52 protein-coding genes and 1 tRNA gene (2 of these 53 running past the window's edge) are annotated in these 56,673 nt (G+C 62.6%); 26 read left to right on the top strand and 27 right to left on the bottom strand.

Annotation, left to right across the window (positions count from 1 at the left end; all coding sequences use genetic code 11):
* The 7 genes from pth to NCS28_RS01155 all read right to left on the bottom strand — a co-directional run.
* A protein-coding gene (gene pth, locus NCS28_RS01125) for an aminoacyl-tRNA hydrolase (RefSeq protein WP_035497577.1) crosses the window boundary here: on the bottom strand, positions 1-377 show its 5' portion. Its footprint begins 226 nt before the window's first position; 377 of the gene's 603 nt are visible here — the first part of the coding sequence; it begins with the start codon at positions 375-377; its stop codon lies off the left edge, out of view.
* A gap of 105 nt (positions 378-482) precedes the next feature.
* Positions 483-1,103 carry a 50S ribosomal protein L25/general stress protein Ctc gene (locus NCS28_RS01130; protein ID WP_250512042.1) on the bottom strand — a complete coding sequence of 207 codons (621 nt, stop codon included), beginning with the start codon at positions 1,101-1,103 and terminating at the stop codon, positions 483-485.
* Positions 1,104-1,254: 151 nt separating this feature from the next.
* On the bottom strand, positions 1,255-2,208 hold the full coding sequence (locus tag NCS28_RS01135) for a ribose-phosphate pyrophosphokinase (RefSeq protein ID WP_035497580.1): 954 nt from the start codon (positions 2,206-2,208) through the stop codon (positions 1,255-1,257).
* A 50-nt stretch (positions 2,209-2,258) separates the two neighbouring features.
* Positions 2,259-2,335, bottom strand: a tRNA-Gln gene (locus NCS28_RS01140).
* A gap of 54 nt (positions 2,336-2,389) precedes the next feature.
* Positions 2,390-3,271: a 4-(cytidine 5'-diphospho)-2-C-methyl-D-erythritol kinase gene (gene ispE / locus NCS28_RS01145; RefSeq protein ID WP_250512043.1), complete on the bottom strand. Its 882-nt coding sequence runs from the start codon at positions 3,269-3,271 to the stop codon at positions 2,390-2,392.
* A gap of 19 nt (positions 3,272-3,290) precedes the next feature.
* Entirely contained in the window at positions 3,291-3,917 is a 627-nt protein-coding gene (gene lolB / locus NCS28_RS01150; RefSeq protein WP_250512044.1) for a lipoprotein insertase outer membrane protein LolB, read from the bottom strand.
* Positions 3,917-5,776 (bottom strand): tetratricopeptide repeat protein, encoded by a 1,860-nt coding sequence (locus tag NCS28_RS01155; RefSeq protein WP_250512045.1) that lies wholly within the window; start codon positions 5,774-5,776, stop codon positions 3,917-3,919. Before NCS28_RS01155 ends, lolB begins: the two co-directional genes overlap by 1 nt.
* An 85-nt stretch (positions 5,777-5,861) precedes the next feature.
* On the opposite strand from NCS28_RS01155, the gene mutM reads away from it, so the two are divergent.
* Complete coding sequence (gene mutM / locus NCS28_RS01160; protein WP_250512046.1) at positions 5,862-6,692, top strand: bifunctional DNA-formamidopyrimidine glycosylase/DNA-(apurinic or apyrimidinic site) lyase; 831 nt, start codon at positions 5,862-5,864, stop codon at positions 6,690-6,692.
* Positions 6,693-6,698: 6 nt separating this feature from the next.
* Positions 6,699-7,760, top strand: coding sequence for an A/G-specific adenine glycosylase (gene mutY / locus NCS28_RS01165; RefSeq protein ID WP_250512047.1), 1,062 nt, complete (start codon positions 6,699-6,701; stop codon positions 7,758-7,760).
* Here the strand turns inward: mutY and NCS28_RS01170 are convergent.
* The 11 genes from NCS28_RS01170 to kdsD all read right to left on the bottom strand — a co-directional run bounded on the left by NCS28_RS01170 (position 7,757) and on the right by kdsD (position 17,269).
* Positions 7,757-8,389, bottom strand: coding sequence for an LON peptidase substrate-binding domain-containing protein (locus NCS28_RS01170; protein ID WP_250512048.1), 633 nt, complete (start codon positions 8,387-8,389; stop codon positions 7,757-7,759). The two genes, mutY and NCS28_RS01170, sit on opposite strands and share 4 nt — an antisense overlap.
* A 59-nt stretch (positions 8,390-8,448) precedes the next feature.
* The gene (gene rapZ / locus NCS28_RS01175; protein ID WP_250512049.1) at positions 8,449-9,321 is read right to left on the bottom strand and encodes an RNase adapter RapZ; all 873 of its coding nucleotides are present in this window, start codon (positions 9,319-9,321) and stop codon (positions 8,449-8,451) included.
* 82 nt (positions 9,322-9,403) lie between these two features.
* Positions 9,404-10,372, bottom strand: a complete 969-nt coding sequence (hprK, locus tag NCS28_RS01180) for an HPr(Ser) kinase/phosphatase (RefSeq protein ID WP_008351692.1) — start codon at positions 10,370-10,372, stop codon at positions 9,404-9,406.
* A 185-nt stretch (positions 10,373-10,557) separates the two neighbouring features.
* On the bottom strand, positions 10,558-11,013 hold the full coding sequence (gene ptsN / locus NCS28_RS01185; RefSeq protein WP_035497938.1) for a PTS IIA-like nitrogen regulatory protein PtsN: 456 nt from the start codon (positions 11,011-11,013) through the stop codon (positions 10,558-10,560).
* A 415-nt stretch (positions 11,014-11,428) separates the two neighbouring features.
* Complete coding sequence (gene hpf, locus NCS28_RS01190) at positions 11,429-11,788, bottom strand: ribosome hibernation-promoting factor, HPF/YfiA family (protein WP_106856893.1); 360 nt, start codon at positions 11,786-11,788, stop codon at positions 11,429-11,431.
* A 184-nt stretch (positions 11,789-11,972) separates the two neighbouring features.
* Positions 11,973-13,490 carry an RNA polymerase factor sigma-54 gene (locus NCS28_RS01195; protein WP_250512050.1) on the bottom strand — a complete coding sequence of 506 codons (1,518 nt, stop codon included), beginning with the start codon at positions 13,488-13,490 and terminating at the stop codon, positions 11,973-11,975.
* 152 nt (positions 13,491-13,642) lie between these two features.
* Entirely contained in the window at positions 13,643-14,425 is a 783-nt protein-coding gene (gene lptB / locus NCS28_RS01200) for an LPS export ABC transporter ATP-binding protein (protein ID WP_250512051.1), read from the bottom strand.
* A complete protein-coding gene (lptA, locus tag NCS28_RS01205) occupies positions 14,422-15,108 on the bottom strand; it encodes a lipopolysaccharide transport periplasmic protein LptA (protein ID WP_250512052.1) in 687 nt (228 codons plus the stop codon). Before lptA ends, lptB begins: the two co-directional genes overlap by 4 nt.
* A gap of 30 nt (positions 15,109-15,138) precedes the next feature.
* The gene (lptC, locus tag NCS28_RS01210; RefSeq protein WP_250512053.1) at positions 15,139-15,741 is read right to left on the bottom strand and encodes an LPS export ABC transporter periplasmic protein LptC; all 603 of its coding nucleotides are present in this window, start codon (positions 15,739-15,741) and stop codon (positions 15,139-15,141) included.
* Between the two features lie 5 nt (positions 15,742-15,746).
* A complete protein-coding gene (locus NCS28_RS01215; RefSeq protein ID WP_250512054.1) occupies positions 15,747-16,286 on the bottom strand; it encodes a KdsC family phosphatase in 540 nt (179 codons plus the stop codon).
* Positions 16,286-17,269, bottom strand: coding sequence for an arabinose 5-phosphate isomerase KdsD (gene kdsD / locus NCS28_RS01220; RefSeq protein WP_250512055.1), 984 nt, complete (start codon positions 17,267-17,269; stop codon positions 16,286-16,288). The genes NCS28_RS01215 and kdsD overlap by 1 nt, the downstream gene beginning before the upstream one ends.
* 160 nt (positions 17,270-17,429) lie before the next feature.
* Here kdsD and NCS28_RS01225 point away from each other — a divergent pair, with 160 nt between their 5' ends.
* The 5 genes from NCS28_RS01225 to purU are packed head-to-tail and all read left to right on the top strand — an operon-like array spanning position 17,430 to position 22,424.
* Positions 17,430-19,424 (top strand): monovalent cation:proton antiporter family protein, encoded by a 1,995-nt coding sequence (locus NCS28_RS01225; protein WP_250512056.1) that lies wholly within the window; start codon positions 17,430-17,432, stop codon positions 19,422-19,424.
* Between the two features lie 60 nt (positions 19,425-19,484).
* Positions 19,485-20,051, top strand: a complete 567-nt coding sequence (locus tag NCS28_RS01230; protein WP_250512057.1) for an adenine phosphoribosyltransferase — start codon at positions 19,485-19,487, stop codon at positions 20,049-20,051.
* Between the two features lies 1 nt (position 20,052).
* On the top strand, positions 20,053-20,664 hold the full coding sequence (locus NCS28_RS01235) for a LysE family translocator (RefSeq protein WP_250512058.1): 612 nt from the start codon (positions 20,053-20,055) through the stop codon (positions 20,662-20,664).
* Positions 20,665-20,677: 13 nt separating this feature from the next.
* Positions 20,678-21,523, top strand: a complete 846-nt coding sequence (locus NCS28_RS01240) for an NUDIX hydrolase (RefSeq protein ID WP_250512059.1) — start codon at positions 20,678-20,680, stop codon at positions 21,521-21,523.
* 31 nt (positions 21,524-21,554) lie between these two features.
* Positions 21,555-22,424, top strand: a complete 870-nt coding sequence (gene purU / locus NCS28_RS01245) for a formyltetrahydrofolate deformylase (RefSeq protein ID WP_250512060.1) — start codon at positions 21,555-21,557, stop codon at positions 22,422-22,424.
* A gap of 63 nt (positions 22,425-22,487) precedes the next feature.
* Here purU and NCS28_RS01250 read toward each other — a convergent pair whose 3' ends face one another.
* Positions 22,488-23,579, bottom strand: a complete 1,092-nt coding sequence (locus tag NCS28_RS01250) for an AI-2E family transporter (RefSeq protein WP_250512061.1) — start codon at positions 23,577-23,579, stop codon at positions 22,488-22,490.
* Positions 23,580-23,689: 110 nt separating this feature from the next.
* Positions 23,690-26,563 carry an excinuclease ABC subunit UvrA gene (gene uvrA, locus NCS28_RS01255; RefSeq protein ID WP_250512062.1) on the bottom strand — a complete coding sequence of 958 codons (2,874 nt, stop codon included), beginning with the start codon at positions 26,561-26,563 and terminating at the stop codon, positions 23,690-23,692.
* Positions 26,564-26,905: 342 nt separating this feature from the next.
* Between uvrA and NCS28_RS01260 the strand changes: the two genes are divergently transcribed.
* The 6 genes from NCS28_RS01260 to NCS28_RS01285 all read left to right on the top strand — a co-directional run bounded on the left by NCS28_RS01260 (position 26,906) and on the right by NCS28_RS01285 (position 34,941).
* Positions 26,906-28,108: an MFS transporter gene (locus NCS28_RS01260; RefSeq protein ID WP_250512063.1), complete on the top strand. Its 1,203-nt coding sequence runs from the start codon at positions 26,906-26,908 to the stop codon at positions 28,106-28,108.
* Positions 28,109-28,227: 119 nt separating this feature from the next.
* Entirely contained in the window at positions 28,228-28,758 is a 531-nt protein-coding gene (ssb, locus tag NCS28_RS01265; protein ID WP_250512064.1) for a single-stranded DNA-binding protein, read from the top strand.
* A 433-nt stretch (positions 28,759-29,191) separates the two neighbouring features.
* Positions 29,192-29,842, top strand: coding sequence for a response regulator (locus NCS28_RS01270; protein ID WP_350029766.1), 651 nt, complete (start codon positions 29,192-29,194; stop codon positions 29,840-29,842).
* 37 nt (positions 29,843-29,879) lie between these two features.
* Positions 29,880-30,647, top strand: a complete 768-nt coding sequence (locus tag NCS28_RS01275; RefSeq protein WP_250512065.1) for a response regulator — start codon at positions 29,880-29,882, stop codon at positions 30,645-30,647.
* 108 nt (positions 30,648-30,755) lie between these two features.
* A complete protein-coding gene (locus tag NCS28_RS01280; protein ID WP_250512066.1) occupies positions 30,756-31,406 on the top strand; it encodes a response regulator in 651 nt (216 codons plus the stop codon).
* A 226-nt stretch (positions 31,407-31,632) separates the two neighbouring features.
* Complete coding sequence (locus tag NCS28_RS01285) at positions 31,633-34,941, top strand: ATP-binding protein (protein WP_350029764.1); 3,309 nt, start codon at positions 31,633-31,635, stop codon at positions 34,939-34,941.
* 40 nt (positions 34,942-34,981) lie between these two features.
* On the opposite strand, the gene NCS28_RS01290 is transcribed toward NCS28_RS01285, so the two are convergent.
* Positions 34,982-35,917, bottom strand: a complete 936-nt coding sequence (locus tag NCS28_RS01290) for a LysR family transcriptional regulator (RefSeq protein WP_250512067.1) — start codon at positions 35,915-35,917, stop codon at positions 34,982-34,984.
* A 441-nt stretch (positions 35,918-36,358) separates the two neighbouring features.
* Between NCS28_RS01290 and NCS28_RS01295 the strand changes: the two genes are divergently transcribed.
* From NCS28_RS01295 to NCS28_RS01305, 3 genes are all read left to right on the top strand, one after another.
* Positions 36,359-37,504: a porin gene (locus NCS28_RS01295; RefSeq protein ID WP_250512068.1), complete on the top strand. Its 1,146-nt coding sequence runs from the start codon at positions 36,359-36,361 to the stop codon at positions 37,502-37,504.
* Between the two features lie 220 nt (positions 37,505-37,724).
* On the top strand, positions 37,725-38,126 hold the full coding sequence (locus NCS28_RS01300; RefSeq protein ID WP_502801133.1) for a CHRD domain-containing protein: 402 nt from the start codon (positions 37,725-37,727) through the stop codon (positions 38,124-38,126).
* A 25-nt stretch (positions 38,127-38,151) separates the two neighbouring features.
* Positions 38,152-39,078 (top strand): alpha/beta hydrolase, encoded by a 927-nt coding sequence (locus tag NCS28_RS01305; protein WP_250512070.1) that lies wholly within the window; start codon positions 38,152-38,154, stop codon positions 39,076-39,078.
* Here the strand turns inward: NCS28_RS01305 and NCS28_RS01310 are convergent.
* Positions 39,048-39,896 (bottom strand): EcsC family protein, encoded by an 849-nt coding sequence (locus NCS28_RS01310; protein WP_250512071.1) that lies wholly within the window; start codon positions 39,894-39,896, stop codon positions 39,048-39,050. The two genes, NCS28_RS01305 and NCS28_RS01310, sit on opposite strands and share 31 nt — an antisense overlap.
* 106 nt (positions 39,897-40,002) lie before the next feature.
* On the opposite strand from NCS28_RS01310, the gene NCS28_RS01315 reads away from it, so the two are divergent.
* Both NCS28_RS01315 and NCS28_RS01320 read left to right on the top strand, forming a co-directional pair.
* Positions 40,003-41,598, top strand: a complete 1,596-nt coding sequence (locus tag NCS28_RS01315; protein WP_250512072.1) for an MFS transporter — start codon at positions 40,003-40,005, stop codon at positions 41,596-41,598.
* A 17-nt stretch (positions 41,599-41,615) separates the two neighbouring features.
* A complete protein-coding gene (locus tag NCS28_RS01320; protein WP_250512073.1) occupies positions 41,616-42,089 on the top strand; it encodes a MarR family winged helix-turn-helix transcriptional regulator in 474 nt (157 codons plus the stop codon).
* Here NCS28_RS01320 and NCS28_RS01325 read toward each other — a convergent pair.
* On the bottom strand, positions 42,086-43,360 hold the full coding sequence (locus NCS28_RS01325) for an amino acid deaminase (RefSeq protein ID WP_250512074.1): 1,275 nt from the start codon (positions 43,358-43,360) through the stop codon (positions 42,086-42,088). The two genes, NCS28_RS01320 and NCS28_RS01325, sit on opposite strands and share 4 nt — an antisense overlap.
* Before the next feature lie 145 nt (positions 43,361-43,505).
* Here NCS28_RS01325 and NCS28_RS01330 point away from each other — a divergent pair, with 145 nt between their 5' ends.
* From NCS28_RS01330 to NCS28_RS01340, 3 genes are read left to right on the top strand one after another with little or no spacing between them, the layout of a single operon-like run.
* Positions 43,506-44,393, top strand: a complete 888-nt coding sequence (locus tag NCS28_RS01330) for a MurR/RpiR family transcriptional regulator (protein WP_250512075.1) — start codon at positions 43,506-43,508, stop codon at positions 44,391-44,393.
* Position 44,394: 1 nt separating this feature from the next.
* Complete coding sequence (locus tag NCS28_RS01335) at positions 44,395-45,879, top strand: N-acyl-D-amino-acid deacylase family protein (RefSeq protein WP_250512076.1); 1,485 nt, start codon at positions 44,395-44,397, stop codon at positions 45,877-45,879.
* Between the two features lie 31 nt (positions 45,880-45,910).
* On the top strand, positions 45,911-46,291 hold the full coding sequence (locus NCS28_RS01340; protein WP_250512077.1) for a RidA family protein: 381 nt from the start codon (positions 45,911-45,913) through the stop codon (positions 46,289-46,291).
* A 54-nt stretch (positions 46,292-46,345) separates the two neighbouring features.
* Here the strand turns inward: NCS28_RS01340 and queF are convergent, their stop codons facing one another.
* The 4 genes from queF to NCS28_RS01360 all read right to left on the bottom strand — a co-directional run bounded on the left by queF (position 46,346) and on the right by NCS28_RS01360 (position 50,040).
* A complete protein-coding gene (queF, locus tag NCS28_RS01345; protein WP_250512078.1) occupies positions 46,346-47,170 on the bottom strand; it encodes an NADPH-dependent 7-cyano-7-deazaguanine reductase QueF in 825 nt (274 codons plus the stop codon).
* Positions 47,167-48,081, bottom strand: a complete 915-nt coding sequence (locus NCS28_RS01350) for a 5'-nucleotidase (RefSeq protein ID WP_250512079.1) — start codon at positions 48,079-48,081, stop codon at positions 47,167-47,169. Before NCS28_RS01350 ends, queF begins: the two co-directional genes overlap by 4 nt.
* 6 nt (positions 48,082-48,087) lie before the next feature.
* Complete coding sequence (ilvA, locus tag NCS28_RS01355; RefSeq protein ID WP_250512080.1) at positions 48,088-49,611, bottom strand: threonine ammonia-lyase, biosynthetic; 1,524 nt, start codon at positions 49,609-49,611, stop codon at positions 48,088-48,090.
* 225 nt (positions 49,612-49,836) lie between these two features.
* Positions 49,837-50,040, bottom strand: a complete 204-nt coding sequence (locus tag NCS28_RS01360) for a hypothetical protein (protein WP_250512081.1) — start codon at positions 50,038-50,040, stop codon at positions 49,837-49,839.
* Between the two features lie 92 nt (positions 50,041-50,132).
* On the opposite strand from NCS28_RS01360, the gene NCS28_RS01365 reads away from it, so the two are divergent.
* The 5 genes from NCS28_RS01365 to NCS28_RS01385 all read left to right on the top strand — a co-directional run.
* Positions 50,133-54,227, top strand: a complete 4,095-nt coding sequence (locus NCS28_RS01365) for a DUF3683 domain-containing protein (protein WP_250512082.1) — start codon at positions 50,133-50,135, stop codon at positions 54,225-54,227.
* A 36-nt stretch (positions 54,228-54,263) separates the two neighbouring features.
* Positions 54,264-54,698 carry an HIT family protein gene (locus NCS28_RS01370; protein WP_250512083.1) on the top strand — a complete coding sequence of 145 codons (435 nt, stop codon included), beginning with the start codon at positions 54,264-54,266 and terminating at the stop codon, positions 54,696-54,698.
* Between the two features lie 9 nt (positions 54,699-54,707).
* Entirely contained in the window at positions 54,708-55,115 is a 408-nt protein-coding gene (locus NCS28_RS01375) for a gamma-butyrobetaine hydroxylase family protein (RefSeq protein WP_250512084.1), read from the top strand.
* An 82-nt stretch (positions 55,116-55,197) separates the two neighbouring features.
* On the top strand, positions 55,198-55,929 hold the full coding sequence (gene ubiE / locus NCS28_RS01380) for a bifunctional demethylmenaquinone methyltransferase/2-methoxy-6-polyprenyl-1,4-benzoquinol methylase UbiE (protein ID WP_250512085.1): 732 nt from the start codon (positions 55,198-55,200) through the stop codon (positions 55,927-55,929).
* 25 nt (positions 55,930-55,954) lie between these two features.
* Positions 55,955-56,673, top strand: partial view of a Tim44 domain-containing protein gene (locus NCS28_RS01385; RefSeq protein ID WP_250512087.1) — the 5' portion only. 286 nt of this gene lie beyond the right edge of the window; 719 of the gene's 1,005 nt are visible here — the first part of the coding sequence; the start codon lies at positions 55,955-55,957; its stop codon lies beyond the right edge, outside the window.

A 56,673-nucleotide genomic window follows, 5' to 3' on the forward strand; every position in this document is an offset into this window, starting at 1 on the left:
TGCGACGACAGATGCGCAGAAATATCTTTGAGCCCGTTGTGCCCGCCGCTGCCGCCGCCGAGTTTCATCTTGACGGTGCCGGGCGGCAGATCGAGTTCGTCGTGCGCGACGAGAATCTCGTCGGGAAGAATCTTGAAGAACTGCGCGAGCGCGACCACCGATTGTCCCGAGCGGTTCATGAAGGTCTGCGGTTCGAGCAGATGCACTTCGTGGCCGTGCAGACGTCCCTTGCCGTAGAAGCCGTGAAAGCGGCGCTCGTCGCGCAGCGTCGCGCCGGCATCGCGCGCGAACTGGTCGACGAACCAGAAGCCCGCGTTATGCCGCGTCGCGGTGTACTCGGCGCCCGGATTGCCCAGGCCGACAATCAGCTTGATCATGTCGAATCATGTAGAGCGAAAAAAAACCCGCCGGGGCTTGCGCGCCGGCGGGTCACGTCGACCGTTCTTGCGAACGGATCGAGAGGATAGCGATATTCCGCGAGCTTACTCGGCCGCCGGCTTTTCGCCTTCAGCAGCTTCGCCAGTCCCTTCCGACACGACAGCGGCCGGAACGGTAGCCGAGGCCACCACCGGGTTTTCCGCTTCGACGGAAACCGTCAGGCTCACGCCCTTCGGCAGCGGGATGTCCTTCGCGTGCATCGTCTGACCGGCTTCGATCTTCGCCAGATCGATTTCCAGGAACTCAGGCAGGTCTGCCGGCAGGCATTCCACTTCCAGTTCCGTCACGACGTGCGAGATCACCGCGCCCGCCAGCTTCACGGCCGGGTTGGTTTCCTGGTTCATGAAGTGCAGCGGCACCTTGGTGTGCAGCTTCTTCTTCGCGTCGACGCGCTGGAAGTCCACGTGCAGCACGAGCTGCTTGAACGGGTGGTATTGCACGTCGCGCAGCAGAACCTGTTGCGACTTGCCGGCTACTTCCAGGTCGAGAATCGACGAGTGGAAAACTTCTTTCTTCAGGGCATGCCACAGGGCGTTGTGGTCGAGTTCGACCAGTTGAACGTCCGTTTCACCACCGTACACGATACCCGGGGTCTTGCCCGAGTTGCGCAGGCGGCGGCTCGCACCCGTACCTTGCTTGCTACGCTCGAAAGCGACGACTTTCATGTTTCACTCCTCTATCTGCCCGCGACCAGGCAGGGAAACCGGGATCATCGAAAATTTGCGATCCCAAAACAAGCGACGCGAACCTTCGTTCGTTCGCGCCGATCATGCAAAAACGCGAAGCGTGCGCCTCGCGTTCCTTGCTCAATTCTGTTTAACCTTCGGCGAAGAGCGACATCACCGAGTCGCCGCGCCGGATTCGGGAGAACGTCTCCGCGAGCAGACCCGCGCTCGACAGCAGACGGATCTTCGGGCACGCGAGCGATTCGGACGACAACGGAATGGTGTCCGTGACGACGAGCTCGTCCAGTTGCGACGCCGCGATGCGTTCGCCCGCGCCACCCGACAACACCGGGTGCGTGGCATACGCGAAGACCTGCTTCGCGCCGCGATCCTTCAGCACTTGCGCGGCCTTGCACAGCGTGCCTGCGGTATCGACCATGTCGTCCATGATCACGCAGGTGCGTCCTTCCACTTCACCGATGATGTTCATCACCTCGGCGACATTCGCCTTCGGACGGCGCTTGTCGATGATCGCGAGGTCGGTGTTCAGTTGCTTGGCGAGCGCACGCGCGCGCACCACGCCACCGACGTCCGGCGAGACGACCAGCAGATGATCATGGTTCTGCTTGCGCAGATCGCCGAGAAGGACGGGCGTAGCGTAGATATTGTCGACGGGAATGTCGAAGAAGCCTTGAATCTGGTCGGCGTGAAGGTCCATGGTGATCACGCGATCAACGCCGGCAATTTCCAGCATGTTCGCGACGACCTTCGCCGATATGGCCACACGCGCGGAACGCGGACGGCGGTCCTGACGCGCATAGCCGAAGTAGGGGATGGCTGCGGTGATCCGGCCAGCGGATGCGCGCTTGAGCGCATCGACCATGATCATCAGTTCCATCAGGTTGTCGTTCGTGGGAGCGCAGGTGGACTGCAGAACGAATACGTCTTTGCCCCGAACGTTTTCCTGAATCTCGACCATGATCTCGCCGTCCGAGAAACGGCTGACCATCGCTTTGCCGAGAGGAATTCCAAGGATTTTGACGACTTCCTGAGCAAGCGCGGGATTTGCGTTGCCAGTAAAAACCATCAGGCCGTCACTGCTCATCGTGCACCTGTCTGCGGCTGGAGGCGAGAGGAAAAACGCGAGAAAAAGAATGGCAGGGGAGGAAGGACTCGAACCCTCGCATGCCGGAATCAAAATCCGGTGCCTTGACCAACTTGGCGACTCCCCTACACTAACTTTGAGTCTTGCCGGGAAGTGTAGGACATGCCCGACAAAACAAAACCTATGACGCGAAAGCGAAGAGAGGATGAGAATCCAGACTCGCTGTGACCACGCTTTTCCAGCTTGCCGGCAGTTTGGCTTGCGCCATTTCTGCTTCGGCTTGGCTACGGAAAGCGGCAAACACGCTTGCTCCGGATCCGGTCATTCGCGCCGATGCGAGATTGGAAAACCACTCGAGCACCTTTGCAACTTCCGCGTACTTTCCTGCGACTACAGCCTGCATGTCATTTCGACCGAAGCTGTCTGGCCAGCTTGTGTCTGACCTTTGCGCTGCAAGAAAGTCCATCATTGTGGCGACTTTCGTATCCCTTGTCAAGGCCTTTTCCGAAAAAATCGCCGCGGTGGGAACGTGAACATCGGGTGTTACTACCAGGAAGAAACGGTTGGGCAGATCGACTGCCTGGAGCGTTTCACCTACACCTTCTGCGAATGCATTTTGCCCGAAGACAAAAAACGGCACGTCCGCGCCGAGTTGCAGGCCGAGATTCTGCAGAATCCCACGCGAAAGATCAACACCCCAGAGACGATTTAACGCCAAAAGAGTTGTCGCCGCGTCGGAACTGCCTCCGCCGAGGCCTGCGCCCATCGGCAGACGCTTGTCGATCTCGATTTCGACGCCGAACTTCGTGCCCGTGTGCCGCTGAAGCAGGCGCGCCGCCCGTACGACGAGATCGTCCGCTTCGGGCACGCCCGGCACCTCGGTCTTGCGCGTGATCGCGCCGTCGTCGCGTCGCTTGAAGTGCAGGCGGTCGCCCCAATCGAGCAACTGGAAGACGGTCTGCAGCGAGTGATACCCATCCGGACGGCGGCCCGTAATGTGCAGGAAAAGGTTCAGCTTCGCGGGCGCGAGGCAGTCACGGAGCGAATCGTTGGATGAAGACATGCGTGATGCGACTGCGAAGTTATTGATCGAGCACGAGCTTGATGTCGAGCGGCGGTTCGTTTCGCGAGAGGTTCACGCGTTTTACGCCTGTCGCCGGGGCATCGGCGTAGGCCAGATAGTCGATCGTCCATCCGTCCTGCTTGATTTCCTTCGGACGGCCGTTGTTCGATTCCGGATCGAGCGTCGTCTTTGCGCGCGAACTCGGCGCCGCCGACGGCTGCAGCCAGTAGCGCAGGCCTTCGACCGGCAACGCGAAACCGAGCGTGTTCTGCATCAGTTGGGAGACGTTGTCCGCGCTCACCGGCTGCCGGTTGGGCAGTTCGAGCGTGGCGAGCGACGGCGATGAAGTCACGATCGCCATCGTCTGGCCGAGCGGATTGCGCAGTTGCAGCGTGACCGTATCGCCCGTTTCCTGCCAGTCGAAATTGCCGTACGCATTGCGCTGCGTGCCGTTCTGATCGTTGTACTGCACGGCGAAGCGTCCGTGGTATTCACGGCTCGTCTGCGTCGCGAGCGAAGTGGATGCGTTCGTCGTCGTGGGAACGCGCGGCTGGAGCGCGCAACCCGACATCACCAGCGCGGCGGCCGCCGCGATGCCGAGCGCGCCGCGTCGAAGCGATGCGCCGGCGAGAAAATCGAATGCCATCAAAGGTCGTTTACCTGGAGTCGTTTTAGCGTTTTGACGAGCGTGTCGTTGTCGGGTTCGAGCTTTTGCGCCTGCCGCCATGTCGCGCGCGCCTGATCCTGCTGTCCGGATTTCCACTGGACTTCACCGAGATGCGCGCCGATTTCGGCATTCGGCTGAAGGTTATAGGCGTTCTTGAGAATCTTCTCGGCTTCGGCCGCATTGCCCTGACGGAAACGCGCCCAGCCGAGGCTGTCCATGATGAACGCATCGTTCGGTGCGAGCGAGACCGCCTTCTCGATCAGCTTGACCGCTTCGTCGAGCCGCTGATTGCGATCGACGAGCGAATAGCCGAGCGCGTTGTACGCCTGCGGATTGTTCGGCTGCGTGCGCATCAGCGTGCGCAGCTGCGCCTCCATGACGTCGTAATGGCCGTTCTTTTCGGCGGCCATCGCGTAGTCGTAGACAAGATCGGGATCGTCGGGGAATGCGGCCACCGCTTTCGCGAGATTGTCCTCCGCTTCCTTGTAGCGATGCGCCTCGAAAAGAATCGCCGAATCGGTGCGCGCGAGCAGCGCGAGATCGCGCGGATCCGAGCTCTGCAGGCTGCCGAGCAGCGCACGCGCGTCGTCCACCTTGCCTTGCTTCGCGAGCAGTTGCGCGCGCGTGATCTGCGCGGGCAGATATTGCTGGCTCGTGCGCGGGATCTTGTCGAGCCACTGGCTCGCGCTGGCGTCGTCCTTCTGTTCGAGCGCGAGTTGCGCGAGATAGATGTAGGCCTGACCGGGGTCTGCGCCCGGCGTGCTTTCCGCCGTCTTCGCGTAGAGATTCAGGAAGTCCTGCGCCTTGTCGAACTGTTTCTTCTGGATGTTGATGAGCGCGAGCGCCATCAGCGGCGTCAGGTCCTTCGGGTCGTTCTTGCGCATGATTTCGAACTGCTTCTGCGCGTCGTCGAGCCTGTCGGACGACAGATACAACTGCGCGAGCGCAAGCCGTGCGTCATGCGATTTCGGATTCTTGTCGAGATATTTCTCGAACGAGGCGATGCCTTCCTTGCGTTCTTCCGGGCCCATGCGCGCGAGCGTCAGCGCGGCGGGCAGATAGTCCGGCTTGAGTTGCAGCGCTTTTTCAAGTGAGGCTTTCGCGCCGGGCTGATCGTCGGCGATCAGTTGCTGGCGCGCGAGCGCGAGTTGCGCTTCGGGCCGGCTCTGATCGTTTTGCGTCAGATCCTTGAGCACGTTCAGCCCGCCGACGCGATTCGGTCCGCGCGCGAGCAGGCTCTGCAATGAAAGGATGGCCTCGCCGCGCTGATCCGGCGACACCTTCGCGAGCTCGCGCTCGAGCGTGGGCTTCGCGTCTTCCGGCTTGCCGCTCACGATCAGAAGCGATGCGCTCAACTGCGCCGCGCGATCCGAATGCGGCGCGAACTGCTGCCAGAGCTGCGCTGACGTCAGCGCGTCGTTCGGACTTTGCGCCGCGATCGCGATTTCGGTCGCGCGCTGTGCGAAACGCGGATCGTGCGTGTCGCGGGCAAGGGAGAGATAAGTCTGGAATGCAGGCGCCGGCTGTCCGCGCTGCAACGCGACTTCGGCCGCCAGAACCTGGAACACGATCTGACTGGACATTGCCACGTTCGGCAGATCCTGTGACTCCGCGCCGCTGACCGGTGCGGTCAGCAGATCCGCGGCGTTTTGCGCGTCGGATTGATCATCGGTGCTCGGAACGGGCGTCGCGTTCGGCTCCTGGGCGTGCGCGGGGACGCACGCGAGCGCGGCCATCGCTAGCGCAATGGCGCCGGCGATTCGCGACATTGGCATAGCGAACGAATGCGCCGAGCTGGCCTGACGCTTCGCAAACAGCTTCGTGACGAACGAGTTCATGGAATTCCAGACGATGTTTCAGTCGATTGTAACGCGGTGGCTAAAATACCGGCACACTCGCCCCAGCAAGTCTCTCTCCAGAAAAATGCCCGAACTGCCGGAAGTCGAAGTCACCCGCCGGGGAATCGAGCCCTACGTCGCCGGACGGCGCGTCGAGCACGTCGATGTGCGCACGCCCGCGCTGCGCTGGCCCATCCCACCGCATCTTCCGAAGACGCTCGGTCATCTGAAGATCGAGAAGGTCGAGCGGCGCGGCAAGTATCTGCTGTTCGAAACGGCCGAAGGATGGCTGATCGTCCATCTCGGCATGACGGGCACGTTGCGCGTGTTGCGGCACGTGCCGAAGCCGCCTGAAGCGGCGAAGCACGATCACGTCGATATCGTCTTCGACGACTTCATTCTCCGTTTCCGCGATCCGCGCCGCTTCGGCGCGATCCTCTGGCATCCGCGCGCGGACGGCGACGTGCTCGATCATCCGCTGCTCGCGACGCTCGGCGTCGAGCCGTTTTCGCCGGAATTCTCCGGCGCGCTGCTGTTTCGCGCGACGCGCGGGCGCAAGGTGTCGGTGAAGCAGGCGCTGCTCGCGGGCGGGATCGTCGTGGGCGTGGGGAATATCTACGCGTCGGAGAGCCTCTTTCGCGCGGGCATCCGGCCGACGACCGCCGCCGGCCGCATTTCGCTGGTGCGCTACGATCTGCTGGCGGACGCGGTGCGCGTGACGCTTGCCGCCGCCATCGACAAGGGCGGCAGCACGCTGCGCGATTTCGTCGGCAGCAACGGCGAATCCGGCTACTTTCAGCTCGACTATTTCGTCTATGATCGCGCGGGCTTGCCGTGCCACATCTGCGGAACGGCGATCAAACAGATCGTCCAGGGACAGCGCTCGACCTACTTCTGCCCACGCTGCCAACGCTAATTTCCGATGCTCGCTCTCACCGATTTTTCGTCGCGCCTCATCGCGTGGCAACGCATTCACGGCCGCCACGACCTGCCGTGGCAGAACACGCGCGATGCGTATCGCATCTGGCTGTCGGAGATCATGCTGCAGCAGACGCAGGTTTCTACCGTCATCCCGTACTACGCGCGTTTTCTCGAGCGCTTTCCGACGGTGACGGCGCTCGCCGATGCGCCCATCGACGATGTCATGGCGCTCTGGGCCGGGCTCGGTTACTACTCGCGCGCGCGCAATCTGCATCGTTGTGCGCAGGTCGTGGCGCACGAGCACGGCGGCGCTTTTCCGCGGACGGTCGAGGCGCTCGCGATGCTGCCGGGCATCGGACGATCGACGGCGGCGGCGATCGCGTCGTTCGCGTTCGGCGCGCGCGCGACGATTCTCGACGGCAACGTGAAGCGCGTGCTCGCGCGCGTGTTCGGTATCGAAGGGTTTCCAGGCGAAAAGCGCGTCGAGAATGCGATGTGGGCGCTCGCAGAATCGCTCTTGCCGGACGCCGCGAACAAGGATGAAGCGACCGCATACACGCAAGGCCTCATGGACCTCGGCGCGACGTTGTGCGTGCGCGGAAAGCCGGACTGCGTGCGATGTCCGTTCGCATCGGATTGCGTCGCGAAGGTCGAAGGACGCCAACGAGAGCTACCCGGCGCACGCCCGAAGAAAGCCGTCCCGACGCGCAAGACATGGATGCTGATCCTGCAGGACGGCGGTTCGATTCTTTTGCAGAAGCGTCCGTCGGTCGGCATCTGGGGCGGACTGTGGAGCTTGCCCGAGGCCGCGGACGAAGCCGCGCTGGCGGAAGTCGCGCGCGATCTCGGCGCCGACGAACCGCTTCAGCGACTCGCGCCGCTATCGCACGCCTTCACACACTTCAAGCTGGATATCGAGCCGCGTCTCGGCGAAGCGCGCAACGCATCGCGCGAGTTGATGGACGCGCAAACCGTCTGGGCGCCGCTCGCGAAGATCGACGCCTACGGCGTGCCTGCACCGGTGCGCAAACTCATCGACGCGCTGAGCGGCTCGCTCATCTAAAGCAGTTGATGGTGCTGCATGTAGTGATGCACCACGTCGATGCGCGCGCCGGCGTCCATCAGCTCCATGAGCTTCTGGCGAGCGCGCATCGGGATCGGCAGGATTTCGGCGAGGCGGTTGGATACCCAAGTCGGATCGTCGAATAGAAACGGCTCGACGAAGGGCAGGTTCTGCGGCTCGCGCTCCTTGATCGTATCGATGATGCGCTCCAGCACTTCCGCGCACGCGCCGAACTTTGCGAGCGCTTCGACGCCCTGCAGCGGCTGATCGTCGCCCAGCAACTCGGCGGTGCCGACGAGCAGATTGCTCGGTTCCACACGATGATCCGTCAGCCTGAAGCGCGCGGTGCCGCGAGCCTGAACGAGCAGGAGGCCGAAGGTATCGACATCGCATTCCGCGATCTCGGCAAGACAGCCGATATTCTCCGGCACCGAAGGGTCGCCCGGCGACGCGACCTCGTGCCCGCTCTTCAGCAGGCAAACGCCGAACGGCGTTTTCTCGCGCAGACACTCGCGCGCCATGTCGAGATAGCGCGCTTCGAAAATCTTGAGCGGCAAGAGGCCGCCGGGAAACAGCACGGTATGAAGCGGAAACAGCGGCAAGTCAGCCAGAACGGGATTCGAAGACATCGCGCCCCTCCAGGGTGGACCGCCAGCGCGGCGATCGGATTCGCGTGTGAGGCGCGCTGTCACCCAGCCGGGATGGGCGCGTCACGATGCCGCACGATCACGTTTGCCGTGTCGCAAAAGCGCGCGGCGAGCGCCTCCGCGATGAACACCGAGCGATGCTGCCCGCCCGTGCAGCCGATCGCGACGGTCAGATAGCTGCGGTTGTCGTCGCGAAAACGCGGCAGCCATTTGCCGACGAACGCGCCGATGTCGTCGATCATCTCGCCCACTTGCGGCTGGGCGGACAGGAAATCGATGATGGGTTTGTCGAGGCCCGTGAACGGGCGCAACTCGCGGTCGTAATACGGGTTGGGCAGCGTGCGCACGTCGAATACGAGATCGGCGTCGAGCGGCACGCCGCGTTTGAATCCGAACGATTCGAACATGAGCGTGAGATCGGCGGCGTCCGTCTCGACGAAACGCTTGACCCATGCGCGCAGCACGTTCGCGCGCAGGTTGCTCGTGTCGATCTGATGGCCGTACTCCGCCAGCCCCGCGACCAGTTCGCGCTCGCGCTCGATCGCTTCGGCGAGCGAGTTCAGCAAGCCGACATCGGCTTCGCGCATCGGCGGGCCGGACAGCGGATGACGCCGGCGCGTCTCGGAGAAGCGCTGAATGAGCGACTGCGTGCTCGCGTTGAGGAACAGCACGCGCAAGTCGTAATCGTCCGAGAGCGTGCGGATGATGGCCGGAACGTCGTCGAGCGAATGGCTCGAACGCGCGTCGATCGCGACGGCGAGACGCGTCTGGCCTTCCTTCGCCAGATAGCCGGCGAGTTCGGGCAGAAAACGCGGCGGCAGGTTGTCGACGCAATAGTAGCCGCCGTCTTCGAGGGCGTTCAGCGCGACGGACTTGCCGGAACCGGAGATGCCGGTGATCAGGATGATACGCATGGGTCTCGAGGGGTTCGCTTTCTCTTAGCTTAGCACCTGCGCCCGATTCGTTTCGGCACACGCCACGTTCCGTGATACGCGCTCAGATCAGCTTGCCGGGAAACTGGCTGTCGGGGTCCTGCATTGCAAGGCGTTGACGGTCCATGAAGTCGCGCAAGGTATCGATGCCGCGCAGCTGCAGGATCGTGTTGCGCACGGCCGCTTCGACCAGCACGGCGAGGTTGCGGCCCGCCGCGACCTGAATCGTCACCTTGCTGATGGGCAGCCCGAGCACATCGACGGTCTGGCTTTCGAGCGGCAGGCGCTGGAATTCGCCATCCGGCCGGCGCACGAGCTGCACGATCAATTTGAGCTTCATCTTCCGGCGCACGGCGGTTTCACCGAAGATCGTCTTGATGTCGAGAAGGCCTAAGCCGCGCACTTCGAGCAGATTCTGCAAGAGAGGCGGGCAGCGCCCTTCGACGAAATCCGGGCCGAGGCGCACGAAATCGACGGCGTCATCCGCCACGAGGCCATGACCGCGGCTGATGAGCTCCAGACCGAGTTCGCTCTTGCCTAGACCGGAGTCGCCGGTGAGCAGCACGCCCATGCCTAGAATGTCGATGAACACGCCGTGAAGCGTCGCGCGCGGCGCGAGTATGCGCGACATGTAGGCGCGCAGGCTGTCGATCACGGCGGCCGCGGACATGCGCGTGGTGAAAAGCGGCGTCGATGAACGCGTGCAGCGCAGAACGAGTTCCGGCGGCGCGCCCACTTCGCCCGCGACGACCAGAAACGGCGGCTCGAGCGCGATCAGTTCTGCCATGTGGCGCGAACGGTCTTCGTCGGACTGACGCTGGTAGTAGTTGATCTCGGCGTCGCCGAGCACCTGGATACGGTTCGGGTGAATCAGATTCAAGTGGCCGACGAGGTCGGCGCTCGATGTCGCGTTCGCGACCGTCTCGCTCGAAAAGCCGCGTTCCCAGCCTTCGTGCCCGGTGAGCCAGCTGAGCTTCAGAGCGGCGGCGTTGTCGTCAAAAATGCTTTGGGCGTTGATGCTGGACGTATCCATGAGACCGGAACTCCGTTGGAAGCCGGGAGCAGCCTTTGCGTAACGACGAAGCGGGTCGCTTCAATACGCCGCATGGCGCTGCGTTTGACCGATTGTGCCCCAGAAGCTTTACGTAAGCGAGGCGCGTCCGGCGCGAAAGCAGCACGGACGCGCCTCGGACGCGTATCGCCAGGTTCGTGTGGCTCTTACGGTTGCCATTGCGTGAGCACTTGATAAAGCGCCTCACGATTTTCTTCCTTGTGCAGACGCTCGCGCGCCTCGCTGTCGGAGAGCAGTTGTGCGATCTCCGAGAGAATTTCAAGATGCTGCTGCGTTGCCTGCTCGGGCACGAGGAGGAAGATGAGCAGCGAGACCGGCTGGCCGTCGGGCGATTCGAACGCGACGGGTTCGGCAAGGCGCACGAAGGCGGCGAGCGGCTGCTTCAGCCCTTTGATGCGGCCGTGCGGAATGGCGACACCTTCGCCGAGGCCGGTCGAGCCGAGACGCTCACGCGCGAAGAGATTGTCGGTGACGGTGCTGCGGGCGATGCCGTTCTGGTTCTCGAAAATCAGGCCCGCTTGCTCGAATACGCGTTTCTTGCTGGTAACGGACAGTCCGAGAACCACGTTCTCGATGGGAAGAAATTTGGCTAAACGATTCATGTTGGCAGGCTGATGCGTGGCCTGATAGCTCCTCATCGTGGCCGCTGTCTGAAAGCGCTCACGGCGATGGTGATACGGAAAGTGCGCTGGCGGCGTTTCCTGCAGCGTGCCTGTCGTGCGACCCCGAAAACAACCGGATCATTATAGAACAGGGCACAGCTCGATGGTGCGCCGCGCAAATGCACCATTTTGCGATCCAATGTGCAGGACAAAGCTCAGAAAATCAATGGCTTGTCGCACTCGAAGACGAAAATCCAACAAAAAAAGCCGCCAGTTAGAGGCGGCTTCGGTTCGGTGCATGGCCGGATCGGTCTGTTCCGGATAGTCGAGGAGCACCTCGAATCATGCCCGCCGTCGTGCGCGGCGGGCTTTGCTGTCATCCGTGAATCGACCGGCGAGCGTGCGCAATGTGCGCTCAGGGCGACGGCGCTTCCAGTTCGTGCGGCTCGCCACGGTACTTCACGGATTCGTGGGCGTGGCCCTGAATCTTGTCCTTGTGCTTGATGACTTGCCGGTCCAGCTTGTCGACCATCAGATCGATGGCGGCGTACATATCAGCGTCACAACTCTCGATAAAAATGTCCTTGCCTTTCAGATGCAGGTTGATTTCCGCCTTCTGCCTCTTTTCCTTTTCCCTATGATTGTCGACCGAGAGGACAACGTTGCCGTCGATGACTTGATCGAAATGACGGAGCACCCTGTCCAGTTTCGTGATCACGTACTCGCGCAACGCAGGCGTCAATTCGAGGTGGTGTCCACTGATCTTCAGATTCATAGTTGCTCTCCAAGCTAATGGCCGTGAGATCACGTCGGCTCGTCCGATACCGGTCGGCAATGCGTCCCGTCAGCGCGTCATCCTGGCGCGACTGATAAACGGGCCGCATTGGCCGGCACGTCCGCGCTCTCGCGATGCGGCCGGTAAACGCCCATCACAACACGCGATGGACTACAGAGACGGGTCATAGAGACTTGCGCAGATTCACTGCGGGGATCTTGAGGGCTTCGCGGTACTTGGCGACGGTACGGCGCGCGACCACGAATCCTTGTTCCGCCAGCAGTTCGGCGATGCGGCTGTCTGAAAGAGGAGTTTTGGGGTCTTCCGCTCCTATCAGTTGCTTGATGAGGGCTCGGATCGCCGTTGACGATGCCGCGCCTCCTGTGTCGGTCGAGACGTGCGATCCAAAGAAGTACTTAAATTCAAGCGTCCCGAACGGGGTGAGCATGTACTTGCCTGTGGTCACACGAGAAACCGTCGATTCGTGTAATCCCAGCGTATCAGCAATCTCCCGCAAAACCAAGGGCCGCATGGCGATTTCGCCATGTGCAAAAAAGTTCTTTTGACGCTCCACAATTGCCTGCGCGACACGCAGAATCGTCTCAAACCTCTGCTGAATATTTTTGATGAGCCAGCGCGCTTCCTGAAGTTGCTGACGCAGCGAGCCGCTGCCCGGATCGCCGCGATTGTTGCGCAGGATGTTGGCGTACAAATGGTTGATCCGCAGTTTCGGCACGATCTCCGGATTCAATTCCGCCGTCCATCCGCTCGCGGTCTTTCGCACGAGAATGTCCGGCACCACGTAGTCCGCTTCGCTCTTGCCGTACGCCGCGCCCGGGAAGGGTTCCAGCGACTTGATCAGCAGATGCGCGTCACGCAGGGCGTCGTCGCTGGCCTTCAGCTGCTTGCGCAGACGCGTGAAGTCGCGCGCCGCGAGCAGTTCCAGATGATTCGTGACGATATCGAGCGCCAACGTGCGCGTGGGCGAGCCGTCGAGCCGCAGCAATTGCAGCTTCAGGCATTCCGATGCCGAGCGTCCGCCCACGCCGGGCGGATCGAAGCTCTGCAGCAAGGCGAGTGCCGCGCTCAACTCGTCCAAATCGACTTCGAGTTCCTCGGGAAGATCGGTCTGCACCTCATCGAGCGATGACGTCAGATACCCGTCCTCGTCCAGCGACTCGATCAGGAACGTGACGAGCGCGCGATCGCGCTGATTCGCCGCGGTCATGCGCAATTGCGCGGTCAGATGGTCGCGTAGCGTCGTGGTCGATTCGTGGATTTGCAGCGGCGGAAGATCGTCGTCGTCGGACGCATTGTTCGCGCGGCCGTAGTCTTCGAGGTTCCACGAGCTGGAATCCTGACCGCTGTCCGAACCCAGTCCGTTGTACTCGTCGACGCCTTGCGGCTCGCTGTTTTCCGAACGTTCGGAACTCGAGGAACTCGATGCCGAGCCGTTGCTCATCATCGAGTCGGACGGAGTGTTCTGTCCTGCCGGAGCCGCAATCAGCGAGCCGTCCGCGGCGACGCGCAGCGGGCTCGTGATCCAGTCGTCGTCATTCTCGAGCAACGGATTCTGAGCGACGGCCATCGCGACTTCCTGCTGCAGTTCGAGCGTCGACAACTGCAGCAGCCGTATCGACTGCTGAAGTTGCGGGGTGAGCGCAAGATGCTGCGAGAGGCGGAGTTGGAGGCTGGCTTTCATGGCAAAGTTTTATTCATTGTAGAGAGTTTGCCACGCGCGCGAAACCTCGCGGGGATTCCAAAAAAGCGCATGCCGCCCCGGAGGGCGGCACGTAAGTATTGCTGCATTCGCATGATGCGGCGCACGAAGCGCACCGCTTCCGAGACCATGCGTCACATGCGGAAATGCTCGCCGAGATAGACGCGGCGTACGCTTTCGTTCTCGATGATCTCGCTCGGCGCGCCCGCCGCAAGTACGCTGCCGTCGCTGATGATGTACGCGTGATCGCAGATGCCGAGCGTCTCACGCACATTGTGGTCCGTTATCAAGACGCCGATGTTGCGCTGCTTCAAAAACTTCACGATCTTCTGAATTTCCAGCACGGCGATCGGGTCGACGCCCGCGAACGGTTCGTCAAGCAGAATGAAGCTCGGATTCGTCGCGAGGGCGCGCGCAATCTCGACACGACGGCGCTCGCCGCCCGACAGCGACAGTGCCGGATTCTCGCGCAGATGCGCGATCTGCAACTCGTCGAGCAAGGCTTCCGCGCGCTGGGTTATGGCGTCTTTGGACAGGCGCTTGCCGGATTCATCGGTCTGCAGTTCCAGCACCGCGCGAATGTTCTGCTCGACGGTGAGCTTGCGAAACACCGAGGCTTCCTGCGGCAGATACGACAAGCCGAGATGCGCGCGCTGATGGATCGGCAAGAGGCTGATCGAGTTGCCGTCGAGGTCGATCTCGCCGGCATCGAGCGGCACGAGGCCGACGATCATATAGAACGACGTGGTCTTTCCCGCGCCGTTCGGACCGAGCAGGCCGACGACTTCGCCGCTCTTCACGTCGAGCGACACGTCTTTCACCACGGTGCGCGATCCGTAACGCTTCTTCAGATTGCGGACGACGAGCGAACTCGACTGGCCTTCCGGCTTGCGGTGGGGCTTGGAGGTCGAATTCACTGCTGCGGCTCTCCCTGAATGCTGTTCGACGGCGACAGCGTGGCGGGCGATCCGTTCAGCGGCGCGGCGCCGCCCGAGCGCGGCGCGAGCATCGCGCGCACGCGGCCGCTCGGATTGCCGGGACCGGCCTGGTCCTTGCCCGCCGTTGCCGTATAGAAATCCTTCTGGCTGTCGTAGGTGATCACGCTGCCGTGCACTTCGTCCTGAACTTTCGTCAAGCCCTGCAGGCGGCGCACGACGGCGCGTGTCGTGAGCTTCGTGAAGTCGTTCTTGCCGTCGTAGTCGATGCGTACCGCATTGCCGTCGATGTACTCGTCCAGCCCGTCGCGCTTCTGGCGGAAGTAGGAGAGGTTGTTGCCGGTGGACGTGCCGGTCGCATATTGATAACCCTGCGGGTCCTGCGTGACTTCCACGCGATCGGCCTTGATGACGATCGTGCCTTTAGTCGCGACCACGTGACCGGTGAAGATGTTCTTCTGGCCTAGATCGTCGTAGGACATGTTGTCCGCTTCGATGTTGAGCGGCTTGTCGCGGTCGGCCTTTTCGGCGTGCGCGGGCAGCGCGGCCAGCGCAACGGCGATGGTCAGCGCGGCGGCGAGCCCGGCCCGCGCGGCGTGCGCGGCGCGGTGAGCGAGCGTTGCGCACGCATGGCCGCCATCGGGACGAGGGAACCTTTCGTTCATGCAGTCACAATTCGGATGGGAGTGCCGGGATTACTTGGACGAGCCGCCGTTGATATCCGTGGCGGCGATTGCACCGCGCACGTTACCGAAGAGCTTCATTACCCGGGTCACGTTGTTGTAGTTCATGCCAGAGGCCGTCATCACGGACGGGCCGCGCTGAAGTCTAACCGGTTTTTCCGTTTCGATGACATCGTCGTTCACCAGCACGCGAAAATGCTGGGAATCGGCCTGCATCTGCGGATCTCCGTAGCCGGCGGCGCGCAGGATGCGGGCGTCGTCATAAAGATCGACGATCGAGACGTCGCCGTTGACCGTGCCGCGCTGGGCCGTCGCCGTGACGGTCGGCTTCATCGGCTGGAACATGCGCATTGCGGGGAGCGTCAGGTCGCTGATCTCGTCGTCTTCGTAATGCACCATGGACTTCGCGGTCAGACGGTATTGCGTCGTGCCGGTGGCGTCGAGCTCGGAAACGGAAAAGTTTTCGGCGAAGTAGTCGGGCGTGTGGCGCTTCTCCGGCGCGGGCGCCTGCTGAGCGGGAGGCAGCGTGGCCTGCAGCAGCCAGTAGGTGATGCCGGCGAGCGCCGCCATCGCAAGGAGCGGCAGGAGCGAGGCGAGCTTTCCGGGACGCTGCATGGGCCTTAGCCTCCGAGCGCCGCGGCGAGCAGTTCGTCGTAGCGATGTTGTGCGCGCAGGATCGCGTCGCAGACTTCGCGCACCGCGCCGTGGCCGCCGCGCGCTTCCGCGACCCAGTGCACGCGCTGGATCACTTCGGGATGCGCGTTCGCGGGCGCGGCCGCGAAGCCGCAGCGGCGCATGACCGCCAGGTCGGGCCAGTCGTCGCCCATATACCCGCATTCGCCGGCGGCGATGCCGGTCGCGTCGAGCAATTCCGCGAGCGCGACGGTTTTATCGGCGACGCCCTGATAGAGATGCGTGATGCCCAGTTCGCGCGCCCGCGCCGCGACGATGCCCGACTGCCGGCCCGTGATGATCGCCGTCTGCACGCCGACGGACTGGAGCATTTTGACGCCGTGGCCGTCGAGCGAATTGAACGACTTCATCGTGTCGCCGTCGGCGGTGAAGTAGAGGCTGCCGTCGGTGAAAACGCCGTCTACGTCGAACACCATCAGCTTGAGGCGGCTCGCGCGTTCGGCGGCGGTGGAAGGCTTTTGCGCCATCAGATTACCTTCTTGGAGAAGAGGTCGTGCATGTTCAGTGCGCCGATTAAAGTGGCATCGGCATCCACGACCAGCATCTGATTGATGCGATAGCGCTCCATCAGTTCCACGGCTTCGACCGCGAGATGATCCGGCGCGATCGTGCGCGGATTACGCGTCATGACATCGACGAGCTTGAGCGCGCGGAAATCGCCGTCGCGCTGGAGGATGCGGCGCAGGTCGCCGTCGGTGAAAATGCCGTGCACGTGACGATTTTCGTCGATGACCGCGGTCATGCCCATGCGCTTGTCGGTGATCTGGAAGAGCGCGTCCGAAACGGTCGCGTCGAGCGAGACGACCGGCACTTCGTCGCCCACGCGCATCACGTCGCGCACGTAGGTGAGCAGGCGCCGCCCGAGCGCGCCGCCCGGATGCGAGCGCGCGAAGTCGTCGGGACCGAAGCCGCGCGCATCGAGCACGGCGACGGCGAGCGCGTCGCCGAGCGCCATCGCGGCCGTCGTGCTGGCCGTGGGCGCGAGATTCATCGGGCACGCTTCCTTTTCGACGCGCGCGTTGAGGTGCATGTCGGCCAATTGCGCGAGACTCGATTCGGGGCGGCCGGTGATTGCGATCAGCTTCGCCCCGAGACGCTTGATGAGCGGCAGAATGGCGACGAGTTCCTCGGTTTCGCCCGAGTTGGACAGCGCGATGAAGATGTCGTCGGCGGTGACCATGCCGAGGTCGCCGTGGCTCGCTTCGGCGGGATGCACGAAGAACGCGGGCGTGCCCGTGCTCGCGAGCGTCGCGGCGAATTTGCGCGCGACATGGCCGGACTTGCCGATGCCCGAAACGACCACGCGGCCGCGACAGCCGAGCAGCGTTTCGACCGCGCTCGTGAAGTTTTCGTCGAGAAGTTCGGAAAGCCCGCGAACGGCTTCCGCTTCGATCTGGATTACGTTGCGAGCCAGCGCCAATGCCCGGTCGCCATTGATTTTCGCTATCATGCGCGGAGTATAGCAAAGGCGTTTCTGAGCCGCCCCGCCGCGAGCTCGCCGCGCCGCCGCCTATCCGCCCCCGCAAGCCCTGTCGTCAGGGGCCTTTTTAAGATGCCGGAGCGCAACAGAAACGCGCCTCGGAACGCTGACGAACGAGGACGCCAGACGGATGACCTCTCCGCTCGAAATGACGCTGTTGCTGCTGCTCTGCTCCGTGGCAGGCGTCGTCGTATTTCGCTATTTCAATCTGCCGCCGATGCTTGGCTATCTGACGGTAGGCATTATCGTGGGACCGCACGCAGCGGGTATCGCGCCGGATTCGGACCGCGCGCAGCATCTCGCCGAATTCGGCGTCGTCTTCCTGATGTTTTCCATCGGGCTCGAGTTCTCGCTGTCGAAGCTGCGCTCGATGCGGCGCATCGTGTTCGGGCTCGGCGCGAGCCAGGTCGCGGCGACGATCGCGCTCGCGCTGATCTTCGGCTGGATCGCGAACTTCTGGACCGAGATGTCGTGGCAGGCGAGCTTCGCGCTCGGCGGCGCGATGTCGATGTCCTCGACCGCCATCGTCAGCAAGCTGCTCGCGGAGCGGCTCGAGCTCGAATCGGAGCATGGCCGCAACATCTTCGGCGTGCTGCTGTTCCAGGATTTGGCGGTCGTGCCGCTGCTCATCATCATCGCGGCGTTCGGCAACGGCAATTCGTCGCAGCTCGCGATGTGGCTCGGCATTGCGGCGGTGAAGATCGTCGTCGCATTGACGGTGCTGCTCTTCATCGGCCAGAAGTTCATGACCCGTTGGTTCGATCTCGTCGCGCGCCGCCGCTCGCAAGAGCTGTTCATGCTGAACCTGCTGCTGGTGACGCTGGGCGCGGCGTTCATCACCGACAAGTTCGGACTGTCGCTCGCGCTCGGCGCGTTCATCGCGGGCATGTTGATCGCCGAGACGCCGTATCGGCATCAGGTGGAAGAGGACATCAAGCCGTTTCGCGACGTGTTGCTCGGGCTCTTCTTCGTGACGACCGGCATGCTGCTGAATCCGCGCGTGATCTGGGAGCATCCGTTGCTCGTGCTCGGCTTTTTCATCGTGCCGATTTTGCTCAAGGCCGTGATGATCACCGGGCTCGCGCGCGCCTTCGGCGCAACGCCGGGCGTCGCGATGCGCACGGGTCTCGGCCTCGCTCAGGCGGGCGAATTCGGCTTCGTGCTGCTGAACCTGATCCTGGATTCACATCTGGTCAATTCGACCATTCTGCAAGCGATTCTCTCCGCGATGCTGCTTTCGATGCTCGCCGCGCCGTTCATCATCCAGAACGCCGACCGGATCGTGCTGCGGCTGTCGTCGACGGAATGGATGCTGCAATCGCTGCAGATGACGAAGATCGCGACGCAGAGTCTCAAGCAGAGCGGCCACGTTATCATCTGCGGCTACGGCCGAGCGGGGCAGAACCTTGCGCGCATGCTGGAGCAGGAAGGCATTTCCTATGTCGCGCTCGATCTGGATCCGGACCGCGTCGCAGCGGCTGCGGCGGCGGGCGAATCGGTCGTGTTCGGCGATGCCGGGCGGCGCGAGTCGCTGCTCGCGGCGGGGCTGCACCGCGCGGCGACGGTCGCGATCACTTATGCGAACACGCCGTCCGCGCTGCGCGTGCTGCACAACATCCACGAACTCGCGCCGACCTTGCCCGTGATCGTGCGCACGGTCGACGACGCCGATCTCGAAAAGCTCACCGCCGCGGGCGCGACGGAAGTGATTCCGGAGATCGTCGAAGGCAGTCTGATGCTCGCGTCGCACACGCTCGTGCTGATGGGCGTGCCGATGCGGCGCGTCGTGCGGCGCGTCGAGGAAATGCGCGACGCGCGCTATAGCCTCCTGCGCGGCTACTTTCACGGCGCCGACGATGTCGACGACGACGATGGCCACGAGCAGGTCCGGCTACAATCCGTACCGATCGACGCAAATTCCGAAGCCGTCGGGCATTCGCTCGATGATCTCGGGCTCGTTGGCAACGGAGTCGAGGTGACCGCGATCCGGCGTCACGGCATCCGGGGCGTCGAGCCCGACCCCGAAACCAGGCTGCGCGCGAACGATATCGTCGTGCTGCGCGGGTTGCCCGAAGTGCTCGCGCAAGCCGAGGAACGGCTCTCGCGCAACCGCCGGGCGGCGTAGTCATCCTCTTTTGTCACCAAGGCGAACGCGCGGCCTCACGGCGCGGACTCCGGAGAAGTCATGTCCATTACCTCTTCGAGCGCACAGCTCGACGCCGCGCGTTTCATCAAGGAGCGCGTGCGCACCGTCGAAAACTGGCCGCAGCCCGGCGTGCAGTTCCGCGACATCACCACGATCCTGCAAGACCGCAAGGCGCTGCGCATGCTGATCGATCTGTTCGTTCAGCGCTATATCGACGAGAACGTCGATGTGATCGCCGGCATGGATGCGCGCGGTTTCATCATCGGGCCGATTCTCGCGTACGAGCTGAGTCTCGGCTTCGTGCCGATCCGCAAGAAGGGCAAGCTGCCGTACAAGACGCTGTCGCAGTCGTACGACCTGGAATACGGCAGCGCGACCGTCGAGATTCACGAAGATGCGTGCAAGCCGGGCGATCGCGTGGTGATCGTCGACGATCTGGTCGCGACAGGCGGCACGATGATGGCCGGCAAGATCCTGCTCGAACGGCTAGGCGCGGAAGTGGTGGAAGCGGCGGCGATCATCGATCTGCCCGATCTCGGCGGCTCGAAGCTGCTGCGCGAGAACGGCGTGCCGCTCTATACGGTGTGTGAATTCGGCGGACATTGAGATGCCCAACTTTCTGCTCTTTCTCGCCGCATCGGTCGCGATTACGGTTGCGCCCGGTCCGGACAATCTGCAAGTGCTCGCGCGCGGCATTTCGCAAGGGCGTCTGGCGGGCGTCGTCGCCGCGCTCGGCTTCGCGTTCGGCGTGATCTTCCATACGACGCTCGCCGCGCTCGGCATCGCGGCGCTGCTGCGTTCGTCGCCCGTCGCGTTTCAGGCGGTGAAGCTCGCTGGCGCGGCGTATCTCGTGTGGATCGGCATCAAGGCGCTGCGCAGTCACGGTCTCGCGAGCGCGCACGCGCGCCCGAGCCAACCGCTTTCGACCGTGTTCCGCCAGAGCGTGATCGGCAACATGCTGAATCCGAAAGTCACGCTGTTCTTCATCGTGTTCCTGCCGCAATTCGTCGATCCGCACGGCGCGCAAAGCGTGATGCTTCAGATGTTCGAGCTCGGCGGGCTGTTCATGCTGCAGACGGTCGTCGTGTTCTCGCTCTTCGGCATCGGCGCGGGGATGATCGGCGCGTGGCTGAAGCGCCGTCCGCGCGTCGGCGTGTGGCTCGACCGGCTCGCGGGCGTGACGTTCATTCTGCTCGGCATTCGTGTCGCGTTGCGTTGACCGGGGCTTGCGCATGACCCTGCCTGCCATCCTTTCCGCGCGCCGTTTCGATCCTGCCGCGCACGCACCGTTCTTCATCGGCGATGAGCGCGTCGGCTGGATTCGCCGCACCGACGTCGACGCGTTGCGGCGCTGGCCGGACGTTTTCGCGATCGACGAAGCATCGGTCCGGCTGAAACCATCCCTCGCCGATGTGAACACGCGCAGCGCCGCGCTCGGCGCGGTCATCGGCGCGCTGTACGCGGAAGGCCGGATTCCCGGCTGGCGCGACGAAACCTACGCGATCCGCAACGACTTCGACGCGCCGCCGCTCGCGTTCGTCGAGCGTGCGGCGTCGCGCTTCTTCGGCACGATGACCTACGCGGTGCATCTGAACGGCATCGTAAAATATCGAGATAAGGCGCCGCAGTTGTGGATCGCTCGCCGCAGCGAGACGAAGGCGACCGATCCCGGCATGCTCGACAACGTCGTGGCGGGCGGCATCGGCTGGGGCTTCGAGCTGATGCCGACGCTCGTAAAGGAATGCTGGGAAGAGGCGGGCATGAGCGCGGAGCTGGCGCAAACCGCCGAGCGCGGCCGCACGTTCCATGTGCTGCAATCCTTGCCCGAAGGCACGCAGGCCGAGCAGATCTTCGTCTACGACGTTTTCCTTCCGTCCGATTTCGCGCCGCGCAACCAGGACGGCGAAGTCGGCGAGCATCGGCTTGCGCGCATCGAAGACGTCGCGCGCTGGATCGAGGAGGGCAAACTCACCGTCGACGCCAGTCTCGCGACGCTCGATTGCATGCTGCGCCATCAATGGATCGACGAGGACGCGTGCGAAGGCATCGACGCGTTGTTCGATCGGCCGCCGCTCTGAACATCAAGAATCAAACGAACGAGGAATGGTCATGTCGACCGAACATAGTTTCTACCTGAAGTTGTCCTGCCCGGACCGGCCGGGAATCGTGCATGCCGTGTCGGGCTTCCTGTTCAACCTCGGCGCCAATATCCTCGACTCCGCGCAATTCGGCGACAGCCGCACCGGCGAATTCTTCATGCGCGTGCATTTTCAGCAGGTCGGCGGCGATCCCGGTCTCGACGCGCTGCGCAAGTCGTTCTCCGATCTCGCCGACGAATTCGGCATGCGCTGGGAGCTGCACGATGCTTCGGTGAAGCCGCGCGTCGTCATCATGGTGTCGAAGATCGGTCATTGCCTGAATGACCTGCTGTTTCGCTATCGCACCGGCCAGTTGCAGATCGAGATTCCGGCGATCATCTCGAATCACAAGGATTTTTATCAGTTGGCCGCGAGCTACGACATTCCGTTCCATCATCTGCCGCTGTTGAAAGCGACGCCCGATGCCAAGGCCGCGCACGAAACGCGCGTGCTGGAAATCGTCGATCAGCACGACACCGATCTCGTCGTGCTCGCGCGTTACATGCAGATTCTGTCGGCGAACATGTGCGAGAAGCTCGCGGGCCGCGCGATCAACATCCACCACTCGTTCCTGCCGAGCTTCAAGGGCGCGAAGCCTTACTATCAGGCGTTCGACCGTGGCGTGAAGCTGATCGGCGCGACCGCCCATTACGTCACGTCCGATCTCGACGAAGGCCCGATCATCGAGCAGGAAGTGGAGCGCGTCGATCACAACATGACGCCGGATCAACTGACGGCGATCGGCCGCGACGTCGAATGCGTGACGCTCGCGCGTGCGGTGAAGTGGCACGCGGAGCATCGCATTCTGCTGAACGGGCACAAGACGGTCGTGTTCCGTTAATCGTCCTTCAGACGTAAAAGCGCCCGCGACAAATCGCGGGCGTTTTCGTTTGTGGCGGCCGGATCAGACGAGCCGCAGATAAATCAGTTCGCGCTTGATATACGCATAGAAAATCGGCGCGGCGACCACGCCCGGAATGCCGAATGCGGCTTCCATCGCGAGCATCGCGAGAAGCAGTTCCCACGCGCGCGCCTCGATCTGGCCGCCGATAATGCGCGCGTTCAGGAAGTATTCGAGCTTGTGGATGACGATCAGAAACGCAAGCGACGCGACCGCCGTGCCGAACGACACGGACAGCGAAATCCCGACGATGATCGTGTTGGAGATCAGATTGCCGATGACCGGCAGTAGCCCGACGATGAACGTGACCAGCACGAGCGTCTTGGAAAGCGGCAGTCTCTCGTGAAAAATCGGCAGCGCGACGAGCAGATACAGCGCGGTGAAGACGGCGTTGATCGCCGAAATCTTGATTTGCGCAAATACGATGCGGCGGAACGCGTCCGCGAAGCGCGACACGCGCGCGACGAGCGCCGTGGACAGCGGCAAGCGGTGATGCGACGGCCGCGGCGCGCTGACCGCGATGATCGCGCCGATTATCATGCCGATCACGATATGCCCGAAGCCGCGCGCCATTTCCTTGCCGCCTTGCTGGAGCATCTCGGCGTGCTTGTGCATCAACTCGGTAGCTTTGTCCTTCATCTGGCCGGCATCGACCGGCAGATAGTTCGCGATCCAGTCCGGCACGCGCAGGCGCGCGCTCGACGTGATGGTCATCAGCTGATCGAGCAGCTTTTGCAGGCTCGGCACGTCGTGCTCGAAATGTTCGATGGTGGCGACGGTGGCGCCCGTCAGCCCGCCGACGATGATCGCGGAAATCAGCCCGGCCGCGATCAGCCGCGCGCCCTTGCTCACCACATGGCGCTCGATCACCGGCGAAATCATGTGTACGAGCTGGAACACCAGCATGCCGGCGAGCAGGCCGCCGAGCAGCTTCAGATCGAGGACGAGCCACATCGCGAAGAGCGCGAGCATATAGCTGCCGATCTCCACCGCGGACAGCTTCGGCAAGCTCATGTCGCTCGTCAGCCTGACGTGGCGGGTGGGCAGGTCCCGTACACGCGCCTCCTCGTTGGCAGCTTCGTTGCGCTTCGCCATGACTGCGTTCCTTTCCCTGCTGCGTACGACGGTTATTCGTGCCGCGACGCGCGCGGCGCATTCCAACAGTCCGGCTGGCGGCGCCCGGCCACGAGGCCCGGCGCCGCGTTTCACGCCGCCGATTTGGCCCGTTGCAGCAAGGGTGCCAGATATCTGCCGGTAAAACTCGCCTTCGATTTCGCGACCTGCTCGGGCGTCCCCTGGGCGATGATCTGTCCGCCGCCCGCCCCGCCTTCTGGACCGAGGTCAATGACCCAGTCGGCGGTTTTGATCACGTCGAGATTATGCTCGATGATGACGACCGTGTTGCCCTGATCTCGCAGCCGATGGATCACTTCGAGCAGCAGGGCGATATCGTGGAAGTGCAAACCGGTCGTCGGTTCATCGAGGATATATAGCGTCCGACCGGTGTCGCGCTTGCTCAGTTCCAACGAAAGCTTGACGCGCTGGGCTTCGCCGCCCGACAGCGTAGTCGCGGACTGGCCGAGCCGGATATAGCCGAGACCGACATCGAGCAGCGTTCTCAGTTTGCGCGCGACCACGGGCACCGCCTTGAAGAACTCGTGCGCGGCCTCGACCGTCAGGTCCAGCACTTCGCTGATGTTCTTGCCCTTGTACTGGACTTCGAGCGTCTCGCGGTTGTAGCGCTTGCCGTGGCACACGTCGCAGGGCACGTAGACGTCCGGCAGGAAGTGCATTTCCACTTTCAGCACACCGTCGCCCTGACAGGCTTCGCAGCGTCCGCCCTTCACGTTGAACGAGAAGCGGCCCGGATCGTAGCCGCGTTCCTTGGCGGCCGGCACGCCCGCGAAGAGTTCGCGGATCGGCGTGAAGAGGCCCGTGTAGGTGGCCGGATTCGAGCGCGGCGTGCGGCCGATCGGCGATTGATCGACGGCGATCACCTTGTCGAAATGCTCGAGACCTTCGATCGACTCGTACGGCGCGGGCTCGGTCGCCGAGCCGTACAGATGCTGCGCGACCGCGTGCTGCAGCGTGTCGTTGATGAGCGTCGACTTGCCCGAGCCGGACACGCCCGTCACGCAGGTCAAAAGTCCGACGGGCAGATCCAGCGTCACGCGCTTCAGATTGTTGCCGTGCGCCTCGACGATGCGCAGCATGCGCTCGTCCGGCTTGGTGCGCTCGGACGGATAGCCGATCGTGCGCTTACCGGACAGATACTGCCCGGTAATCGAGTTCGCGTCTTTCTGCACCTGACGCGGTGTGCCCTGCGCGACGATCACGCCGCCATGCACGCCCGCGCCCGGTCCCATATCGACGACGTAATCCGCCATGCGGATCATGTCCTCGTCGTGCTCGACCACGATCACCGAGTTGCCGATGTCGCGCAGATGCTTGAGCGTGTTGATGAGCCGGTCGTTGTCGCGCTGATGAAGGCCGATGGACGGCTCGTCGAGCACGTACATCACGCCGGTCAGCCCCGAGCCGATCTGCGACGCGAGCCGGATGCGCTGCGCCTCGCCGCCGGACAGCGTTTCGGCGCTGCGTTCCAGCGACAGATAATCCAGCCCGACGTTGTTCAGGAACGAAAGCCGCGCGACGATTTCCTTGATCACCTTGTCGGCGATTTCGCCCTTTGCGCCTTCGAGGCGCAACGTCTGGAAATAGCCGAGCGCATCGCGCAGCGGCCAGCCGCTGATTTCGTAGATGCCGCGCGCCTGATCGTTTGCGCCGACTTTCACGAAGCGCGCCTCTCGCCGCAGACGCGTGCCTTCGCACGCCGGGCAAGGCTGATTGTTCTGGTATTTCGCGAGTTCTTCGCGCACCGCGGCCGAGTCCGTCTCGCGATAGCGCCGCTCCAGATTCGGGATGATGCCTTCGAACGCATGCTCGCGAACCGACGCGCGCCCGCGCTCGTTGATGTACGAGAAGGGAATCGCCTGCTTGCCCGAACCGTACAAGAGGATCTTGCGCACTTTCTCGGGCAAGTCTTCGAACGGCGCGTCGATCTCGAATTCGTAGAACGCCGCGAGACTTTGCAGCATCTGAAAATAGAACTGGTTGCGCCGGTCCCAGCCCTTTACCGCGCCCGCCGCAAGCGACAGCGACGGATGCGCGACCACGCGCTTCGGATCGAAGAACGTGATCTGGCCGAGGCCATCGCATTCAGGGCACGCGCCCATCGGATTATTGAACGAGAAAAGACGCGGTTCCAGTTCCGGCAGCGAGTACGAGCAGATCGGACACGCGAACTTCGAGCTGAAGAGCTTTTCCTTGTCCGTGTCCATTTCGAGCGCAATCGCACGGCCATCAGCCAGACGCAGCGCGGTTTCGAACGATTCCGCGAGGCGCTGCTTCATGTCCGGCCGCACCTTCAGACGGTCGATGACGATGTCGATCGTGTGTTTGTCGTTCTTCTTGAGCTTCGGCAGCGAATCGACTTCGTAGATCTTCGCGACGCCCTCGTTCGCCGTGCCGCCGCCCGAGCGGATGCGAAAACGGATGAAACCCTGTGCCTGCATTTCCTCGAACAGTTCGACATGTTCGCCCTTGCGATCGACCACAACCGGCGCGAGGATCATCAGCTTGGTTTCTTCGGGCAGGGCGAGCGCCGCATCGACCATTTGCGAGACGCTTTGCGCCTCCAGCGGAATCAGGTGATCCGGGCAATACGGCGTACCGACGCGCGCGTACAAAAGACGCAGATAGTCGTGGATTTCCGTGACGGTGCCGACAGTCGAACGAGGATTGTGCGACGTGGCTTTCTGCTCGATGGAAATGGCAGGCGACAAACCTTCGATCAAATCGACATCCGGCTTTTCCATCAACTGCAAGAATTGCCGCGCATACGCCGACAGGCTTTCCACATAACGGCGCTGGCCTTCCGCATACAGGGTGTCGAACGCGAGCGACGACTTGCCCGACCCGGACAGCCCCGTGATCACGATCAGCTTGTGGCGCGGCAAGTCGAGATTGACGTTCTTCAGATTGTGGGTGCGAGCCCCACGAATGCGAATTTCTTCCACGAGTTTGTTCCGGGGTTCTTTCGGGTGCTTACGGATGTTTTCAGCGGCGCTTTCGTCTGTCCGGACGGGCCATACAGCCATTGCCGGGCGGAAAGAGAGGGAGCCAAACCTGCTACTATAACGACTTTTAAAGGGCGCAGCTCCCGGGCCCAAGGGCCGGATGCATGCCGATCGGCCGACGCGGGGACTTGCCTGCCGTGTGCGGGGCGAGCGCTGACGCAACGAGCCGTACGCCCCGGCGATGCGTTCCATATAGTGCCATTTCGAGCAAGAACAAGGTGACCGCGCCTGGCTGCGCCGCAGGCCAGGCCAGACGCGACCCTCATCCTTTTCCCGTTTCTGATGTCCAATCCGTCTGCCACGTCTACACGTCTCTCAGCGCCGGAGCTGCGCGCGACCGTGTCGCTCGCCGCCATCTTCGCACTGCGCATGCTCGGGCTTTTCATGATCATGCCGGTGTTCTCGGTCTACGCGAAAACCATCCCCGGTGGCGACAACTTGCTGCTCGTCGGCATCGCGCTCGGCGCCTACGGCGTCACGCAGTCGATGCTCTATATCTTCTACGGCTGGATCTCCGACAAGTTCGGGCGCAAGCCGGTTATCGCGTTCGGCTTGCTGGTGTTCGCGTTGGGGAGCTTCGTCGCGGCAGTCGGACATTCGATGGCGTGGATCATCGCCGGGCGCGTTATTCAGGGCATGGGCGCGGTGTCGTCGGCGGTGATCGCGTTCATTGCTGATCTCACGCACGAGGAAAACCGCACCAAGGCGATGGCGATGGTCGGCGGCAGTATCGGCCTGTCGTTCGCGGTGGCGATCGTCGGCGCGCCGATCGTGTTCCACTGGGTAGGCATGAGCGGACTTTTCACGGTGATCGGCGTTCTGTCGATCCTCGCGGTCGGCGTGGTGTTTTGGATCGTGCCCGATCCGCCGGCGCATCCGGTCCACATCAAGGCGCCCTTCGCGGAAGTGCTGCACAACGTCGAGTTGCTGCGTTTGAACTTCGGCGTGCTCGTGCTGCACGCCACCCAGACCGCGCTCTTTCTCGTCGTGCCGCGCATTCTGGAGGAGGGCGGGCTGCCGGTCGCGTCGCACTGGAAGATTTACCTGCCTGTGATGGCGCTCGCGTTCGTCATGATGGTTCCGGCGATCATCGCCGCCGAGAAACGTGGAAGAATGAAGAGCGTCATGCTCAGCGCGATCGGGCTTATCCTGATCGGCCAGTTGTTATTGGGCGCCGCTCCCCATACGCTGTGGTCAGTGGCCGCCATTCTGTTCGTGTACTTTCTCGGCTTCAACGTGCTGGAGGCCTCGCAGCCGTCGCTGGTGTCGAAGCTCGCACCGGGCACGAGAAAGGGCGCGGCAGCGGGCGTGTACAACACGACACAGTCGATCGGCCTTGCGCTCGGCGGGGTGATCGGCGGCTGGCTGCTGAAGCTCGACGGGCCGAGTGCGGTCTTCTTCGCCTGTTCGGGGCTGGTGTTCGCATGGCTCGTCGTTGCAGCATGGATGAAACCGCCGCCGCGCAGAACCGGGCGCGCGGTCTGAGAGATATTTGAATCATCGAATCAAAGCCGGCATGGTGTGAGCGAATTCACGTCTGAAGACGGAATCCGTCCAATCGCAGCATTCGGCTGACAGTTAGCAAGGAATCTACCGGAGAAATCATGGCATCAGTCAACAAGGTCATTCTCGTGGGCAATCTGGGCGCTGACCCGGAAACCCGCTACCTCCCGAGCGGCGACGCCGTGGCCAACATCCGTCTCGCGACGACGGACCGCTACAAGGACAAGAGCTCCGGCGAATTCAAGGAACTCACGGAATGGCATCGCGTGGCGTTCTTCGGCCGGCTCGCGGAGATCGTGAACGAATATCTGAAGAAGGGTTCGTCGGTGTATATCGAAGGGCGTATCCGCACGCGCAAATGGACAGACCAATCGGGCCAGGAACGCTATTCGACGGAAATCGTCGCGGATCAGATGCAGATGCTCGGCGGCCGTGGCGGATCGGTCGGCGGCGGCGATGAAGGCGGTTACAGCCGCAGCGCTCCGATGGAGCGGTCCGGCGGCGGCAGTGGCCGTGCGCCCGCGGGTGGGCGCGCGAGCGGCGGCGCGGGTGCGTCTGGCGGCGGCTCGAGCCGTCCTAGCGCGCCGGCGGGCGGCGGCTTCGACGACATGGACGACGATATCCCGTTCTGACGAGCGGCAACGATTCGCGCATCGCAAGATGGGCCTCCGGCTGACATAGCCCGAGGCCCTTTTTTTTCGTCCTGGCAAGGCGCTTTCCGAATTATGGCGCGCGCTTGCCCTTTTCTCGCCGAGGCATATTAATCTCTCGGGATCGTGTGGACGAACGGTGCGCGTCGATTCGGACCGAAAGGGCTCTCCAAGCCTAATCGGACTTCTCCTATGGTCTGTGATTTATTCCCATCCTATTTTGAAGAAATTATTCAAGAGAATAAAAAGCAATAAATATTTGCCTGCCGTCAATTGATATAGACATTTTGACGAATTTGTTCACAAGTTTCTCTGAACATAAAGTCGACAACATGCCTATATTTTATCGGCTCGGATAAGTTCGTCGGGCACGTTCGACGCAGGCAAATTCACCAAGACCAACTTGAACGGGGGCGTGTTGAAACTTCGAATAGTATTGGCTGACGATCATCCTTTCGTACTCCTTGGAATGAAAGCGCTATTTGCTGCAGACCACGGAATGGACGTCGTCGGCGAGGCAAACAATGCGAGCACTTTGCTGGCCGAGCTTGCCGTCACGCCATGCGACGTTCTGGTCACTGACTTCGCCATGCCCGAGCCGGGTGTGGATGCGAATGACGGCCTTCGTCTCATCCGAAAGGTGCGTCAGGAGTTCGCGAATATCAGCATCGTCGTGCTCACCAGCGTTAGCAACGTCGCGATTTTGCGCTCCATCCTGAACGCCGGCGCGATGAGCCTCGTCAGCAAGGCCGAGCCGATCGAACTCGTGGGAACCGCCGTTCGGCACGCAAGCGTTGGACGTCGCTTCGTGAGTTCGTCGTTTGTCGCCGCGCTCGCGGAAGCGGGCACGGAGACGGACTTTTCGGCCGAGGAGCCGCGCCTGTCTCCGCGAGAGATAGAAGTCGTCCGCTTGTTTGCCAAAGGGCATTCGATTACGGAGATTGCGAAAGAACTTGAGCGCGACGTCCGCACCATCAGTCGTCAGAAACGCGATGCGATGAATAAGCTCGGTGTAAGGAACGACCCCGGATTGTTTGCATTCGTTCGCGCACGCGGACTCGGATGATTATTTCGTTTTGCTTTTTTCATTTCAGATGCGTCTTATGTATCTAAATATTTTGGTATCCGATGCTTCTGGTTTATTTTTGGATTCGGAATCGGGTCCGCAGTACGAGAAGGGGTTCGAATCAATGGAGTTCGGGAACGGGAGCCAAGTGTTCTCGCACGCTAAACGGATAAGACTGGCGATTGCGGATGACCATCCCCTCGTCATCCTTGCAATCGAGCGTTTTGCCGGAAATTTTCCCAGTGTGGAAGTGGTGAGCCGCAGCGCGAATTCGACACAGCTCGAAGAGTCGCTGGCTCGCGGCGAATGTGACGTAGCGGTCATCGATTTCTTCATGCCGGGCGGGCGCTACGGTGACGGCATCGAGTTGATCCAGCACATTGCGAACCGATATCCCGAGGTTCGCATCGTCGTCCTGTCACGCAACGACGACGCCGCGCTCGTCAAGCAAGCACTGGAAGCGGGGGCGCATGCCTTCCTGAGCAAAGAGGACCGGCTCGATCTGATCTACGTGGCCATCGTCTCGGTAATCGCCGGCGAGACTTACCTCGGACCAGGAATTCGCCGAACGCTGGCGCTCGCGGACGCCGAAAGCCACGCACGCTTCATTCGCCAAAGACTCACGAGTCGCGAGTTGGAGGTGATCGAACGCTATGCGCGGGGCGCGAACGTCACCGAGATCGCGAAGGAACTCGGCCGCAGTGTGAAAACGATCAGCGCGCAAAAATGCGCGGCCATGCGAAAGCTCGATTTATCAACCGACGCTGATTTGTATCGATTCATCGCGGACAGCGGCTTGATCTAGGCAGGTTGAGCAGCGCGGACGGCGCGTGGCAACAGAGGCCGGAAGGGAGACAGCGCTCAGTCGATTGAAGACAGTTGCGCCGGGCAATTTAATTAGAACGCACAAACAATGACAACAAGAACGCCGAAACGAGCGATTGTTGCGGACGACCATCCGGTCGTCGTTAAAGGAATTCAAAGCTTTCTGGAGCGCGACGGCGATATACGAGTCGTCGCGACTGCTCGGGACACGCTGGAGCTTGCCGAGGCAGTCGATAGCACTCCGTGCGACTTCGTTTTTGCGGATATCGGCATGCGCGGTATCGACGGCGAGAGCAGTTCGATCGGCTTTCTCCGGCGCTTGTCGTGGCAGGAAAGGCGCCCGAAGGTCGTCGTCATCACGATGATTTCACAGACTCGCATGCTGGCGGGCCTTATTCAGCTCGGCGTCGATGGCGTGATCGACAAGCGCGACGGACTCGAATATGTGCGCGACGCGATATCCGAAGTCGAGGCGGGCGGCTGCTTTCTTTCACCGTGCGTGGCGGAGGCGGTGAGTCATCTGCCGGCAACGTCGCCGGCGCGCGCGGGCGTGTTGAGCCGACGAGAGTGGGAGGTTTTCCAACTCTACGCCCACGGCCTTCCCGTTCATGAAATCGCGGATCACTTCGGGCGAAGCCGCAAAACGATCGCGACGCAAAAGCGAAGCGGCATGCGCAAGCTGGGGCTCGAGAGCGAAGAGGAACTGGTCGCGTATCTGCAGCAGGTCGGTTTGATCTGACGCAGCCGTTTCTACCGACGGTGCCCAATTTCATAGCAAATTGGGACCATTCTGATTCGATTCCGATGCCTTGCGGATCAGACTCAATTCATTTGCGTTCGACAGGCAAGCGCGAAGCGCAGGGGCATTCATCCGTCAAAAGCGGCGAACTGACTTCTTCCTAGGCTTGCCCGGCCGGCCAGGCAACTTTCGTTGCAAGCGTCGGCCAGTGTCCGAGGAGTTGGAATTGAGATTTCTGTTCGCGCGGTGTTTGCTTTTTCTCAGCCTGATCGGCGTGACCGGTCTGATCGCGCCGCCATCCAGTCATGCGGCCGAGACGCATAGTCATAGCCGCGCCACGTTCAGTCTTGATGGACCCGAGCGCAGTTATGTACGCACATTGAAGCCGATCGAAGTCGGATTGATCGAAGCGCCGCGCGATTCCGCCGATAAGTCGCTCGAGCGGCCGGAAGTCGCGCTGGAAGAAATCGAGAAGTCGCTCGGCGTCTCGTTCAGACCGAAGCACTTCAACGATTGGGCAGGGGCCGCGTCGGCCTTTCAGCATGGCGAGGTCGATATGATCGTCGCGCCGAGTCCGCCCGGAAGGCTGAACTACGCCATGCACTCCGAGTTACAGCCGCTCGATCTGCTGTTCAGGCGAGCGTTCGCGGAAGCGCGGCCATCGCAATCGGCCACTGCGCCGACGGCTACATCCGCCGCATGGAACGTCACGGCGTTGCGTCTGCTGCCGGCGCTCATCGGCATTGCCGCTGTCTTGTTCGTCACGCTGCGCGCCTTCATTCGACTGCAACAGGAGATGAACCGGCGCCTGGAAACGGAACAGCGTCTCGGTACGCAACTCAGTTTCCAGCAAACCATGATGGAGGTAGTCCCGTATCCGCTCGTCGCAAAGGACATGCAGAACCGCTACATCACGGTGAACCGCGCCTTCGAGGAGGCGCTCGGGGTGCGGCGCGAAGACATCATCGGGCGCACGAGTCTCGAAGTGACGGCGTGGGGCGACGCGCATAGCCGCGTGCTCCACGAACTGACCGGTACGACATTGACCACCGGTCAGCGACAGGAAGTTGAAGCGGAATTTCGCGACGAGCAGAACCACCCGCGCTGCGGTCTTTTTTGGACGGGCGCGTTCGCGGCGTTGAACGGGGAGCGAGCGGGTGTCGTCGGCACGATGATCGACATCACCGATATTCGTGAGGCCGAAACCCGCGCGCGGCAGACCGAGCGACGACTTCACGACGTGACCCGATCGCTGCCCGCGGTCGTGTTCCAGTTGCGTCGCTCTTGCGACGGCATATACAGCCTTCCCTATATCGACGGCGATACGCGGCAGTTGCTCGCGCTGGACGTCGTCGCTCTGGCCGCCGATCCGATTCACGCCTTGACGCGCATTCACGCCGACGACAGCGTGCGTCTGCTCGAAGAAATCGAAGCGTCGGCGCGCACGCTCAAGCCGCTGCATACCGAGTTCCGCTCTACCGTGGGAGGCGTGACCCGCTGGATTCGCGCCGACCTCGTCGCGCATCGCGAAGACGACGGGGCCGTGGTCTGGAGCGGCTATTGGGCCGATGCCAGCGTGGAACATGCCCGCGCCGAGGAACTCGCCCGCGCGCGGGATATTGCCGAAGCCGCGTCGCGCGCGAAGGACGACTTCCTAGCCATGATGAGTCACGAAATCCGCACGCCGATGAACGGCGTGCTAGGGCTCGTCGAAGTCCTCGAGAACACGCCGCTGAATTCCGACCAGTCGCAAATGCTCGGCATGATTCAGGATTCCGCGAGTGCGCTCCTGCAGATCCTTGACGATCTCCTCGACTATTCGAAGATCGAGGCCAACCGGTTGACGATCGAATCGACCCCGATCGATCTGCGCGCACTCGTGGATAGCGCGGTTGGCCTGCTCGCCGGAAGGGCGCACGAAAAGGGGCTGCGCGTGCGTGTCGACGTAGCACCGGAAGTAGCCGCGTCGGTAAGAGGCGATAGTGTGCGGCTGAGGCAGGTTCTCTTCAACCTGATGAGCAACGCGATCAAGTTCACGATCAAAGGCGATGTCGCGCTCCACGTGCGCGCGATCGAGCAATGCGCGTCGGAACAGGTCATCGAACTGTGTGTGAAGGACACCGGTATAGGGATCGCAGCGGAAGCGCAGCAAAGTCTGTTCGAGCCGTTCGTGCAGGCAGAGACTTCCACGACGCGCCGCTTTGGCGGCACCGGGCTCGGACTGACCATCTGCAAGCGTCTCGTCGATTTGATGGGCGGCACGATGAGTGTCGAAAGCGAGGTCGGCGTCGGAACGGCGATGACGGTTCGCCTCACGATGCCCGTCGAAACTATGCGATATCAGATCGACGGGTTGCGCGGCAAGCTGGGTATCGTCGCGGTCGAAGACGACCGCGTGGCGGCAGCGCTCATGCATTACGGCGAGGCACTCGGCCTCGCGTTGCAGCGCTACACGCCCGACGAACTCGCGCGATCCGAGCCTGAGTCGCTCGAAGACATCGACATCGTCTTTCTGAGCGATACGCGCACATTCCCCTCTCCGCTCGGTTCGCGTGTGATTCACGTGACCGAGAAGCCGAAGCCAACCGGATACCGAATTCTCGAAGACGATATCCGCGTGAGCGTCAATCCGATTTCATGGCACGGTCTTGGCGCCGCTTGCGTCGCCGCATTGACCGGCATGCCGCAGATCGCATCGGGACTCGCGCTCTGCCACGAAACGAAGATGGCGGCGCCGGACCGGGAAGACGCACTGCGCAGCGGCAAACTCGTGCTCGTTGCCGAGGATCATCCGGTCAACCAGGAACTGATCCGTCATCAGCTTGCGCTGCTCGGTTTCGCTTGCGACGTCGTGCACGATGGCGCCGAGGCATTCGCCGCGCTCGCGGACACGCGCTATGGCTTCCTGATCACAGACTGTCACATGCCGAACATGACCGGTTACGAACTCGCGCGCCGCATCCGGGCCGATGAAGCGGGCACGGCGCGTCGCCTGCCGATTCTCGGCATCACGGCGAGCACCGCGCCCGACGAGTTGCAGAAGTGCCGCGATGCGGGCATGGACGACCGTCTCGTTAAGCCGACGCGGCTCGCCACGTTGCGCGAGCATCTGAATCGCTGGTGGGTGACCGACAGTGTTGCGCCCGCGTCCGGCGCGCATTCACCGCAAGTTGCCGACGTGCCGCCGCGCGACGATGACGAACTCGATCTGAGCGCGATGGCTCAACTGTGGGGTAGCGAAGCGACAGTGAAGGCATTGCTGGACGCGTTCGTTTCGTCGTTCCGAGAAGATCTCGTGGCGCTTCGGCGATTGCTTGATCGTGGCACGGTCGATGACTTGCGGGATTGGCATCATCGTGTTGTCGGTGCGGTCAGCGTTTTGCAGTATCGGCCGCTGCTTGCTGCACTGGAGGAGTTCCGTCGCGATCTGCATGTGAAAACTCGCGACGCGCGCCATCGCGATGGACTTGCGCTGATCGCCCGATGCGAGCAGCTTGTAGAGCGCATCCACGCACAGGGCGTCGCGATTCTTTGATCGGGCCACGCGGCGTAACGGCGCCGCGTCTGCGTTCGACCTATTCCGCAAACGCCCCGAGATTTGCATCGACCGATTCGCGGTCGCGGAAGTGGGCCAACGCGAAATCCACAAAAGCGCGGGTCTTGGCCGGCACGTGTCGACGTCCCGGGTACACGATCGACACTTCCTTGTCCGCGTCCTTGAGCGCATAGCCCGGCAGCAGACGCACGAGCGATCCCGTTTCGATGTCCTGCGCGACATAGCTCTCCGGCAGCACCGCGATCCCCATTCCCGAAAGCGCCGCCTGCCGCAACATGTGCGAGCTGTTCACGGTGTACGCCGGATCGAGCGCGACGCTTTCTTCCACGCCTGACGGTCCGACGAGGGACCACGTCGATCCATGGATATCCGCGGACGGCGCGAGAAACTCGTGCGCATTCAGCGATGCCGGACAGATGGGCGCGCCGCGCCGCGCAAGGTAGGCCGGCGATGCGACCAGCACTGCCGATACTCGGACCAGCGGACGGTTGATCAGCATCCCGCTGTTGACGAGATGCGGCACGACAATGCCGACGTCGAAACCTTCCGCGACCAGATCGACCGGACGATGCAGCAGCGTCAGACGCAGCTTCACGTTCGAGTAGCGCTCCATGAATTCGCGCAGCATCGGCGTGAGTCCAAGCAACGAAAAGGACGCCGATGCCACCAGCTTGAGCGTGCCCGAGGGATCCACGGAACTGGTCCCGACCGTTGCCTCCATCGCTTCGATCTGCTCGATCACCGCGCGGCATCCTTCGGCATAAGCGCGCCCGGCCTCGGTAAGTGAGACGCTGCGTGTCGTCCGGTTCAGCAAGCGCGTGTTGAGATGCGTTTCGAGCAGTGAGACGTAGCGCGTGATCACGGCGTTGGACAGATCGAGCGCGGCGGCGGCGCGGCCGAACGACTCGGTTTCCGACACCTTCAGAAAGACGCGCATCGCTTGGAGTTGATTCATTGAGAGAGCGATGTGAGAAGCGCCTTTCGACGCTTCGAGTGTGCGAAGCGATGCATGCGTTTGAGCGCAGTCTCGCGTGCGCGATCTTAGAGCGCGAGCGGATGCCCGGTAATCGGAGGGTTCTGATCTTGGTCGGGATGTCTCAATGTAACCACTGTCGTATGTATGCAACTGAACCGTCGCAAGGCACTGGCGGCGAGCGAGTGAAGTGATCTGTAAGTCCTAGCGGACTAAGCGTTTATCCATATTGAAAATCCATTTTTTGAATTATTCAAAAAGGCTTTTGTGTTTCCCTCGGCAGTTTCTCAAAAAGACCGGGCAATAAACTTTGTCGTGCCGAATATCGGTGCTGAGCTAAACGAGCGAAGAGGCAATCCAAGCTCGACAGGCGTTCGGCCTGAAGCAACCCATCGAGTCTCACGACTCAGCAAAGGAACTCGCATGAAAAAGAATTTGATCGTCACGGCCATTGCAGCTTTGGCCGCATCGTTCGCAGGTGCTGCTAACGCGCAAAGCAGCGTCACGCTGTATGGTCTGATCGACGCAGGCTTCACGTATGTGAACAACGTGCCGGCTACGGACGGCTCCGATAGCATCAAGGGCAGCTCGTTCCAAATGAAGGGCGGCAACGTGCAGATGAGCCGTTGGGGCGTGCGCGGCGCCGAAGATCTGGGCGGCGGCATGAAGGCAATCTTCACGTTGGAGAACGGCTTCGACGTGACCAATGGCACGTCGATTGGCGGCAGCGGCTTCGGCCGTCAGGCTTTCGTCGGCCTGTCGACCAATGCAGGTACGGTAACGCTGGGTCGCCAGACCGACTCCGTGACCGACTACCTCGGCCCGCTTAGCGCGACTGGCACGTGGGGCGGTACGTACTTCGCGCACCCGAGCAATCTGGATAACCTGAACGGCGACGACTTCCGCGAGAACAACTCGATCAAGTTCCAAAGCGCGAACTACGCCGGCTTCTCGTTCAGCGGCCTGTATGGCTTTTCGAACGTGGGTAACTTCGCAGCGAACCGTGCTTACAGCATCGGCGCGGGCTACGCGAACGCTGGTCTGAAGCTCGGCCTCGCATACATGCAAGGGAACGGTGTCGGCGGCAATGCTCGGGGTGCGATTACGGACTTCGTGTTCCTGAACAACGACGACAACCAAGTCGCCACCGACGTTCGTCAGCGCACGTTCGGCGCGGGCGCGAGCTATTCGATTGGCGCTGCGACGTTCGGCGCGTTGTGGACGCAGACCCGTCTGGATCGTAACTCGTCCGACGGTTCGGTTATCACCAACAACTACGAAGTCAACGGTCGTTACGCGCTCACCCCGGCATTGTCGCTGGGCGCTGCGTACACGTACAGCCGCTACCGCGACAGCTTCTCGAGCGACGCCGCGGTCCATGCGCACCAGTTCGGCGTGCAGACGGACTACGCGTTGTCCAAGCGCACTGACATCTATGCTGAAGGCGTAGTGCAGATCGCCAGCGGCGGTGACGAAGGCGTGTATCCGGCTGCCGGCATCAATGCGGTTCCGACTTCGACGAGCAGCCGTCAAGTTGTCGTGTCGACGGGTATCCGTCACCGCTTCTAAAGCCATCGAAGCAGCACCGAGCTTTAGCTAGTTAGAGAAGGGCGCCGCGAGGCGCCCTTTTCGCATATGCGCCTGTTGCGACCGAAGCGAAATGCACCCTGCATTCGGATGCTCTACCATGGCGATGCGGTCATCGCGCCGAAAGACGCGCCGACCGCCAAACAGGAGAGCAACAATGACCTCGACATGCAGACCACATGTACGCTGGACGGCCGTTCTGATGTTCGCCATTCTCGCCTCGGGCGCCGCTCGAGCCGACACCGTCGCCTTGAAAGCCAATCTCCAGCCTTCGAGCGAAGTCCCGCCGCGCGTGAGCAAGGGTCACGGCACAGTAGACGCGACATTCGACACAGACACCAAAGTGTTCACCTGGACCGCGACCTATGCGGAGTTATCGGGCCCCGTGACAATGGCGCATTTTCACGGCCCGGCGCCGGTCGGTCAGAACGCGAAAGTGCAAGTGCCCATCGACAAGAAAGCGCTCGCGAGTCCCATGAAAGGACAGGCGACGTTATCGGATCAGCAAGTCAGCGATCTGATGACCGGCCAGTGGTACTTCAACATCCACACGCATGAAAATCCGACTGGCGAGATCCGCGGTCAGATGATGCTGGCGAATTGACGAGCGTCGGCGAGATCGATCGACGATGAGCTGGCAAAGCACCTTGGCTTGCAGCGTCGTACGCATGCGTATGCGCCCATACAGCGCGAAGTCACAACTGGACGTCGAGTTGGCGCGAAGCTACGCGTCGCGTCGAATCTGGTCGCCGCGCGTGCCGAAAGGCTGGCGGCTCGATACCCGCGACACGAGCGGCGAATGGCTCACACCGCCGACAAATCCACGCGCAACCATTCTCTATCTGCACGGAGGCGGCTATTACTTCTGCTCCCCGCGCAGCCATCGCGCGATTACGTTCGGGTTGGCGACACGGGCCAATGCGCGCGTCTTCTCGCTCGACTACCGTCTTGCGCCGGAACATCGCTTTCCCGCGGCGCTCGACGACAGCGTCGCTGCCTACCGTCGCCTGCTTGAAGATGGCGTTCCCGCGCACTCGATCGTAATCGCGGGCGACTCGGCCGGCGGCGGCCTCGCGCTCGCGACGCTTCTCGCGCTACGCGACGTGGGCGATCCGCTTCCCGCGGCCGCGGTTTTGCTCTCACCGTGGACGGACTTAACCGGCAGCGGCGAGTCGATGCGAACCAACGACGGCCGCGATCCGATGTATCACGCGTCGGTATTTCCTCGCGTGGCCGCGCAGTATCTCGGTCCCACCGATGCGCGCCATCCCTACGCCTCGCCGATATTCGGCGAGTTTGAACGCCTGCCGCCGCTGCTGATTCAAGTTGGCGACACCGAACTGTTGCTCGACGATTCGACGCGCGTCGCAACAAAAGCGCGCGCCGCGGGCGTGCGCGTCGAGCTGGAAATCTGGCGCAACGTTCCGCACATCTTCCAGATCTGGGCGCCGTTCATGCCCGAAGCACGCGACGCGCTCTCGCGCGCCGCCACGTTCATCGACGCCGCAACGTCCGCGCTCCGAACTCACCTTCCGCCCATCACCTCGATTGTCTGATAGGCGCGTTCGACGGCCGACGCGCCATATCGCCGCTCGAGCCTGCGTACGGTGAAGTGGCCATGCGCCATCTGCTGAAAGTGGTCGATGAACACCGTGTTGACCATCGCGCCGAGCACTGCGCCGATCGCCGGAATCGACTTCGCTGCCACTTGCTCGCTGACCTGCACCGAGAACCTTGACGCGATCGTCTGCAAAAACTTGAGCAATGCCGTCGATCCGTGACTGCCGAGTCCCTTAGCGGCGATCTCGTTCGTCGCGCGCGACACGGACTGCGCGAGCGCGCCGCGCACGATGAAATAGCCGAGATCGGCGTTGTCGTCATTGGCTTTGGTGCCGCCCATGCCGAGCACCATCATGCACTGCAGCTGGGTTTCGACGCGATGCACGTCCTCGCCCTCGCTACGCGCGATATCGCAGATCGATCGGAACATCAGCGTGGTCGTCACCGGCAACTCGACCGGCAGCGCGAACAGCCCGAACGCGCCGCCCGCCGCGCCGGTTGTCGCGACGGCCAGCTTGTGCATCAGGTTGTGCGGCTTGTCGGGCGGCGGCGCGAGCAGCGAATCGGACGGCGCGCTCTTGCCGATCGTGCGCAACGCAAGCTGAAGGCATTTTCTCAGCGCCAGTTGCGTCGCGTCGTCGACCTTCTCCTGTGCGGCGGCGGGCAAGCGGCCCATCAATTTTTCGATGGGCGCGCCAACGACGCTCGCGAGTTTCATCGTCAGAGACGGGCTTTCCAGCGCTTCCTTCGCGCGGGTCAGGGCCGCGAAATCTTCAGTCGTGAGCGGTGAGGTAATGATCGGCGTCGGTTCCATGCGATGTCTTCTATCCGGTAAATGATGAATTCCCACGGAAATTAGAGTGCGGCGCCGTGCTATGATTCCATTTCCGTTGACTAGTCAATCATTGCGCTTACAAAAAATGGCCGTTCATACAGCCGCGCATCATTCCAGCGGACAGGTTCTGCCTTTCCGCGAATCCCTCATGGCGATGCTGGGCGTCTCGTTCGTCACGATGCTCGTCGCGCTCGATCAAACGGTCGTCGGCACCGCGCTGCCGACGATCGTCGCCGAACTCAAAGGCTTCGATCTCTACGCGTGGGTCGCCACGTCGTATCTTCTGACTTCCGTCATCACCGTGCCGATTTTCGGGCGCCTCGGCGATTACTACGGCCGCAAGCCGTTCGTGATCGCGTCGATAGTCGTGTTTACCGTCGCATCCGTGTTGTGCGGGCTCGCCAACAGCATGATGTTCCTCGTGCTCGCGCGCGGGTTGCAGGGCATCGGCGGCGGGATGCTCGTCGGCACTGCGTTCGCGTGCATCGCCGATCTCTTTCCGGATAACGTCGTGCGCCTGCGCTGGCAAGTGCTGATGAGCTCTGCGTTCGGCATCGCCAATGCGGTCGGGCCGTCGCTCGGCGGCATCCTCACGCAATACTACGGCTGGCGCTCGGTGTTCTACGTGAACCTGCCGGTGGGCGTCGTCTCGCTCTTTTTCGTGTGGCGCTTTCTGCCGCATCTGCGCCACGTCGCACATGAAGGCAAGATGCGCCTCGACTGGCCCGGCGCCGCGCTCATCGCGGTGGCGCTCGGCGCACTGCAGTTGTTCGTCGAAATGCTGCCGAAGCACGGCCTCGGTGCGCAGACCGCTACGCTGCTCGTGATGAGCGTTGCTGCGGGATTTGCGCTGTGGAAGTGGGAAATGCGCTGCGACTACGCGATTCTGCCCGTCGACATGTTCCGCAACAAGGCGCTCGCCGCGCTCTTCACGCTCGCGATTCTCGGCGGCTTCACCATGTTTTCGCTGCTGTTCTACGCGCCGCTGCTGTTTCAGGGCGGCTTCGGCATGTCGCCGAAAGACGCCGGCATGATGATCACGCCGCTCGTCGTGTTCATCACGATCGGCAGCATCGTGAACGGGCGCATCGTCACGCGCCTGAAGAACGCCAATCTGATGCTGTATGTCGGCTTCACATTGCTCGCGGTGTCGTGTCTTGGCATCGTCGTCGCCACGCACAACATGCCGCGCTCGGTGCTGCTCGTCATCATGCTGCTCGGCGGCCTCGGCCTAGGCTTTGTCATGCCGAACCTCACCGTGTTCGCGCAGCAGACAGCCGGACGCGCGCATCTGGGTATCGCGACCGCATTGCTGCAATCGCTGCGCATGATCGGCGGGATGATCGGCACCGCGCTCACCGGTACGCTCGTGAGTCATCTGTACGCGAGCGGCGTGAGTCTCGCGCTCGAAAAAGATCACGCGATGCGCTGGGCCAGCGATCTCTCCGATCCACAAATTCTCATCAATCGCGAAGGGCAGCAGGCGCTGCTCTCGCAACTGAGCGCGGCCGGCCATAGCGGCGCGATGCTGCTCGAAGCCGCGCGCGAGGCGCTCGTCGCCGCGATTCACATCGGCCTTGCGCTGGCGGCGCTGGTCGCGGTGGTGTCGTTGTGGCAATCGCGCCGCGTGCCGCCGGTGCGCCTGAAAGGGTCGCAAGAACCGGTCATCCTCGCCGAATGACTACGGAAATCGAAAGCATGAATGAACAGGACCGTATCGCCGTGGTGCAGCAATTCGGGCGCACGTATCGCGCGTTCATGTCGGCGTTCGAGGCGGCCGTCGGCCAGCCGATGCCGCGCTGGCGCATTCTCCTCGCGTTGCACGAGCACGCGGGCGTGTTGTCGCAGAAGCGGCTCGTCGAGCGTTTGAAGGTGGACCCGGGCGCGCTGACACGTCAACTGAAGACGCTCGAAGGACTGGGCTGGATCGTGCGCAGCGTCGATGCTCGCGACAATCGCGTGTCGAATGTCGCGCTGACGGCGCAAGGACGCGCGATGGCGGAAGAAAGCCTGCCGCGTCGCAATGCGTTTCTGCACGACACGATGGCTTCGTTGCCCGACGAGGCGATCGAAGCGCTGTCGAGCGCGCTTCACATGTTCGAGGGGCGCATTCAGGAAGTGGCGGCGGCGAACGCATCGCAAGCGGCGGCCGCCGTCGAAGAAAAAGCTTAAAAAAACGTTTCGATCACTTCGGTGACGCGATACTTCGAATCGACGACGAGAATCTGACGCCACTTGTCGAAGGTCAGGCACGGATGCGAGATGTCGAACGCGATCATGTCGCCGACCTTTACGTCGTCGCCCGGCTTGATGCGCAGGTACGCGTGCTGATCCATCAGGCCGAAAATTTCCCAGCCGTCGCCGGGCGAAACATCGCGCGGCGCTTCGTTGCCCGGACGATAATGCTTCGCCGGCTCGGGCATGCCCGCATCGAACGCGGAATCGCGCTTGCCGAGCCCGATGATCGCGCGATCCGGCTCGGGAATCGACTGCACGTACGCCCACAATTGCAGCGCCGGCTTCAAACCTTGCCCCATCTTCTTCGCGATCGGATTGCGCGCGAAAATCTCGTTCTGCGCCTTCTTGTAGATGCCGACGTCGTGCGTCAGATAGCAGCCCGGGCGCAGCACGACTTCGATCGCGTCGCTGTTGGCCTTCGCGAATTCGTCGGCGACGACGTCGTACCACGCCGATCCCGCGCCCGAGAGAATCGCGGGCTTGCGCGCGATCTTGCCTTCCGCGATCAGCTTGCGCGTCGTATCGACGGCGCTTTGCAGGAACTCGCGAACTTTCGTTTCGTCCTGAAGCACGCCTTCATAAAGTTCGATGCCCGCGAGTTCGATCGTGCCCTGCCAGCGCGCGATCGCGGCGAGTACCGCGTCGCGCTGCGCGTCGTCGCGCACCCCGGTGCGTCCGCCCGGCACGCCCAGTTCGATCAGCACGTTCAGCTTCTTGCGCACGGAGCTGAAGAATTCGCCGAGCTGATCGACGCCATCGGCTGAATCGACCAGACAGAAGAACTCGAAGTTCGGATCGGTGAGCAGTTCCGCGATCATGCCCATGTTGCGTTTGCCGACGAGCTGATTCGCCATCAGGATGCGATGCACGCCGCCGCGATACGCCGCGCGCACCTGATGCGCGGTTGCGAGCGTGATGCCCCACGCGCCGGTGTCGAGCTGACGGCGAAAGAGTTGCGGCGCCATCGTCGTCTTGCCGTGCGGCGCGAGCTTCACGCCGTATTCGCCGACGAACGCCTGCATCCACTTCAGATTGTGTTCGATGCGATCGGAATAGAGCACGGCGGCGGGCAGGCTCACGTCCTCTTCGAGCAGATTCCATTGCAGGCGCGACGCGTCGTTCAACTGGATGCTCGTGCCCGGCACCATGCCGAGACCCTTGCCGAACGGGTCGATTGTCGCGTTCTGATAGTTTGTAACTTTCATGTGCTACTACTCCATCGTCCGATTAAATAAGCCCTGTGCACGACTCGATGCGCATCAGAGTTGACGGTGTTATGTTAACCAAAGTAGCATCCGCGATGGAAATGTTATTTAGTAACACTGGCATCACGTAAACCCGCAACCCGATATGAACGGCCACGCCGACATGCTCAGTTTCGATATCGTCGCACGCATCGCGGAGCGCGCGCCCGAGTTGCGCAGCGCGGAGCGCAAAGTCGCCGCGCTGATTCTCGACGACCTGACGGGCGCATCGCGTGCGAGCATCGGCGCGCTGGCCGACAAGGCCGAAGTCAGCATCGCGACGGTGACGCGTTTCGCGAAGGCGGTCGGCTGCGTGGACGTGCGCGAATTGAAGCTCAGGCTCGCGCAAGCGGCGGCGGTCGGTCAGCGCTTCCTGAAACGCGAGCCCGACGCCGTGCCCGATTCGCTCGCCGCGCGCATCTTCGAGGAAGTGCAGGCGACGCTCGCGCAGAATCAGGGCGCGCTTGCCGCCGCGCCGATCGCCGAAGCCGCCGACGCGCTCGCCGCGGCATCGATGATCTACGCGTTCGGCATGGGCGGCGGCTCGACCGCGCTCGCCGACGAGATGCGCTTTCGTCTCGTGCGGCTCGGACGGCCGGTGGCGTCGTATCAGGATGGACTGTTGCAGCGGATGGTCGCGTCGACGTTATCGAAGGAACATGTCGTGGTTGCGCTGTCGGTGACGGGGCAGACGCCGGAGATGGTCGAAAGCTGTCGGCTCGCGAAACAGTACGGCGCGCGCGTAATCGCGCTGACCGCGCCCGCATCGCCGCTCGGCGCGATCGCGGACTGGCTGATCCCGGTCATCGCGATCGAAACGGACTTCATCTACAAACCGTCGTCGTCCCGTTACGCGATGATGATGGCGCTCGATTTGCTCGTCACCGAACTGGCGGTCAAGCAGGCGGACCGCAGCCGCGAACTGTTGCGCCGCATGAAACACGCGCTCGATTCGCATCGCGGCGGCGGCGAGCGCCAACCCTTGGGAGACTGAAATGGAATCGTTGAAAGCCGACACGCTGATCGTCGGCGCGCGCGTGATCGACGGCACGGGCGCGCCCGCCGTCGAACGCGATGTCGCCGTGCGCGAGGGACGCATCGTCGCAATCGTTGCGCCGGGCGGCCTGTCCGGCTGGCACGCCGACGAAACCTTCGACGCCGAGGGCAAAGTGCTCGCGCCCGGTTTCATCGACGTCCATACGCATGACGACACGCACGTGATCCGCTCGCCGCAGATGATGCCGAAGATCACGCAGGGCGTGACGACGGTGATCGTCGGCAATTGCGGGATCAGCGCGTCGCCGGTGACGCTGAAGGGCGATCCGCCCGATCCTATGAACCTGCTCGGCGACGCCAGCGCGTTCAGATATCCGACCTTCGCCGCGTATGTCGATGCGGTCAACGAAGCGCGTCCGGCGGTGAATGTCGGCGCGCTGATCGGCCATACGGCGCTGCGCAACAATCATATGGATCGGCTGGACCGCGCGGCCAGTGGCGATGAAGTCGCGGGCATGCGCGCGCAGCTCGAAGAAGCGCTGGATAACGGCGCGCTCGGCTTGTCGAGCGGGCTCGCGTACGGATCGGCGTTCAACGCGCCGCCGGAAGAGGTGCAGGCGCTGGCCGAGCCGCTGGCGAAAGCGGGCGCGCTCTACACGACGCACATGCGCACCGAGTTCGACGCGATTCTCGACGCGATGGACGAGGCGTATCGCGTCGGCCGCCATGCGCGCGTGCCGGTGGTGATTTCGCATCTGAAGTGCGCGGGGCCGTCGAACTGGGGACGCAGCGTGGAAGTGCTGAAGTCGATAGAGACGACGCGCGATGGTCAGCCGGTCGGCTGCGATTGCTATCCGTACAACCGCAGTTCGTCGACGCTCGATCTGAAGCAGGTTACGGGCGACATCGACATTACGATCACGTGGTCGACGCCGCATCCGGAAATGGCGGGCAAGCTGATCCGCGAAGTCGCCGACGAATGGCAGGTCGGTCAGCAGGAAGCGGCGAAGCGCCTGCAGCCGGCGGGCGCGGTGTATCACAACATGTCGGAAGACGACGTCCGGCGCATCCTCTCGCATCCCGCGACGATGGTCGGCTCCGATGGCTTGCCGAACGATCCGCTGCCGCATCCGCGTTTGTGGGGCGCGTTTCCGCGCGTGCTCGGCCACTACGCGCGCGACACGGCGCTGATCCCGCTCGAGGAAGCGGTGCGCAAGATGACGAGCCTGTCGGCGCGGCGCTTCGGTTTGACGGAGCGCGGCGAGTTGAAAGTGGGCTATCACGCGGATCTGGTCGTGTTCGATCCGGAGCGTGTGCGCGATGCCGCGACGTTCGCGAAGCCGCAACAGGCGGCGGACGGCATCGATGCGGTGTGGGTAAATGGCGTTTTGACGTATCGCGAGCAGGCCGTGACCGGCGCGCGCGCGGGACGTTTCGTGGCGCGCGGCGCGGCATCGAAGCTCGATGCGCAGGGCGCGTTTTGAATTCTTATCGAATGGAAAAAGGAGCAGGACGATGAAGCGTTATGGCGTGGAAGGTGGCAAGGGACAAGGCGGCGCGCACATGCCGTTCGCACGCGCGGTTGAGGCGGATGGCTGGCTGTTCGTGTCGGGCCAGACGCCCATGGAAAACGGCGAGGTGATCAACGGCGGCATCGTCGAGCAATCGCACAAGGCGATTCAGAACGTGCTCGCAATTCTGAAGGAAGCCGGTTACGGCACGGAAGATGTCGTGCGTTGCGGCGTGTGGCTGGACGATCCGCGCGATTTCGCGTCGTTCAACAAGGTGTTCAAAGAGTACTTCGGCGCGAATCCGCCGGCGCGGGCGTGTGTCGTTTCGTCGATGGTGATCGACTGCAAGGTCGAGGTGGATTGCGTGGCTTATAAGAAGACGTGATCGCGATCGCGGCTCTGATTCATCGGAAGCAGAGCCGCGTTTGCATTGACCGGTTCACTGCCGCGCCAGCCGCGCATTATCCGGCATCGGCAAATTGAAGTTCGTCCGAAACGGGTTGATGTCGAGCCCGCCGCGCCTTGTATACCGCGCATACACAGCCAGCCGCTCCGGCCTGCATTCCCGCATGATGTCCATGAAGATGCGCTCCACGCATTGCTCATGGAACCCGGTATGTCCGCGATAAGAAACGATATACCGCAGCAACCCCGCATGATCGATCTGCCCGCCGTAATAGCGGATCTGCACGCTGCCCCAGTCGGGCTGTCCCGTCACCGGGCAATTCGATTTCAACAGATTCGAGAACAGCGTCTCATCGGTCGGCGCTTCGTCATGAGCCGCCTTCAGCAAAGAAGGATCGGGCGAGAAAACATCACAATCGAGATCGAGCCGGTCCAGAGACAAACCCTCGAATTCTTCCATCGCCAGCTTGCCGAAATCGCCCGGCGCCGTGAGCTGCACCGACACCGTCGCGCCGCAGATCGCGGATACATCGCGCTTGATGGCGGCGCGCACGTCATCGATCGAATCGAACGGCGTCTGCGCGAACGAGCCGAGATATAGCTTGAACGACTTCGACTCCACGATATTCGGCGAATCCGCCGGCACGAAGAAGGTCGCGACCGCGATCTGCGGCTTGCCGCGCCGGTTCAGCCACGACAATTCATAGGCGTTCCAGATATCCGTGCCGAAGAACGGCAGCCGCTCGGGCACGCCGATCGCATCGCGCGCGCGCTTGCGGTCGATCGGAAACAGCAGCGATGCGTCGTACTGTTCGGTGTAGTGGACGGGCTTGCCGAGCGGAGATTGGTCGGGTGTCATGATGCGTTCGCAATGCCGCTGAGAACGTGCCCCGTCGCGGTGACGACGCGGGCTGATTCGCAGTGGCGAATTTGATCGTCGAAGAAAAAATCGGGCTCGAATTCGCGCAGGAATTCGCCCTTGTCCAGGCCGCCGAGAAACATCGCTTCGTCGATTTCGATGTCCCAGGCCATCAGCGTGCGGATCGCGCGCTCGTGCGCGGGCGCGGAACGCGCAGTGACGAGCGCGGTGCGGATATGCATCGGCGACTTGCTTTCGGCGTCGTCGGCGATGCGTTGCAGCTTGTTCAACGCCGCCAGCAGCGGCTTCAACGGGCCGCCGGGCAGCGGCGAATCCTTCTTCTGCGTTTCATGGCCGACGAACGCGCCGAGCCCTTCGCTTTGGAATACGCGCTCGGCTTCGTCGGAGAACAAGACGGCGTCGCCATCGAACGCGATGCGAATCTCGTCCGCATAACGGCTCGCGGCGCGCGGCGTCTCCGGCAGCACGCGCGCGGCGGGAAAACCGGCGGCGAGCGCGTCGCACACATCGTCCGGATTCGCCGACAAAAACAGCGACGCCCGCAGCGGCTTCAGATACGCGAACGGCGAGCGGCCGCGCGTGAACACGCCGCGCTCGATCGCGAGACCGTGCTCGCGGCACGAATGAAACGCGCGCAGACCGCTGATCGGATCGCTGCGCGACAGAATCACCACTTCGACGCGCTGCGCGCCCGCGTTCAGCGCAAGCAGCTTGCGGATCAACCCGAACGCGACGCCCGGCTTCGCGGGCGTTTCCAGCCGCGAGCGTTGCAGCGCTTCGTATTGCGTGAGATCGCCCGCCTCGAAGACGCGGTTCTCTTCCTCGAAATCGAACAGCGCGCGCGACGAAATCGCGACGACGAGCTTGTCTTCGAGCGTGAACTTCGGCATTGCTGCTTACGCCAGGAAAAGCTTGTACACCGGATTCGCGCCCTCGTCCCACCACGGATAGCCGAGCGTCGCGAGGAAGCGCTCGAACTCCGCGTTGTCCGACTGCGGCACCTGAATGCCGACGAGAATCGAACTATAGTCCGCACCCTGATTCCGATAGTGGAACAAGCTGATGTTCCAGTCCGGCGCCATCGACGAAAGGAATTTCATCAGCGCGCCCGGGCGCTCCGGGAATTCGAAGCGCAGCAGGCGTTCGTCCTTCGCGAGCGGCGAACGGCCGCCGACCATGTAGCGGATGTGCTGCTTCGAGAGCTCGTCGTGCGACAGGTCGACCGTCGCAAAACCATGCTCGACGAACGACGACATCATCTGCGCCGTTTCCTTGCGCGACTTGATCTGCACGCCGACGAAGATATGCGCCGCGCTTTGATCGGCGATGCGGTAGTTGAATTCCGTCACGCTGCGTGTGCCGACGAGCTCGCAGAAGCGCCTGAAACTGCCGCGCTCTTCGGGAATGGTTACGGCGAACACGGCCTCGCGCGCCTCGCCGACTTCCGCGCGCTCCGCGACGAAGCGCATGCGGTCGAAGTTCATGTTCGCGCCCGAGGTCACGGCGACGAGCGTCTTGCCTTCGATGCCTTCGCGCTCCGCGTAAAGCTTCGCGCCCGCGACGGCGAGCGAACCTGCGGGTTCCAGCACGCTGCGGGTGTCCTGGAACACGTCCTTGATCGCGGCGCAGAGCGCGTCGGTATCGACGGTGACGACTTCATCGAGCAATTCGTTGCACAGCCGGAACGTTTCCTCGCCGACGAGCTTCACCGCGGTGCCGTCCGAAAACAGGCCGACTTCGCTCAGTGTGACGCGCTCGCCCGCATGGATCGAACGCGCCATCGCGCAGGAATCCTCGGTCTGCACGCCGATCACCTTGATCTCCGGCCGCACCGCCTTGATGTACGCCGCGACGCCCGCGGCGAGTCCGCCCCCGCCGATCGGCACGAAGATCGCGTGGATCGGGGCCTGGTGCTGGCGCAGGATTTCCATGGCGATGGTGCCCTGGCCGGCGATCACGTCCGGATCGTCGAACGGATGCACGAAGGTCAGGCCGCGCTCTTCCTGAAGCTGCACGGCGCGCGCGTAGGCGTCGCTGTACGACTCGCCCGCGAGCACCACTTCGACGGTCGGGCCGCCGTGCGCGCGGATCGCGTCGATCTTGACTTGCGGGGTCGTGGTCGGCACCGCGATCACCGCACGGCAGCCGAGCCGCGCCGCCGACAGCGCCACGCCCTGCGCATGATTGCCCGCCGACGCGGTAATTACGCCGCGCGCGAGTTCGTCCGCCGACAGGTTCGCCATCTTGTTGTAGGCGCCGCGAATCTTGAAGGAGAACACCGGCTGGTTGTCCTCGCGCTTCAGGAACACGGCATTGCGCAGACGCGCCGACAGGATGCGCGCGGGTTCGAGCTCGCTTTCCCGCGCGACGTCGTACACGCGCGCGGTCAGCACTTTCTTCAGGTAGTCGGGATGTGTCATGCGAGGAATCGTCACGCGGCAGCGCGCGCGGTTTTTGAGGGCGAAAAGATCAATGATAGCGCCAACCGCGCGGCTTCCGGGCACGCCTTGCGTTTCGACCGTCCGGACGGTCGTGCAAAAAAGCGTCGAAAATGACATGAACGCGTCGCGAATGCGCACGCAAAAGCCCCTTCTCGCTGCTAGCGGGCGCGAACGCGCGTCACCGCGATAGGTTAGAATTTCCTTTTACGAATCAGCAATCAGGATCGGCAGATGCACCGGCAGCTTCGGATCGATTTTTGGGCGCATGTCTCCCGCGCGGCGCACCCGGCGGCCGAGCGTCATGCGCGCCGCGCGCGATCGTGGCGTTGATCCAGGGCACATCGAAGGCGCCGTGATGCAGTTCACTTCGCTGAGTTCCGCGCTGTGCGACCCGGCGGCCTTCGCCAAGATAAGTCTCATTCGAAAATTTGCGCCCCCGCGCGCATCGTCGGCGTTTGCGCTTTTCGAAGCGCGCGTGCCGGCACACCGAACCGTCGAACATGAACGCACCCCAAGCCTTCGATCCGAACGGCGCACATGCCGCCTTGGCGCTCGATGTCGAGCCTCGTCTGCGCGAAATTCCCTATAACTACACGTCGTTTTCCGATCGTGAAATCGTCATGCGGCTCCTGGGCGACGAAGCCTGGGCCGTGCTCGACGAACTGCGCAACGAGCGCCGCACCGGCCGCTCGGCGCGCATGCTGTACGAAGTGCTCGGCGATATCTGGGTCGTGCGCCGCAATCCGTATCTGCAGGACGACTTGCTCGACAATCCGAAGCGCCGCGCGCTCCTGGTCGAGGCGCTGAATCACCGGCTCACGGAAATCGAGAAACGCCGCAGCGCCGATCTCACCGCGCACAGCGACGAAGCCGGCAGCCGCGAGCGCGCCGAGCGCGTGCAGTTGCTGATTGCCGCCGCCCGCCGCGCCGTCGACGACTTCGCCTCCGAGTTCGGCCGCATGGCCGACTTGCGCCGCCGCGCGTCGCGCGTGCTGGGCAAGGAGACGCAGAAGGACAACATCAAGTTCGACGGCCTGTCGCGCGTCTCGCACGTCACCGACGCAACCGACTGGCGCGTCGAATATCCGTTCGTCGTGTTGACGCCTGACACCGAAGGCGAAATCGCCGGGCTGATCAAGGCGTGCTTCGAACTCGGGCTCACCGTCATTCCGCGCGGCGGCGGCACCGGCTACACCGGCGGCGCGATTCCGCTCACGCCGTTCTCGGCCGTCATCAATACGGAAAAGCTCGAGCAGCTCGGCCCCGTCGAAATGACGGATCTGCCGGGCGTCGATCACAAGGTCGCGACGATTTTCTCGGGCGCGGGCGTCGTCACGCGGCGCGTTACGGAAGCGGCCGAGCAGGCGGGCTTCGTGTTCGCCGTCGATCCGACTTCGCTCGATGCCTCGTGCGTCGGCGGCAATGTCGCGATGAACGCGGGCGGCAAGAAAGCGGTGTTGTGGGGCACGGCGCTCGACAACCTCGCGTGGTGGCGCATGGTCGATCCGGAAGGCAACTGGCTCGAAGTCACGCGTCTGGATCACAACTGCGGCAAGATTCACGACATCGAAGTGGCGCGCTTCCGGCTCGACTGGTTCGACGGCAATCGTCCGCCGGGCGAAAAACTGCTGCGCACCGAAAGCCTCGACATCGCCGGGCGGACGTTCCGCAAGGAAGGGCTCGGCAAGGACGTCACCGACAAATTTCTCGCCGGCCTGCCCGGCGTGCAGAAGGAAGGCTGCGACGGGCTCATCACGTCCGCGCGCTGGATCCTGCACAAGATGCCCGCGCATACGCGCACCGTCTGCCTCGAATTCTTCGGCCAGGCGCGCGACGCGATTCCGAGCATCGTCGAGATCAAGGACTATCTGTTCGAAACGTCGAAGCAGGGCGGCGCGATTCTCGCCGGCCTGGAGCATCTCGACGAGCGCTATCTGCGCGCGGTCGGCTACGCGACCAAGAGCAAGCGCAATGCGTTCCCGAAGATGGTGCTGATCGGCGATATCGTCGGCAATGACGCCGATGCCGTCGCCGCAGCCACGTCCGAAGTCGTGCGCATGGCGAACGGCAAGAGCGGAGAAGGCTTCGTCGCGGTGAACGCCGAGGCGCGCAAGCGCTTCTGGCTCGACCGCTCGCGCACCGCGGCGATCGCGAAGCATACGAATGCGTTCAAGATCAACGAAGACGTCGTGATCCCGCTCAACCGCATGGGCGAGTACACGGACGGCATCGAGCGCATCAATATCGAGCTGTCGATCAAGAACAAGCTGCAACTCGTCGATGCGCTCGAAGCGTTCTTCCGCACCGGCAAGCTGCCGCTCGGCAAGACCGACGACGCGAACGAAATTCCCAGCGCCGAACTGCTCGAAGACCGCGTGCAGCAAGCGCTCGATCTGTTGAAGCGCGTGCGCGAGCGCTGGACTTTCGTCGGCGAAAAGCTCGATATGCCGTTGCGCGAGGCGCAGCACTATCTCGTCAATCTCGGCTACGAAGCGCTCGCGGAGAAGTTCGCGGATCGTGTCGACGTGCAGCCGGACGCGAACGTGTTTCACATCGCGCAGGATCGCACGGTGCGCATTTCGTGGAAGCAGGAGATTCGCGCGGAACTGCGCCAGATCTTCAACGGCGGCGAATTCAAGCCGATCCTCGACGAAGCGCAGGCCATCCACAAGCAGGTGTTGCGCGGGCGCGTGTTCGTCGCGCTGCACATGCATGCGGGTGACGGCAACGTGCACACCAACATTCCCGTCAACTCCGACAACTACGCGATGCTGCAGGACGCGCATCACGCGGTGGCGCGCATCATGAAGCTCGCGCGTTCGCTCGACGGCGTGATTTCGGGCGAGCACGGCATCGGCATCACCAAGCTGGAGTTTCTGACCGAAGAGGAAATCGGCGATTTCCGCGCGTACAAGCAGCGCGTCGATCCGCACGGGCGCTTCAACAAGGGCAAGCTCTTCGAAGGCGCCGACCTGCGCAATGCGTACACGCCGAGCTTCGGGCTGATGGGCTACGAGTCGCTCATCATGCAGCAGTCGGATATCGGCGCGATCTCCGATTCGATCAAGGACTGCCTGCGCTGCGGCAAATGCAAGCCGGTCTGCGCGACGCACGTGCCGCGCGCGAATTTGCTGTATAGCCCGCGCAACAAGATTCTCGCGACTTCGCTGCTGGTCGAAGCGTTCCTGTATGAAGAGCAGACGCGCCGCGGCGTATCGATCAAGCATTGGGACGAGTTCAACGACGTCGCCGATCACTGCACGGTCTGCCACAAATGCGTGACGCCGTGCCCGGTGAAGATCGACTTCGGCGATGTCACCATGAACATGCGCAATCTTTTGCGCAAGATGGGCAAGAAGAAGTTCAACGCGGGCAACGCGGCGGGCATGTTCTTCCTCAATGCGACGAATCCGCAGACCATCAATCTCGCGCGCACCGCGATGATGGGTGTCGGCTACAAGGCGCAGCGCTTCGGCAACGACGTGCTCAGGAAGTTCGCGAAGAAGCAGACGGCGAAACCGCCCGCGACGGTCGGCAAGCCGCCCGTGGTCACGCAGGTGATCCACTTCATGAACAAGAAGATGCCGGGCAATCTGCCAAAGAAGACGGCGCGCGCGCTGCTGGATATCGAAGACAACAAGATCGTCCCGATCATCCGCAATCCGAAGACGACCACCGTCGATTCGGAAGCCGTGTTCTATTTCCCTGGCTGCGGTTCCGAGCGTCTCTTCTCGCAAGTCGGGCTCGCGACGCAGGCCATGTTGTGGGAAGCGGGCGTGCAGACCGTGCTGCCGCCGGGCTATCTGTGCTGCGGCTATCCGCAGCGCGGCTCCGGGCAGTACGACAAGGCCGAGAAGATCGTCACGGACAATCGCGTGCTGTTCCACCGGGTCGCGAATACGCTGAACTATCTCGATATCAAGACCGTGGTCGTGTCGTGCGGAACCTGCTATGACCAGCTTGCGGGCTACGAATTCGAAAAGATCTTCCCGGGGTGCCGGATCATCGACATTCACGAGTTCCTGCTCGAGAAGAACATCAAGCTCGACGGCGTGACGGGCACGCGCTACATGTACCACGACCCGTGTCACTCGCCGATCAAGACGATGGACCCGGTCAAGCTCGTCAACGACCTGATGGGCTCGCAAAACGACGGCTACAAGATCGAGAAGAACGATCGCTGTTGCGGCGAGTCGGGCACGCTCGCGGTTACGCGGCCGGACATTTCGACGCAAGTGCGCTTTCGCAAGGAAGAAGAGATCCGCAAGGGCGCCGCGAAGCTGCGCGGCATTCCGCTCGTCGCGGAAGCGGGCGCGAACGGCATCAATATCGCGAATGCGTCGGCGGGCGCGGCGGGCGCGCAACCGGGCTCCGTGCTCAAGGCCGGCGACGGTCCTCAGCCCGACGGCCAGGACGTGAAGATCCTCACGAGCTGCCCGTCCTGTCTCCAAGGCCTGTCGCGGTACAACGAGGACGCCAACATCGAGGCGGACTACATCGTCGTGGAAATGGCGCGCAAGGTGCTCGGTGAGAACTGGATGGAACAATATGTCGAACGCGCGAACAATGGCGGTATCGAGCGCGTGCTGGTGTAATAGCGAAATCGAGGTTCGATTCGCTAGAGGTATGAGATGGACTGTGTGTTTTGCCGTGAAGACGGCGGCGAGGTGCTGTGGTCGGACGACGCGTTGCGCGTCGTCCTCGCCGACGAGCCCGACTGGCCGGGCCTGTGCCGCGTGATCTGGGGCGCGCATATCGCCGAAATGTCCGATTTGCCGGATGGCGACCGTGCGCGCGTGATGACGGCCGTGAACGGCGTCGAGCGCGCGATGCGCCGCGTGCTCGTGCCAGAGAAGATCAATCTGGCGAGCCTCGGCAATCAGGTGCCGCATGTCCACTGGCACATCATTCCGCGCTTTTCCAACGATTCCCGCTTCCCTCTGCCGATCTGGGCGCCGCGCCAGCGCACGGTCTCCGAATCGCAGCTATCGAAGCGCCGCGCGCAGGCGACGCTCTTGCGCGAGCAGGTGCGCAACGAGCTGAACCAGGCGTTCGGCCATCAATAAGGCAAGACCATGAGCGGACTCACTTCCACGACGCCGATTCCGACCGGCGTCGTCGTGCATTCGAAATCCCGCGTGCTCGAACTGCAATACGGCGACGAGTCGTATCGCGTGCCGTTCGAGTTGCTGCGTGTCTATTCGCCTTCCGCCGAAGTGCAGGGACACGGACCGGGTCAGGAAACGCTGCAGACCGGCAAGCGCGAGGTGACGATCGTCGGCATCGATCCGGTCGGGCATTACGCGCTGCAACTGAACTTTTCGGACGGTCACAATACGGGCATCTATTCCTGGGACATCCTCCACGACCTGGCGACGCGGCAGGACGCGTTGTGGCGGGAGTATCTGGGGAAACTGGAAGCCGCGGGCGTGGACCGCGACACGCCGATGGCGGGAAAACCCTCCGGTGGCCACTGCCACTGAGCATCAAGGTTGCGGCATACGGCCGCACAGCCGGCGCGACGATTGCGCATACATAGAACGAACAAAGGCGAGGAAGAGCGCGATGAGCAAGACCCACTTCGGATACGAAACGGTCGACGAACAGGACAAGGCGAAGAAAGTGGCGGGCGTGTTTCACTCCGTCGCGGGCAACTACGACTTGATGAACGACCTGATGTCCGGCGGACTGCATCGGATCTGGAAGCACTTCACGATCGGGCAAGCCAAGGTGCGGCCGGGCTACAAGGTGCTGGATATCGCGGGCGGCACGGGCGATCTGGCGATGGCCTTCGCCAAGCAGGCGGGCGAAACGGGCGAAGTCTGGCACACGGACATCAACGAATCGATGCTGCGCGTCGGCCGCGACCGGCTGATCGACAAGGGCGTGCTGACGCCCGCGCTGTTGTGCGACGCCGAGAAGATCCCGTTTCCCGACAACTATTTCAATGTGGTTACGGTTGCCTTCGGTCTTCGTAACATGACGCACAAGGACCGCGCGCTGGCGGAAATGACGCGCGTGCTCAAGCCGGGCGGAAAATTGCTCGTGCTGGAATTCTCGAAAGTGTGGGAACCGCTGAAGAAACCGTACGATATCTACAGTTTCAAGATTTTGCCGTGGCTTGGCGATAAAGTGGCCAAAGATGCGGACAGCTATCGGTATTTGGCCGAGTCCATCCGCATGCACCCGGACCAGGAAACTTTAAAAACAATGATGGAACAAGCGGGCCTGGATCGAGTCGAATATTACAATTTGTCAGGTGGCGTGGTAGCGTTACACGTCGGGACAAAATTTTGATGTTCCACTCTCTAAAGGATTCGATATGTCCGATTCGCGCAAACCCCAATCCCGGGGTTTCCTGAATTTCTTCTTCAGGAAGGCCGGAATCTTGGCGCTGGCTGGCGTTATTGCGGCCGGCGCAATCTTCGCGGAAACGGCGGAAGCCAGACGCATGGGCGGCGGGCGCAGCATGGGCCGTCAGTCGGCCACGGCGACGCAGCAGCATCAGGCAACGCCGCCGTCGCAATCCATGCAGCAGGGGCAGGCGGCGCAGGCTCAGCGCGCGCAGCCCGCACCAGCTGCGGCGGCAGCGGCGCAACCCGCGCGCAATCGCTGGCTGGGACCGATCGCCGGTCTCGCGGCCGGTCTGGGCATCGCCGCGCTGCTGTCGCACTTCGGGCTGGGCGAAGCGTTCGCCGGCGCGATGGCCAACATGATCATGATCGCGTTGATCGTGCTGGCGGCCGTCATGCTGTTCCGCTTCATCATGCGCAAGCGTCAGGGCAACAACACGCCTGCTTATGCTGGCGCGGGTTCGGCTTCGGGTTCGCCGTACGGCGCGACCACGCGCACGAGCCTGAATCAGGACCCGCCGCAAGTGCCGCAGCAGCCCACCGGCTTCGGTGCGAACTACATCGAATCCGCGGCGCCGCAGCAGGCCGTGAATCCGAACGTGCCGGCCGGCTTCGACACCGACGCATTCGTGCGTAACGCGAAGGTCTACTTCGTGCGGCTGCAGGACGCGTGGGACCGTGGCAATGT

Origin of the sequence: Caballeronia sp. INDeC2, assembly GCF_023631325.1 — a bacterium.
Classification (GTDB): Bacteria; Pseudomonadota; Gammaproteobacteria; order Burkholderiales; family Burkholderiaceae; genus Caballeronia.

Excerpts from the sequence above, each read along its gene's own strand:
- NCS28_RS01130 (WP_250512042.1), bottom strand. The coding sequence starts at position 1,103 with ATGAAAGTCGTCGCTTTCGAGCGTAGCAAGCAAGGTACGGGTGCGAGC.
- NCS28_RS01135 (WP_035497580.1), bottom strand. The coding sequence starts at position 2,208 with ATGAGCAGTGACGGCCTGATGGTTTTTACTGGCAACGCAAATCCCGCG.
- ispE (WP_250512043.1), bottom strand. The coding sequence starts at position 3,271 with ATGTCTTCATCCAACGATTCGCTCCGTGACTGCCTCGCGCCCGCGAAG.
- lolB (WP_250512044.1), bottom strand. The coding sequence starts at position 3,917 with ATGGCATTCGATTTTCTCGCCGGCGCATCGCTTCGACGCGGCGCGCTC.
- NCS28_RS01155 (WP_250512045.1), bottom strand. The coding sequence starts at position 5,776 with ATGAACTCGTTCGTCACGAAGCTGTTTGCGAAGCGTCAGGCCAGCTCG.
- mutM (WP_250512046.1), top strand. The coding sequence starts at position 5,862 with ATGCCCGAACTGCCGGAAGTCGAAGTCACCCGCCGGGGAATCGAGCCC.
- mutY (WP_250512047.1), top strand. The coding sequence starts at position 6,699 with ATGCTCGCTCTCACCGATTTTTCGTCGCGCCTCATCGCGTGGCAACGC.
- NCS28_RS01170 (WP_250512048.1), bottom strand. The coding sequence starts at position 8,389 with ATGTCTTCGAATCCCGTTCTGGCTGACTTGCCGCTGTTTCCGCTTCAT.
- rapZ (WP_250512049.1), bottom strand. The coding sequence starts at position 9,321 with ATGCGTATCATCCTGATCACCGGCATCTCCGGTTCCGGCAAGTCCGTC.
- hprK (WP_008351692.1), bottom strand. The coding sequence starts at position 10,372 with ATGGATACGTCCAGCATCAACGCCCAAAGCATTTTTGACGACAACGCC.
- ptsN (WP_035497938.1), bottom strand. The coding sequence starts at position 11,013 with ATGAATCGTTTAGCCAAATTTCTTCCCATCGAGAACGTGGTTCTCGGA.
- hpf (WP_106856893.1), bottom strand. The coding sequence starts at position 11,788 with ATGAATCTGAAGATCAGTGGACACCACCTCGAATTGACGCCTGCGTTG.
- NCS28_RS01195 (WP_250512050.1), bottom strand. The coding sequence starts at position 13,490 with ATGAAAGCCAGCCTCCAACTCCGCCTCTCGCAGCATCTTGCGCTCACC.
- lptA (WP_250512052.1), bottom strand. The coding sequence starts at position 15,108 with ATGAACGAAAGGTTCCCTCGTCCCGATGGCGGCCATGCGTGCGCAACG.
- lptC (WP_250512053.1), bottom strand. The coding sequence starts at position 15,741 with ATGCAGCGTCCCGGAAAGCTCGCCTCGCTCCTGCCGCTCCTTGCGATG.
- NCS28_RS01215 (WP_250512054.1), bottom strand. The coding sequence starts at position 16,286 with ATGGCGCAAAAGCCTTCCACCGCCGCCGAACGCGCGAGCCGCCTCAAG.
- kdsD (WP_250512055.1), bottom strand. The coding sequence starts at position 17,269 with ATGATAGCGAAAATCAATGGCGACCGGGCATTGGCGCTGGCTCGCAAC.
- NCS28_RS01225 (WP_250512056.1), top strand. The coding sequence starts at position 17,430 with ATGACCTCTCCGCTCGAAATGACGCTGTTGCTGCTGCTCTGCTCCGTG.
- NCS28_RS01230 (WP_250512057.1), top strand. The coding sequence starts at position 19,485 with ATGTCCATTACCTCTTCGAGCGCACAGCTCGACGCCGCGCGTTTCATC.
- NCS28_RS01235 (WP_250512058.1), top strand. The coding sequence starts at position 20,053 with ATGCCCAACTTTCTGCTCTTTCTCGCCGCATCGGTCGCGATTACGGTT.
- NCS28_RS01240 (WP_250512059.1), top strand. The coding sequence starts at position 20,678 with ATGACCCTGCCTGCCATCCTTTCCGCGCGCCGTTTCGATCCTGCCGCG.
- purU (WP_250512060.1), top strand. The coding sequence starts at position 21,555 with ATGTCGACCGAACATAGTTTCTACCTGAAGTTGTCCTGCCCGGACCGG.
- NCS28_RS01250 (WP_250512061.1), bottom strand. The coding sequence starts at position 23,579 with ATGGCGAAGCGCAACGAAGCTGCCAACGAGGAGGCGCGTGTACGGGAC.
- NCS28_RS01260 (WP_250512063.1), top strand. The coding sequence starts at position 26,906 with ATGTCCAATCCGTCTGCCACGTCTACACGTCTCTCAGCGCCGGAGCTG.
- ssb (WP_250512064.1), top strand. The coding sequence starts at position 28,228 with ATGGCATCAGTCAACAAGGTCATTCTCGTGGGCAATCTGGGCGCTGAC.
- NCS28_RS01275 (WP_250512065.1), top strand. The coding sequence starts at position 29,880 with ATGTATCTAAATATTTTGGTATCCGATGCTTCTGGTTTATTTTTGGAT.
- NCS28_RS01280 (WP_250512066.1), top strand. The coding sequence starts at position 30,756 with ATGACAACAAGAACGCCGAAACGAGCGATTGTTGCGGACGACCATCCG.
- NCS28_RS01290 (WP_250512067.1), bottom strand. The coding sequence starts at position 35,917 with ATGAATCAACTCCAAGCGATGCGCGTCTTTCTGAAGGTGTCGGAAACC.
- NCS28_RS01295 (WP_250512068.1), top strand. The coding sequence starts at position 36,359 with ATGAAAAAGAATTTGATCGTCACGGCCATTGCAGCTTTGGCCGCATCG.
- NCS28_RS01300 (WP_502801133.1), top strand. The coding sequence starts at position 37,725 with ATGTTCGCCATTCTCGCCTCGGGCGCCGCTCGAGCCGACACCGTCGCC.
- NCS28_RS01305 (WP_250512070.1), top strand. The coding sequence starts at position 38,152 with ATGAGCTGGCAAAGCACCTTGGCTTGCAGCGTCGTACGCATGCGTATG.
- NCS28_RS01310 (WP_250512071.1), bottom strand. The coding sequence starts at position 39,896 with ATGGAACCGACGCCGATCATTACCTCACCGCTCACGACTGAAGATTTC.
- NCS28_RS01315 (WP_250512072.1), top strand. The coding sequence starts at position 40,003 with ATGGCCGTTCATACAGCCGCGCATCATTCCAGCGGACAGGTTCTGCCT.
- NCS28_RS01320 (WP_250512073.1), top strand. The coding sequence starts at position 41,616 with ATGAATGAACAGGACCGTATCGCCGTGGTGCAGCAATTCGGGCGCACG.
- NCS28_RS01325 (WP_250512074.1), bottom strand. The coding sequence starts at position 43,360 with ATGAAAGTTACAAACTATCAGAACGCGACAATCGACCCGTTCGGCAAG.
- NCS28_RS01330 (WP_250512075.1), top strand. The coding sequence starts at position 43,506 with ATGAACGGCCACGCCGACATGCTCAGTTTCGATATCGTCGCACGCATC.
- NCS28_RS01335 (WP_250512076.1), top strand. The coding sequence starts at position 44,395 with ATGGAATCGTTGAAAGCCGACACGCTGATCGTCGGCGCGCGCGTGATC.
- NCS28_RS01340 (WP_250512077.1), top strand. The coding sequence starts at position 45,911 with ATGAAGCGTTATGGCGTGGAAGGTGGCAAGGGACAAGGCGGCGCGCAC.
- queF (WP_250512078.1), bottom strand. The coding sequence starts at position 47,170 with ATGACACCCGACCAATCTCCGCTCGGCAAGCCCGTCCACTACACCGAA.
- NCS28_RS01350 (WP_250512079.1), bottom strand. The coding sequence starts at position 48,081 with ATGCCGAAGTTCACGCTCGAAGACAAGCTCGTCGTCGCGATTTCGTCG.
- ilvA (WP_250512080.1), bottom strand. The coding sequence starts at position 49,611 with ATGACACATCCCGACTACCTGAAGAAAGTGCTGACCGCGCGCGTGTAC.
- NCS28_RS01365 (WP_250512082.1), top strand. The coding sequence starts at position 50,133 with ATGAACGCACCCCAAGCCTTCGATCCGAACGGCGCACATGCCGCCTTG.
- NCS28_RS01370 (WP_250512083.1), top strand. The coding sequence starts at position 54,264 with ATGGACTGTGTGTTTTGCCGTGAAGACGGCGGCGAGGTGCTGTGGTCG.
- NCS28_RS01375 (WP_250512084.1), top strand. The coding sequence starts at position 54,708 with ATGAGCGGACTCACTTCCACGACGCCGATTCCGACCGGCGTCGTCGTG.
- ubiE (WP_250512085.1), top strand. The coding sequence starts at position 55,198 with ATGAGCAAGACCCACTTCGGATACGAAACGGTCGACGAACAGGACAAG.